Origin of the sequence: Bradyrhizobium sp. AUGA SZCCT0160 (assembly GCF_018130105.1) — a bacterium.
Classification (GTDB): domain Bacteria; phylum Pseudomonadota; class Alphaproteobacteria; order Rhizobiales; family Xanthobacteraceae; genus Bradyrhizobium.
Genome location: NZ_JAFCMD010000014.1, coordinates 171939 through 223209 on the forward strand (window position 1 = coordinate 171939; position 51271 = coordinate 223209).

General features: G+C 62.2%; 40 protein-coding genes (1 of these 40 running past the window's edge). 23 read left to right on the forward strand and 17 right to left on the reverse strand.

Features of this window, described 5'->3' with window-relative positions; translation table 11 throughout:
• Together JQ558_RS22540 and JQ558_RS22545 are read right to left on the reverse strand one after the other, a co-directional pair.
• On the reverse strand, positions 1-178 hold the 5' end (the start) of the coding sequence (locus tag JQ558_RS22540; protein WP_409363375.1) for a hypothetical protein. Its footprint begins 488 nt before the window's first position; 178 of the gene's 666 nt are visible here — the first part of the coding sequence; the start codon lies at positions 176-178; its stop codon lies beyond the left edge, outside the window.
• 301 nt (positions 179-479) lie between these two features.
• Complete coding sequence (locus JQ558_RS22545; RefSeq protein ID WP_249119429.1) at positions 480-815, reverse strand: helix-turn-helix domain-containing protein; 336 nt, start codon at positions 813-815, stop codon at positions 480-482.
• A 163-nt stretch (positions 816-978) separates the two neighbouring features.
• Between JQ558_RS22545 and JQ558_RS22550 the strand changes: the two genes are divergently transcribed.
• The 3 genes from JQ558_RS22550 to JQ558_RS22560 all read left to right on the forward strand — a co-directional run bounded on the left by JQ558_RS22550 (position 979) and on the right by JQ558_RS22560 (position 3112).
• Entirely contained in the window at positions 979-2112 is a 1134-nt protein-coding gene (locus tag JQ558_RS22550) for a helix-turn-helix domain-containing protein (protein WP_312014673.1), read from the forward strand.
• 203 nt (positions 2113-2315) lie between these two features.
• Complete coding sequence (locus JQ558_RS38380) at positions 2316-2567, forward strand: DUF2185 domain-containing protein (protein ID WP_409363370.1); 252 nt, start codon at positions 2316-2318, stop codon at positions 2565-2567.
• Positions 2564-3112, forward strand: a complete 549-nt coding sequence (locus JQ558_RS22560; protein WP_249142585.1) for a VOC family protein — start codon at positions 2564-2566, stop codon at positions 3110-3112. The genes JQ558_RS38380 and JQ558_RS22560 overlap by 4 nt, the downstream gene beginning before the upstream one ends.
• 76 nt (positions 3113-3188) lie before the next feature.
• Here the strand turns inward: JQ558_RS22560 and JQ558_RS22565 are convergent, their stop codons facing one another.
• Both JQ558_RS22565 and JQ558_RS22570 read right to left on the reverse strand, forming a co-directional pair.
• On the reverse strand, positions 3189-3704 hold the full coding sequence (locus tag JQ558_RS22565; protein ID WP_212295147.1) for a hypothetical protein: 516 nt from the start codon (positions 3702-3704) through the stop codon (positions 3189-3191).
• Between the two features lie 185 nt (positions 3705-3889).
• Positions 3890-5635: a methyl-accepting chemotaxis protein gene (locus JQ558_RS22570; protein ID WP_212295149.1), complete on the reverse strand. Its 1746-nt coding sequence runs from the start codon at positions 5633-5635 to the stop codon at positions 3890-3892.
• A gap of 523 nt (positions 5636-6158) precedes the next feature.
• Here JQ558_RS22570 and JQ558_RS22575 point away from each other — a divergent pair.
• From JQ558_RS22575 to JQ558_RS22595, 5 genes are all read left to right on the forward strand, one after another.
• Positions 6159-6758 (forward strand): hypothetical protein, encoded by a 600-nt coding sequence (locus JQ558_RS22575; protein ID WP_212295150.1) that lies wholly within the window; start codon positions 6159-6161, stop codon positions 6756-6758.
• Positions 6759-6798: 40 nt separating this feature from the next.
• Positions 6799-8181, forward strand: a complete 1383-nt coding sequence (locus JQ558_RS22580; RefSeq protein WP_212295152.1) for an ethanolamine ammonia-lyase subunit EutB — start codon at positions 6799-6801, stop codon at positions 8179-8181.
• A gap of 148 nt (positions 8182-8329) precedes the next feature.
• Positions 8330-9919, forward strand: a complete 1590-nt coding sequence (locus tag JQ558_RS22585) for a B12-binding domain-containing radical SAM protein (protein WP_212205159.1) — start codon at positions 8330-8332, stop codon at positions 9917-9919.
• 7 nt (positions 9920-9926) lie between these two features.
• Positions 9927-10727, forward strand: a complete 801-nt coding sequence (gene eutC, locus JQ558_RS22590; RefSeq protein WP_212295154.1) for an ethanolamine ammonia-lyase subunit EutC — start codon at positions 9927-9929, stop codon at positions 10725-10727.
• 208 nt (positions 10728-10935) lie between these two features.
• Complete coding sequence (locus JQ558_RS22595; RefSeq protein ID WP_212295156.1) at positions 10936-13317, forward strand: RND family transporter; 2382 nt, start codon at positions 10936-10938, stop codon at positions 13315-13317.
• 93 nt (positions 13318-13410) lie between these two features.
• Here JQ558_RS22595 and JQ558_RS22600 read toward each other — a convergent pair whose 3' ends face one another.
• The gene (locus tag JQ558_RS22600) at positions 13411-13914 is read right to left on the reverse strand and encodes a hypothetical protein (RefSeq protein ID WP_192737358.1); all 504 of its coding nucleotides are present in this window, start codon (positions 13912-13914) and stop codon (positions 13411-13413) included.
• Positions 13915-14333: 419 nt separating this feature from the next.
• Here JQ558_RS22600 and JQ558_RS22605 point away from each other — a divergent pair, with 419 nt between their 5' ends.
• The 6 genes from JQ558_RS22605 (at position 14334) to JQ558_RS22630 (ending at position 20550) form a co-directional block, all read left to right on the forward strand.
• The gene (locus tag JQ558_RS22605; protein WP_212205172.1) at positions 14334-14570 is read left to right on the forward strand and encodes a hypothetical protein; all 237 of its coding nucleotides are present in this window, start codon (positions 14334-14336) and stop codon (positions 14568-14570) included.
• A 190-nt stretch (positions 14571-14760) separates the two neighbouring features.
• On the forward strand, positions 14761-15639 hold the full coding sequence (gene hpnC / locus JQ558_RS22610; RefSeq protein ID WP_212295158.1) for a squalene synthase HpnC: 879 nt from the start codon (positions 14761-14763) through the stop codon (positions 15637-15639).
• On the forward strand, positions 15636-16475 hold the full coding sequence (hpnD, locus tag JQ558_RS22615) for a presqualene diphosphate synthase HpnD (RefSeq protein ID WP_212205185.1): 840 nt from the start codon (positions 15636-15638) through the stop codon (positions 16473-16475). Before hpnC ends, hpnD begins: the two co-directional genes overlap by 4 nt.
• Positions 16475-17722 (forward strand): hydroxysqualene dehydroxylase HpnE, encoded by a 1248-nt coding sequence (hpnE, locus tag JQ558_RS22620; RefSeq protein ID WP_212273612.1) that lies wholly within the window; start codon positions 16475-16477, stop codon positions 17720-17722. The genes hpnD and hpnE overlap by 1 nt, the downstream gene beginning before the upstream one ends.
• 69 nt (positions 17723-17791) lie before the next feature.
• Positions 17792-19789 (forward strand): squalene--hopene cyclase, encoded by a 1998-nt coding sequence (shc, locus tag JQ558_RS22625; protein WP_212205190.1) that lies wholly within the window; start codon positions 17792-17794, stop codon positions 19787-19789.
• 26 nt (positions 19790-19815) lie between these two features.
• Positions 19816-20550, forward strand: a complete 735-nt coding sequence (locus tag JQ558_RS22630) for a phosphorylase (RefSeq protein ID WP_312014675.1) — start codon at positions 19816-19818, stop codon at positions 20548-20550.
• A gap of 125 nt (positions 20551-20675) precedes the next feature.
• Here the strand turns inward: JQ558_RS22630 and hpnH are convergent, their stop codons facing one another.
• Entirely contained in the window at positions 20676-21833 is a 1158-nt protein-coding gene (gene hpnH, locus JQ558_RS22635) for an adenosyl-hopene transferase HpnH (RefSeq protein WP_212295160.1), read from the reverse strand.
• Between the two features lie 46 nt (positions 21834-21879).
• Positions 21880-22806 carry a 4-hydroxy-3-methylbut-2-enyl diphosphate reductase gene (gene ispH, locus JQ558_RS22640; RefSeq protein WP_212033344.1) on the reverse strand — a complete coding sequence of 309 codons (927 nt, stop codon included), beginning with the start codon at positions 22804-22806 and terminating at the stop codon, positions 21880-21882.
• A 445-nt stretch (positions 22807-23251) separates the two neighbouring features.
• On the opposite strand from ispH, the gene JQ558_RS22645 reads away from it, so the two are divergent.
• Positions 23252-25840 carry an MMPL family transporter gene (locus JQ558_RS22645; protein WP_212205201.1) on the forward strand — a complete coding sequence of 863 codons (2589 nt, stop codon included), beginning with the start codon at positions 23252-23254 and terminating at the stop codon, positions 25838-25840.
• Here JQ558_RS22645 and JQ558_RS22650 read toward each other — a convergent pair.
• Positions 25808-26503, reverse strand: coding sequence for a DUF2147 domain-containing protein (locus JQ558_RS22650; protein WP_212295162.1), 696 nt, complete (start codon positions 26501-26503; stop codon positions 25808-25810). The genes JQ558_RS22645 and JQ558_RS22650 overlap by 33 nt on opposite strands.
• A 100-nt stretch (positions 26504-26603) precedes the next feature.
• Between JQ558_RS22650 and hpnO the strand changes: the two genes are divergently transcribed.
• Both hpnO and JQ558_RS22660 read left to right on the forward strand, forming a co-directional pair.
• Positions 26604-27995, forward strand: a complete 1392-nt coding sequence (gene hpnO / locus JQ558_RS22655; RefSeq protein WP_212205211.1) for an aspartate aminotransferase family protein — start codon at positions 26604-26606, stop codon at positions 27993-27995.
• A 142-nt stretch (positions 27996-28137) separates the two neighbouring features.
• A complete protein-coding gene (locus tag JQ558_RS22660; RefSeq protein WP_212273608.1) occupies positions 28138-28542 on the forward strand; it encodes a GFA family protein in 405 nt (134 codons plus the stop codon).
• Positions 28543-28573: 31 nt separating this feature from the next.
• Here the strand turns inward: JQ558_RS22660 and JQ558_RS22665 are convergent, their stop codons facing one another.
• Together JQ558_RS22665 and JQ558_RS22670 are read right to left on the reverse strand one after the other, a co-directional pair.
• Positions 28574-29476, reverse strand: a complete 903-nt coding sequence (locus JQ558_RS22665) for an alpha/beta fold hydrolase (protein WP_212295164.1) — start codon at positions 29474-29476, stop codon at positions 28574-28576.
• On the reverse strand, positions 29473-31095 hold the full coding sequence (locus JQ558_RS22670) for a GMC family oxidoreductase (RefSeq protein WP_212295166.1): 1623 nt from the start codon (positions 31093-31095) through the stop codon (positions 29473-29475). The genes JQ558_RS22665 and JQ558_RS22670 overlap by 4 nt, the downstream gene beginning before the upstream one ends.
• A 189-nt stretch (positions 31096-31284) precedes the next feature.
• On the opposite strand from JQ558_RS22670, the gene JQ558_RS22675 reads away from it, so the two are divergent.
• Together JQ558_RS22675 and JQ558_RS22680 are read left to right on the forward strand one after the other, a co-directional pair.
• Positions 31285-32457: a M20 aminoacylase family protein gene (locus JQ558_RS22675; RefSeq protein ID WP_212295168.1), complete on the forward strand. Its 1173-nt coding sequence runs from the start codon at positions 31285-31287 to the stop codon at positions 32455-32457.
• A gap of 224 nt (positions 32458-32681) precedes the next feature.
• A complete protein-coding gene (locus tag JQ558_RS22680) occupies positions 32682-33854 on the forward strand; it encodes a M20 aminoacylase family protein (protein ID WP_212205249.1) in 1173 nt (390 codons plus the stop codon).
• Positions 33855-34588: 734 nt separating this feature from the next.
• On the opposite strand, the gene JQ558_RS22685 is transcribed toward JQ558_RS22680, so the two are convergent.
• From JQ558_RS22685 to JQ558_RS22700, 4 genes are all read right to left on the reverse strand, one after another.
• On the reverse strand, positions 34589-36211 hold the full coding sequence (locus JQ558_RS22685) for an inorganic phosphate transporter (protein ID WP_212295169.1): 1623 nt from the start codon (positions 36209-36211) through the stop codon (positions 34589-34591).
• A 119-nt stretch (positions 36212-36330) separates the two neighbouring features.
• Positions 36331-36972, reverse strand: a complete 642-nt coding sequence (locus JQ558_RS22690; RefSeq protein WP_212205251.1) for a GNAT family N-acetyltransferase — start codon at positions 36970-36972, stop codon at positions 36331-36333.
• Positions 36973-37216: 244 nt separating this feature from the next.
• Entirely contained in the window at positions 37217-38653 is a 1437-nt protein-coding gene (locus JQ558_RS22695) for a UdgX family uracil-DNA binding protein (RefSeq protein WP_212295171.1), read from the reverse strand.
• A gap of 115 nt (positions 38654-38768) precedes the next feature.
• The gene (locus JQ558_RS22700) at positions 38769-40019 is read right to left on the reverse strand and encodes a putative DNA modification/repair radical SAM protein (protein ID WP_212295173.1); all 1251 of its coding nucleotides are present in this window, start codon (positions 40017-40019) and stop codon (positions 38769-38771) included.
• Between the two features lie 163 nt (positions 40020-40182).
• Here JQ558_RS22700 and JQ558_RS22705 point away from each other — a divergent pair, with 163 nt between their 5' ends.
• From JQ558_RS22705 to JQ558_RS22720, 4 genes are all read left to right on the forward strand, one after another.
• Entirely contained in the window at positions 40183-40977 is a 795-nt protein-coding gene (locus tag JQ558_RS22705; protein WP_212295175.1) for an ImuA family protein, read from the forward strand.
• Positions 40868-42622, forward strand: coding sequence for a Y-family DNA polymerase (locus JQ558_RS22710; protein WP_409410565.1), 1755 nt, complete (start codon positions 40868-40870; stop codon positions 42620-42622). Before JQ558_RS22705 ends, JQ558_RS22710 begins: the two co-directional genes overlap by 110 nt.
• Positions 42619-46074, forward strand: a complete 3456-nt coding sequence (locus JQ558_RS22715; protein WP_212295179.1) for an error-prone DNA polymerase — start codon at positions 42619-42621, stop codon at positions 46072-46074. The genes JQ558_RS22710 and JQ558_RS22715 overlap by 4 nt, the downstream gene beginning before the upstream one ends.
• 347 nt (positions 46075-46421) lie before the next feature.
• Positions 46422-47525, forward strand: coding sequence for a helix-turn-helix transcriptional regulator (locus JQ558_RS22720; RefSeq protein ID WP_212205261.1), 1104 nt, complete (start codon positions 46422-46424; stop codon positions 47523-47525).
• Positions 47526-47718: 193 nt separating this feature from the next.
• Here JQ558_RS22720 and JQ558_RS22725 read toward each other — a convergent pair whose 3' ends face one another.
• The 3 genes from JQ558_RS22725 to JQ558_RS22735 all read right to left on the reverse strand — a co-directional run bounded on the left by JQ558_RS22725 (position 47719) and on the right by JQ558_RS22735 (position 50686).
• Entirely contained in the window at positions 47719-47901 is a 183-nt protein-coding gene (locus JQ558_RS22725) for a hypothetical protein (protein WP_212295181.1), read from the reverse strand.
• A 121-nt stretch (positions 47902-48022) separates the two neighbouring features.
• Positions 48023-49540, reverse strand: a complete 1518-nt coding sequence (locus tag JQ558_RS22730) for an ABC-F family ATP-binding cassette domain-containing protein (RefSeq protein WP_212295183.1) — start codon at positions 49538-49540, stop codon at positions 48023-48025.
• Positions 49541-49915: 375 nt separating this feature from the next.
• Positions 49916-50686 (reverse strand): SDR family NAD(P)-dependent oxidoreductase, encoded by a 771-nt coding sequence (locus JQ558_RS22735; protein WP_212295185.1) that lies wholly within the window; start codon positions 50684-50686, stop codon positions 49916-49918.
• Positions 50687-51271: the final 585 nt, after the last annotated feature.

The window sequence follows — 51271 nt, forward strand, 5'->3', positions numbered from 1 at the left end:
GACTCGCGCCGCGCGAGTTGAGGACAAAAAGAGACGGGACCACTTCCGGCTTTGCCTGACCGATGGATTTATCAAGCGGAATGTGCGGCTTGTTCTCTGCCGGCGATTGAGCAAGAAGTTGGTGCGGAAGAGCCACTAAACCAGCGGCGCAAGCCGCGATCAGGGCAAGGCGAGCCATCATGATGGTGTTCTCCTTTGCAGGCTGGTTGTTGTTTTTCGATCGGCACTTGAGCAATTCAAAAAGCAGCTTGGAGCAGCGCCGTGCAGACAAGCCGAAAACGCTAGCGACACCTCCCAATTCACCATGGTCGTCATTGATATAGATCAATGGCGGGATAGCTCGCTCGCGCTGGTGACGCTTTCACCGCCGCGGCGACCGTTCTGCATTTCGCGCCAATTCACATCGCGCGTCTTGCCATTTCGCGCCAATCGTCAGAAGTTGTTCAGCGGCTGATCGCATGAGAACGACGGCGAGCAAATCAACCATCATGCTTGCGGCCACGTTGCTGCCGCCGATAAACAACAGGTTGAATTTTCATCAAACGGGCAAAAGATCGGCTGAAGCTGCTCGCGTTGGTATAACCGAGGAATTTAGCGATATCCGACAAGCGCTTACTCGAATCGGCGAGCAAGTGGCACGCGATCTGCAAACGCACCTCGGCGAGCAGTTTGCCGTGGCTTGTACCCATGCGTTCGAGATGACGCTGCAATGTGCGTCCACTGATTTTGAGCGCGTGGGCTGTGCTATCCAGGGTTGCGTCACCGTGCCGCAGTGATGCAACAATGGCGGCGCGGACCGCCTTGGGTGAAGGCAAGCGGACAGCTCTCATCGGTTGGTGCGAGGCGCGAAGCCTATGCTCCCTCAATGGAATTCGGGTGATGAGACTACGGGCCCTTGATGGGACTCATCTGGCCAATAGGCGCCAAAATTTTCGTCAAATGGAATTGTCCGAAACCTGAAACTCTCTCGGAAGGATTGTGCTCGATAAAACGGAAGCAAAAAGCGGTGCGGAACTGATAGTCTGTCGACAAGATTCAGGCAGGCATGCAGTTGGGCTGCCAACTGCGCGTTCTTTAGTACGTTTTAGATTTCGTTTTGAGGTGCAGTCAGTGCCGAAGATTCATTTGACGCGTTGTCAACACCTTAGTCCTTTCGCGGACATTCTGAATAATCTTGGCACGCCAACCGCTTCGCTGCTGGAGAAATTTCGTTTACCAGCGTCGCTGGAGGAAAAATCCGATCACTACGTTCCGATTTTACCTGCGATCGAATTTGCGGAGTTTGCCAGTAGGTCGCAGGGCATAGAGGATTTCGGATTCCACGCTGCCAAGACGCTACATTTCGGCCACCTGAGTGAAAGGACCCGGATTTTAATCGGTCATTCTCCGACGCTGCTTGTCGCGCTACAACAGGCCTGCAAATGGGCATCGCTCGAAGACTCAAACTTGAGCAACTGGCTCGAGCACCACGACGATCATGTGCGCTATTGCAGCAGGCTTGCCGGGACCAAGGGGCTTCAGCATCTCGAGCATTCACAGTGGCTTCAGAACGTTTTTCCGATTTACATCGTCCGGCAATTCGCCGGACCGGATTGGGCTCCGGCAACTATCGCCTTTGAAGCGCGGTACACGCCGGGTCCGGCATGTCAGTCATTTTGGCCGACCTCTCGATTCCTGTCCGGTCAAGAAGCATCGTGGATCGACGTGCCTGTTTCGCTTCTGGCACTCCCTAACAGGTCCAGCGAAAGTTCTCTCGATCTGAAGAGCGACCACGTCCAACATTCAAGTTTTGACTTCATCCAGGCCTTGAAGCTGATGCTTCCCTCCTACCTGGACGAGCGACCTCCAATGCTTGCTGAAATTGCAGAACTGGCAGGGGTCAGTGCGCGTAGCCTTCAACGCAAGCTCTCGCGCGCCGGCTTTACATATTCGGAGCTTGTGGATGCCGTCAGGTTTGAAAATGCCAGGCAGCTCTTACGTAACACCGATTCCAAGATCATCGAAATCGCGTTCGCTTCTGGCTACGCGGATCCTGCCCACTTTACCCGCGCCTTCCGGAGGGTTGCCGGCGTAACGCCGGGGCAGTTTCGCGAACAATGGCGACCTCGATAATACTTGTTTCTACGAAGCTGTTTCGACGGGTTCAATGTCCGTTTTGGATCCAAGCGGAATTGACGTCCACGCCGGAAGTCAGCTTTTGACCTTATCTGAACGTTGCACAAAGCTAGATCATTGTGGCCGCGCTACCCGTTCGGTGAGAGGCCTGATGCAGAAGCGGTTCGCAAAGACTGCCGGAGATTTCAAACCGCTCGCCTGTGGTTACGGAGCATGTTTCGCAACGGACAGGATCAAAGTCGACGGCATGCGCGTCCGCTTCATGTACCGGGAAAAGGCCGGCAACTCGATCGATAGCGGATAGAGGTTCATGGCCGGGCGAAACAGACGACTACATGAATGATGCAGCTAATCATGGGATTTATGACATCAGTACGATAGCGAAATACGATCCCGACATCATGCCTGTCTCGACGCGGCGGAAGGTTGAGCTTTCGGACGAATGCCAATGATCACTTCGTTCAAATCGTTGATTATCGGATTGCGGAGTAAGAGGCTTCTGGCCCATAGCGCGGCCGAGTGCGCGGCGTTGATGACAGGGAGTGATCAGATGATACTCAATCCGGATCATATCACGATCGCAGTGGCAGACGCCGACCGGGCGATCGGGTTCTTCGCGCTGCTTGGCTTCACAAAGGGGCACGTTGCGACGATCGACGGTGGCCTTCCCGCCCGGTACATGGGCATGCCGGCCATGAAAGCGCAGCACATCACCCTTGTGCTTGAAGGAGCGGACCCTCATTTCGAGATCCAGCTGCTTGAGTTTGACCCGCCCCCGGGGACCGATCCGGGTGCGCACCCGACGAATTTGCGAAAACTGGGCTTCAATCATCTCGCGTTCCGCGTCGATGACATTGAGGCGGCCACCGCGCACCTCGTGGCCAACGGCGTAACGGTGCTGAGTGACGAGATGGACTACATCAGCCGAAAGCTGCGGCTCTTCGAGGGTCCCGAGGGCATTACGGTAGAGTTGGTACAGTGGGACGGCTCAGCCTAGACTTATCTGCGGTAGAAAATGCGTCAAACCAAAAAACTGGAGCTTCGGTTCTGATTCGATCAGAACCGATCATGCCCTAGGCAGCGGAAGACACCTTGTCCGGCTGGCAAGCGCGCTTGTCTGCGAAGGCCGTGTTGATGGCGTCGTGGAAGCGACGCAGCCAGTGCTCGGCCGTATTCGCGCGCGCTTCGGCTTCGGCCAGTCGTTTCGTGAGTTGTTCTACGTTCGCCTCACTTGCAATCAATCTTTCTTGGAGGCTGGCAATCTGTTGTGAAGCCTCAATTCGCTTCGAACGTGAATGCTGCAACAGTTCGAACGCCTTGGCCTGGATTTTGTGCGAGTGGCTTTCCACCATCTGCATGGCCTGGGCGGCGCCACTGATCAGCTCAAGGGCTTGAAGATGGTCTGGAGAATCGGCGTCTTTCGGCAGGGCCGCGGGTGAGGGGACTGACGGGGCTGACAGGACCTCTTCGAGTTCGAAGCTGAAGTCCGAGTCACCCTGGTCCTCCGTCCGCGGTACGACGAGGCTGTAGATGTGAGGGCGACGGATTGCGTTTGGCTGCCTGATGGTGGCTCTGCTCTCCCGGGCCATGGTGTTCTCCTCCAATGCGCTGGGCCGTGCCGGGACAATCGCAAGCGTATGGTTAACAAATGGTTAACGCGCACACGTGAAAAGGATGGTTGAGGGGTTGATACCCCTTGGCGTTGCCGGCCTGGCGGATCAGATTTCCGCCGATTTGGGGATCCGATATCGCTTCAGGATAACTTCGTCCCGCCCTAGGTGCCGGTGCGCCTGAAATCGTCGACCGGGTCGGCGCGCAGATTGCGGAAGAACGTTTCGACCTCGCGCGAGAGCGTTTCTGCCGTCGCCGTCAGGTCGCTGGAGGCGGTGAGGACGGACGCCGCGGCCGTGCTGGTCTTGCCCATGGCGTCGCTGAGCGAGCCGATATTGACCACCAGCGTGCCGTTGCCTTGCGCGGCCAGTTGCGCGTTCTGCGAGATTTCGCGGGTCGCCAAATCCTGCTGCTCGATGGCGCCGGCAATCGCCGACGTCACATCGTTGATCTCGCGCACCGCGTTGCCGATTTCGCGGACGGCATCGACCGAATTCCTGGTCGAGGTCTGGATCAGGCCGACGTTCTGGCCGATCTCGGCGGTCGCCTTGGCGGTCTGCTCGGCCAGCGCCTTGACCTCATGGGCGACGACGGCGAAGCCGCGGCCGGCGTCACCGGCGCGCGCGGCCTCGATCGTTGCGTTCAGCGCCAGCAGATTGGTCTGCTCGGCGATCGCCTGGATCAGGTTGAGCACGCCGTCGATGCGCTGCGTTGCGGCGGCAAGCCCTTCGATCTCGGTGACGGATTTCTCCGTGCGCAGACCGGCCTGTTCGACCGCGCTGGCAGACTGGCGAACCTGACGGCCGATCTCTTCTACGGAAGCGGACAGTTCTTCGGCGGCGCTGGCGACCGCGGAAACGTTGCTGGAAGCCTGCTCGGTGGCGCCTGACGCCGCAACCGCGCGTCCGCTGGCATCCGACGCTACGCTGGCGATGGTTTCAGCCGTGCCGCGCATCGACGTCGCGTTGTCGGTGACGGCGCGCAATACGCCGCCGATCGCTTCACGGAACGCGTCCACCGAGGCTTCGATCTGCCTAGTGCGTTGTTCGCGGGCCCTGGAGTCCTCGACCACCTGCGAATTCAAATTGCGGTTGCGATCCATCGCCTCCTGGAAAATCTTGATGGCGCGCGCCAGCGCGCCGATCTCGTCGAGGCGATTGGCGTGCGGCACCTCGACGCCTTCGGCGCCCTCGGCGACGCGCTTGATGGTGTCGGTGATGACAGACAGCGGACGCGCGACCGAGCGGGAAATGATCAGCACGCCGATCACGACCACGATGATCGCCAGCACGCCGAGACCGGTCAGGACAAAGGCCAGCGTATGGTTGGCGTCGGCCCGCTGCGCCAGCTTCTTGCTGCGCTCGGCGTAGACCTTGGAAAGCGCTTCGAGATCCTTGTTCAGGGCCGAGCGCACCTGGCGGTTGGCGTCATTGTCGCCCCATTCGCGGCCAGCGGCAGCGCCGATTTCCACGCCGCGCCGAACCAGTTCCTTGCGGAAGTCGACGAATTGTTCGATGCGCTTCTTGAAGGTGGCGAATTGCTCGGCATCGTCGGCCTGTACCAGCGCCTGCCAGTTCCGGACGACTTCGAGAATGCTTTCGTTGAATTTGAGCAAGCCATCGCCGTACTTCTTCACGACGGCGGGCTCCGTCGACATGTAGACGCCGCGCGATTCCATCACCACGGCATAGACCAGTGAGTTGACGCGCTCGACATTCTGCGCGGCGCGGCTCGCCGTTGCCACGGCCTCGGTGAGCGCGGCGTTCTGGCGGGTATTGTAGTCGGACAACGCGGTAATGGCGGCGACGAGGACCGCAAACAACGCAAAGATCGAATACAGCTTGGTCGCGAGCGAAAGGCGGGACGCGATGCTGCGGACAGAGGTGGGGGATTTCAGAATTTCAGCCATAACGGCACTCCACAAAGGCCGGTGAGAGCACCGTCGGCCGTCTATAAATTGTGCAGCGTTTTCATGGAGAATGTCTTAACGCGCGAGGTTCGCACGGCTGCAACTTTTGGAATTTATTACATAAGAAGTTCAAATGGTTATCGCGGTGGTCTGTCAGGTGCGGCACTGCGACCGGAGCGTGTATTTCTTACCAAGCGTTGCTCACGGACGAGGTGCGATTCGATGTGATCCCGTGTTGCCGCCAGCCCACTCGCGGCTCTCGCTCATCCATAGCGGCAAGCCGCCTGACGGATGTGAGGGCGCGCCAACCTGCCGCAAACGAGCAGAAGTGTTCTCACGCAGGGGGACCCGCAAACACCGGGGGCGCGAATCAAGCTACACAGCGAGCGCAGCGACGAAACGGTCTGGCTCGTCTTGCCCAGGCGGGTGAACGCGCAAACCCAGAAGCCATCGTCTGGAACCATCGTGTGCGCAGGAGGCCTGCTGCACCGTGTGGTTCGATTGCGAGTGAGGACGAGGGCTTATGGCTCAAACTGCTGCCTTGACGGGCAATGTCGATCTCTATCTCCACGTTCGCGTGCTGCTCGCCATCATTCTCGGGCTCAGCGTCACCCGCTTGATCAGCGGCCTCGCGACCTTGATCCAGCATCCCGGCCGCTACCCGATTTGGTCTGTTCATCTGGGCTGGGTCGCCTGGGCACTCCTGAACGTGGTCACGTTCTGGTGGTGGGAGTTTCGGCTGAGCCTCGTGCAGCAATGGACGTTTGGCCTCTATGCCTTCGTTTGCGTGTACGCGTCGATGTACTATTTCCTCAGCGCGCTGCTTTTTCCTCAGGATCTCGATGATTATCAGGGCTATCAGGACTATTTTCTCGACCGCCGCCGCTGGTTCTTTGGCTTGATTGCCCTGACGGAAGCGCTCGATGTGGTCGATACCTTGATAAAGGGCGAGCAACATCTACGTTTCCTGGGACCTGAATATCTCCCGCGGATCGGCGCATTCGTGGCGCTGTGCGCGGTGGCCGCGATCACGCGCAATCCGAGATTCCACAAGCTGTTCGTGTCCGCCGCGATCGCCTATGAGATTAGCTTTTTCGGCCGCTATTACGGTACACTGAACTAGGCCACGACAGTGGAGCAAGAGCAGGGCCAGGAAAATCAGCATGGTCTATCGCCAAACCATCGATGCCACCTCCTACGTCTTCGATGATTTGCGCGACCTGCTCGCCAAGGCGACGCCGCCGCGTTCCGGCGATCGCCTCGCCGGCATTGCTGCCGACAGCGCCCAGCAGATGATTGCGGCGCGGATGGCGCTCGCGAATGTCCCGCTCAAGCAGTTCCTCCAAGAAATGGTGGTGCCTTACGAGGACGACGAGGTCACCCGGCTGATCGTCGATAGCCATGACGCGGCGGGCTTTGCCGCCATCTCGTCGCTGACGGTCGGCGGTTTTCGCGACTGGCTGCTCTCGGACGCTGCGACCTCCGCGGTGCTGCAGCAGATATCGCGCGGGATCACGCCGGAAATGGCGGCGGCCGTGTCCAAATTGATGCGCAACCAGGATCTCATACTGGTCGCGAAAAAATGCGCCGTGACGACGGCCTTTCGCAACACCATTGGCCTGAAGGGCCGGATGAGCGTCCGCCTGCAGCCCAACCATCCCTTTGACGACGCCAGGGGCATCACCGCCTCGATCCTTGACGGCATCCTGCTCGGATCGGGCGATGCCTGTATCGGCATCAACCCGGCGAGCGACGATCCGGCCGTGATCGGCGAGCTCGTGCGCCTGCTCGACGGTGTGATCGCGCGGCTGCAGATCCCGACCCAGGGCTGCGTGCTCACCCATGTCACCACCACGCTCGGGCTGATCGGGCAGGGCGCGCCCGTCGATCTCGTATTCCAGTCGATTGCAGGGACCGAGGCCGCCAACCGCAGCTTTGGCGTCGATCTGGCGCTGTTACGGGAGGCGCAGCAGGCCGGGTTATCGCTACGCCGCGGCACCGTCGGCGACAATGTGATGTATTTCGAGACCGGGCAGGGCTCGGCGCTGTCGGCGGGCGCCCATCACAATGTCGATCAGCAGACCCTGGAAGCGCGGGCCTATGCTGTGGCACGCGCCTTCGATCCCTTGCTGGTCAACAGCGTGGTCGGCTTTATCGGCCCGGAATACCTGTATGACGGCAAGGAGATCATCCGCGCCGGGCTGGAGGACCATTTCTGCGGCAAGCTGCTCGGCCTGCCGCTCGGAGTCGACGTTTGCTACACCAACCACGCCGAGGCCGATCAGGACGACATGGACAATCTCTTGACGCTGCTGGCGGCCGCCGGTGTTACCTTCATCATGGGGGTGCCGGGCGCGGATGACGTGATGCTGAACTATCAGTCCACCTCATTCCACGACGCGCTCTATGTCCGGGACCTGTTCGGACTGAAGCGGGCGCCCGAATTCGACGACTGGCTGCTGCGCAGCGGGCTTGCCGGCCCCGATTTCCGCCTTGCGGGCGACGCGGGCCTGCTACCCGAATTTGCGTCACGGCTGATCGCTTGAACCGTCCGGGCGCGCCGGTGACTAACCTGTCACGCAACCTTCGGGCCGCCAGCGCGTTATAAGGGGCCGCCACAATCTTGAAGAATTTCTGGCCCACCCTTCAATGACGTGCTTAAATTTGCGATAGGGCTTTGGCTGAGGAAGTTTGATGAGAGCTGAAGGCATTGAGACGGCACGGCGCATCCTGTGTGTCTTCCCCCGATACACGTCATCTTTTGGCACGTTCGAATACGCCTATCCTCTGACCGACGGCGTGCAGGCTTTCATGCCACCGCAGGGGTTGCTGCTGATCGCGGCCTATTTGCCGGCCAACTGGCCGGTCCGTTTCGTCGACGAAAACCTCCGCCCCGCCACCCAAGAAGATTTCGAGTGGGCGGAAGCAGTGTTCGTCAGCGGCATGCACATCCAGCGCCAGCAGATGAACGACATCTGCCGCCGTGCCCATGCCTTCGACCTCGCGGTCGCGATCGGCGGGCCGTCGGTGAGCGCCTGCCCGGATTACTATCCCTCGTTCGACTACCTCCATGTCGGCGAACTCGGCGACGCGACCAATGATTTGATCGCGCGGCTGGCGCGCGACCCGTCGCGGCCTGAGCAGCAGGTGGTGCTGAAGACCGCCGACCGCCTCGCGATGACGGAGTTTCCGATTCCGGCGTATGAACTCGCCGAGATCAGAAAATATCTCCTCGGCAGTATCCAGTATTCGAGCGGCTGTCCCTATCAGTGCGAGTTCTGCGACATCCCCGGCCTCTATGGGCGCAATCCACGCATCAAGACGCCGCAGCAGATCGTCGCCGAACTCGACAGGCTGCGCGAATGTGGAATGACCGACACGGTGTATTTCGTCGATGACAATTTCATCGGCAACCGCAAGGCGGCGCTCGACCTGCTGCCGCATCTTGTCGAATGGCAGAAGCGAACCGGCTACATCACGCGGCTCGCGTGCGAGGCGACGCTGAACATCGCCAAGCGGCCCGAGATCCTCAAGCTGATGCACGAGGCCTTCTTCGTCACCGTGTTCTGCGGCATCGAGACACCCGATCCCGACGCGCTGAAGGCGATGCACAAGGACCACAACATGATGGTCCCGATCCTGGAAGGCATCCACACCATCAATTCCTATGGCATGGAGGTCGTCTCCGGCATCATCATGGGTCTCGATACCGACAAGCCCGAGACCGCCGACGCGTTGCTGGCCTTTGTCGATGAATCCCGGATTCCGCTGCTGACGATCAATCTGCTGCAGGCGCTGCCGAAGACACCGCTGTGGGATCGCCTGCAAAAGGAAGGCCGGCTGCTCGAGGAGGACGACAGCCGCGACTCCAATGTCGATTTCCTGCTGCCCTACGATCAGGTGGTCAGTTCATGGCGCAAATGCATGGAATTCGCCTATGAACCCGCGCGGCTGTTCGCGCGCTATCAGTATCAGTGCGAATACACCTACGCCAACCGGCTCAAAAGGCCTGTCAGCCCGGAGATGAAGAGCTGGGCCAATATCCGGCGCGGCCTGATCATGCTGCGCAACATCTTCTGGAAAGTCGGGGTGCTCGGCGACTACCGGAAGGCGTTCTGGAAATTCGCGCTGCGGCGGCTGCGGCAGGGCGACATCGAGGGCCTGATCGGTTCGGCGATGATCGCGCATCATCTGATCCTGTTCGCGCGTGCAGCCTCCGGCGGTCAGCAGAGCGCATCGAACTATTCGATCCGGCTGCGCGAGGCCTCGGTTCCTGCCGAGTAACACCGATATGAAAACGCCGGCGCCGTCGTCCCGTTCGTTGAGCGATCTGCGGGAGCTCACGCCGGCGCGCGTCGGGCTTGGCCGGGCTGGCGCCAGCATGCCGACCGATGCGCTGCTTGCTTTCACCCTCGACCACGCACGGGCCCGCGATGCGGTTCATGGCGCCTTCGACACGTCGCGTCTCGTCGAGGAATTGGCCAGCCTTGGACTGGCGCCGGTTCTCCTGTCCAGCCAGGCGCGCAACCGGCGCGATTATCTGCGCCGCCCCGATCTCGGACGCATGCTCGATCCGGCCTCGCAACGCGCGCTGGCCGATCGAAGCGGTGGCCCGTGCCAGCTGGCCATCGTGGTCGGCGACGGCCTGTCGCCGGCGGCGGTCAATGTCCATGCGGTCGAACTGGTTCGCCATCTGGTTCCGCGATTGCAGGAAGCCGGGGTCCAGCCCGGCGGTACCGCGGTCGCCTCCGGCGCGCGTGTGGCGCTGGGGGACGAGATCGGCGCCATGTTCGGCGTACTGATGGTCCTGATGCTGATCGGCGAGCGGCCGGGCCTGTCGGCACCGGACAGCCTCGGGGCCTATCTGACCTTCGCGCCGCGCATCGGCCTCACCGACGCTGATCGTAACTGCGTCTCCAACATCCACGGCGCGGGCCTGAGCTATGATGAAGCCGCTTTCAAGATCGCCTGGCTGGTGCGCGAGGGGCTGGCCCGGCAAGTCACGGGCGTCGCACTAAAAGATGAAAGCGGTGGCGCGGCACCGGCGCGGATCGGCGCTGGTTGGTTCGAGTGTGACAAATCAGAGACTTAGCGGTGGTTTTCGTGATCTGCACGGCGATTTGACCCCCGCCGCGCGCTTGCCGTATGCGGTCCGGGCCTGTAAAACGGCGGCGGTTAATTTACCGCGTGATTTCAAGGGCTAGCGCCAATCAGCGCCAATCAGATATGGGGCTGACTGAGCCGCATCCGCGCCCGCAACCCAAACTACAATTCAAGCCGACGTGAGAACTGGACAGGGTATGCTCGAAAAGAACACCGAAAGTCGGGTCCATGTCGAGGAGATCGAGGAGCCGCCGCCGCCCGGGCAGAGCATCGCCTTCGGTCTCGAGCGCATGGGGCTGATCGCGGTCAAGGCGCCCATCCTGTCCTGCCTCATCCTGGCCGCCCTGATGATCGCGGCGATCTTCGGCATCCAGCGCATCAAGATCGACGATTCGCTGAGCCAGCTGTTCCGCTCCGATTCCAAGGACTACAAGCAGTACGAAGCCGTCACCAAGCGCTTCCCGGCGACCGAGTTCGACGTGCTGGTGGTGGTCGAAGGCAAGGCGCTGATGGCGCGGCCCAATCTCGAGAAGATCCGTGACATGGTCACCGACCTGCAACTGGTCGATGGCGTGCGCGGCCTGGTCTCGCTGTTTTCGGCGCGTCAGGCGCCGGAGCGCGGCAAGCTGCCGGCGGCGCTGTTCCCCTCTGAACTGCCGGAAGGCGCGGCCTACGACAAATTCGTCGAGACCGTGAAGACCAACGAGATCATTCGCGGCAAGCTGCTGTCCGAGGACGGCACGCTGGCGCTGATGGTGCTGTCGCTCGAACCATCGATCGTCGCCAGCAAAGACCTCTCCAGGGTGATCGCCGATATCCGCAAGATCATGGCCGACGATCTCGCCGGCAGCGGGCTCAACGCGCAGCTGTCCGGGGTTCCGGTCATGCAGCTCGAGATCCGCAACGCGGTCAAGCGCGACGGGCTGACCTACAACATCCTCGGCATCCTGGCCGGCTGCATCATCGCGATCATCTTCTTCCGCAAGATATCGTTCATGATCATCGCGGCGTTCCCGCCGATCATCGCGATCCTGCTCGCGCTCGGCGGTCTCGGCTGGGCCGGATTCAATCTCAACATGTTCCTCAACGTGATGACGCCGCTCATCATGGTGATCAGCTTCTCCGATTCGATGCAGTTGACCTTCGCCGCGCGCGACCGGCTGATCGCGGGACAGGACAAATACACCGCCTTCAAGAACGCCGTGCTGGTGGTGGGGCCGGCCTGCGTGCTCACCCATGGCACCGCGGGCATCTCGTTCATCGCCCTGCAATTCTCCGACTCCGAGCTGATCCGCAAGTTCGGCGAGGCCGGGCTCGCCGCCACCATCATCGCGCTGATCGCGGTGCTGTCGCTGGTGCCCGCGTTCGGCGTGCTTCTGGTGCGCAACGAAAAGATCATGGCGGTGAAATTCCAGGGTGCCGACGCCGGCGTTCAGGCGCTGCGCAATTTCTGTTACTGGATCGCCGTGCGCATGGTCGGCCGCCCCGGCTTGTTCAGCCTGCTCGCGGTGATCCTGGTCGCCGGCCTCGGCTACATCTACGCCACGCTGGAGCCGCGTTATCGTCTTGCCGACCAGGTGCCTGACAAACGCCAGGCGGTGGCGGCGTCGAGCCGTCTCGATGCCAAGCTCACCGGCGCGAACCCGATCGACGTGCTGATCGAATTCCCTAAAGGCGCCTCGCTCTATTCGGCGGACACCCTGAAGACGATCGCCGATGTCCATTCCATGGTGGAAACGGCGGCCGGCGTCGGCAACGTCTGGTCGCTGGAAACGCTGCGCCGCTGGCTGGCCGAAAAGGCCGGCAGCAGCGATGTCGCGACGCTCAAGGAATATGTCAGCGTGATTCCTGAACATCTGGTGCGGCGCTTCATCTCGGCCGATCAGGACGCCGTAGTGGTGTCGGGCCGCGTTCCCGATCTCGATTCCAGCGAGATTCTTCCCGTGGTCGACAAGCTCGACGCGGCGCTCAACAAGGTGCGCGCCGAGCATCCGGGCTATGAGATCGCGGTGACCGGTCTGTCGGCCATCGCCGCGCGCAACAGCGCCAACATGATCCAGAAGCTCAACCACGGCCTCACCATCGAATTCCTGCTGGTCGCGATCTTCATTGGCCTCGCGTTCCGCTCGGTGGTGGTGATGTTCTCCTGCATCCTGCCGGGGATTTTCCCGGTGGTGGCATCGGGCACCGTGCTGTGGCTGCTCGGGGAGGGACTGCAATTCGCCAGCGTGGTGGCGCTGACGGTGTCGTTCGGCCTCGGTCTCAGTGCGACGATCCACTTCCTGAACCGGCTGCGGCTGGAGTCGAAGCCCGGCATCAGTCCGGAACTGGCGGTGGAACGCGCCACCGTGCTGGTCGGCCCGGCGCTGATCCTGACCACGGTGGTGCTGGCCTGCGGCCTCGTCGTGACGGTGTTTTCCGACCTGCCGTCGCTGCGCCTGTTCGGCTGGCTCAGCGCGTTCTCGATGGTCGCAGCACTGGTCGCGGATCTCTTCATCCTGCGGCCGACGTCGATGTTCCTGATCAACCTGTCGGACAGGATCCGCGTCACCGGCGCTCACGCCAAGCCGGCAAAGTAGCCGATCGGCCGCTTTTGCAAAAAGCCGTCTACACGAAAAAGAGCCAGGTTCTGATCAGCAGAACCTGGCTCTTTTACCTAAGAGACCGCTCGATCAGGTCTTCGTCAGCGTGATGTTGACGCCGCGGATTTCGCCCTTGGAACTGATCTGCACGATCTGCTTGGTGCCGTTGGTCCGCAAGTTCAAATTGGCCGCAAATCCGGACGCCTCGACGAACACGTCGATCTGTCCGCCGCCCGCGGTGCCCTGCAGATTGCCGAAGATGTTGCGGCTCTTCTCACTCCAGTTGCCGGAGATGCGGTCACCCTGGCTGGTGACGTCGCTGGAGAGAACGAATTTGTAGCTGTCGCTGGCGCAGTTCAGGTTCTGCTTCAGGCCGAGCCCGTTGGCGTTGACCTTGTAGTCGGCCTTGCAACGGATGTTTTCGGTGGTGCCGTTGGACAGCGCGACCGTGCCTGCGCCGGCCCAATTTCCGTCAAAACCGGCAAACGGGCCTCCCGCCTGCGTGTAGCCTGCGGAGACTGACAACATCAGCGCGGCGCCAACGCCAACGGCCGTGAGAGCCTGACCAAACAGACTGGAACCAAACATTTTCATTGTGATTTTCCCATCAAAATAGACGCTCTTTCAAAGACACGTCTCGCCCACATCGAAGATTTAGTGTTCCCGCGATATGTTAGGTTCAAATGACAAAATGCCACTTGCGGCGATAGCGCCCCGAAAGGCGGCATTTTCACGCACGGAATCAAAAAATATCCGTTGAGCTTCGTTGGCAGCATCTAGCTTCGCGAGGGCCTGTCCGCAACAGCCAATCAAGAAGAAAGTTATGCCGTGAATAAACGTGATATATCAATTGGTTAATCGATAGGCACCAGCGCCGCAAATTTGGCCGCATTTACCAGCGCTTGTCGTCGGCTCATTGCTGCGCTACGCGGCGTCTTCAAACAAATCCGTCCCGGCGATGCCGAAACACGATTCGGGAACAGGATTTCTTGCTGCCGAAATGAAGGAATACGATGCGTAAACTTTTCCTGGCTCTCTCTTTATTGTCGATAGCGGTGTCATCGGATGCCTTCGCCCAGCAACAGCGCAGTGGAACGCCGGAAGAGCAAAAGGCTTGCGCCCGTGACGTGCAGCGCTTTTGCCGCGCCGTGATCGATCAGGGCGATTTCACCATCCTGGCCTGCCTGCAGCAAAATCGTCCGAAGATCACGGCGGCCTGCGACCAGGTGCTGAAAAGCCACGGGCAATAACCCCCGTCCGGATCGGTTAACCGTCGTACAAGGCCCGTTTCCGGCGTATTTGCCGGGAGCGGCGGCATGGGCTTGATGCCCCAGATAGCATTGGTTTTGGCGGCGTATTCCCCTATATGGGGCTCGCGATCCGTCGCATGCGCCTGATATCGGCGCGTGCCGCCATTTGGACCAATGTAGCCAGCTTTTGATGACCAGCGCGAGCGAACTGCGATCCGGAAAAACCCACCGTGACGAGAACTTTCCGGTCGCGTCGTGGATCATTCATCCGCGTCACCGGGCGCTGATTCTCAGCTTCTACAATTTCGTCAGGACGGCCGACGACATCGCCGATCACGCGACGCTGCCGGCGGACGAGAAGCTGAGGCTGCTCGACCTCCTTGAAGCGGAGTTGCTCGGCAGGGGCGACACCCAGAAGGAGGCGGTCAGCCTGCGCCGTGCGCTCGCCGCGCGCGAGATGCCACCGCGCCACGCGCTCGACGTGCTGATTGCGTTCCGGATGGACGTCACCAAGCTGCGTTACGAGAACTGGGACGACGTGATCCATTATTGCCGCTACTCGGCGATGCCGGTCGGCCGCTTCATGCTCGACGTCCACGGCGAGAGCACCTCGACCTGGGCTGCTTCCGATGCGCTGTGCGCCGGCCTGCAGATCAACAACCATCTGCAGGACTGCGCCAAGGATTTTCGCGACCTCAACCGCGTCTACCTGCCGCGCGACGCGCTCGCAGCCGCCGGTGCTACGGTCGAGATGCTGGGCGAGGCGAAGTCGCCGCCCGCTTTGCTGGAGTGCCTGCAGGCGCTGGCGGTGCGGACCGAGACCGTGCTCAACGAAAGCAAGTCGCTGGCGGCCGAAGTGAAGGATTTCCGCCTCGGCCTCGAGATCTCGGTGATCCAGGCCTTTGCCGACAAGATCGTAGGCCTGCTGAAGGTGCGCGATCCCCTCGCTGAGCGCGTGCATCTCAGTCCGCTCGAATTGCTGGCGCAAAGCCTCGGCGGTGTCGCCGGCGAGATTGCGCGTCGCGCGGTGGGCCGGCGGCCCGTGTCGAAACCGGCGGCCGGCGCATGACATCAGAGACGGCGGCGGCCAACGCGAGTTACGGCACCACCGCGTCCGGCAGTTCGTTCTATGCCGCGATGCGCATCCTGCCGCGCGACCAGCGCGAGGCGATGTTCCTGATCTACAGTTTCTGCCGGCAGGTCGACGACATCGCCGATTCCCACGAACCGCGGAGCGAACGGCTCGCCGGCCTCCAGCAATGGCGTGATGACATCGACGCGCTCTATCGGGGCCGTCCGCCGGCACGTCTGCAGGACTACGTCGCCCCGGTGCGGACCTTCGGTCTCAAGCGCGAGGATTTTCTGGCCGTCGTCGACGGCATGGAAATGGACGTGCCGCAGGACATCCGTGCGCCGGATTTCGCAACGCTCGACCTTTATTGCGACCGCGTCGCGAGCGCCGTCGGGCGTTTGTCGGTACGGGTGTTCGGCCTTCCGGAGAATGACGGCGTCGAGCTCGCGCATCATCTTGGCCGCGCGCTGCAATTGACCAACATCCTGCGCGACATCGATGAAGACGCCACCCTCGGCCGTCTGTATCTGCCGCGCGAAGCCCTGCTGCATGCCGGGATCACAAGCAACGACCCGCAGAGGGTGATCGTCGAACGCGCATTGCCGAAAGTCTGCCAGCCGCTGGCGGAACGGGCCAAGGCGTATTTCGAGAAAGCCGACGAGATCATGAAGCGCAATTCGCGGCGCAAGGTGCGTGCGCCCCGGATCATGTCGAAATATTACCGCGCCATCCTCGAGCTGTTGCTGGAGCGGGGCTTTGCCGCGCCGCGCGCGCCGGTCCGCGTCACCAAGATGGCCAAGATCGGCATCCTTCTCCGTTACGCGATCATCTGATGCAAAAAACCGCTCACATCATCGGCGCCGGCATTTCCGGCCTCTCCGCCGCCGTCCGCCTGGCGAACGCCAATTACAGGGTGTGCGTCCACGAGGCCACGCAAACGACCGGCGGCCGTTGCCGTTCCTATTTCGACGCCGCCACCAACTTGATGATCGACAATGGCAATCACCTGCTGTTGTCGGGCAACAGCCATGCGCTGGCCTATGCGCGCTCGATCGGCACCGAGGCGGGACTGGTCGGACCGAAGCGCGCGCAGTTTCCTTTCTGCGACGTCTCGACCGGCCAGCGCTGGCAGCTCGATCTCGGTGATGGCCGGCTGCCGCTGTGGGTGTTCGACGAGGCGCGACGGGTGCCCGACACGTCCTTGCGCGATTATCTCGCGCTGATGCCTCTGATCTGGGCAGGGGCGGACAAACTGGTCGGCAAGTCGATCCCCTGCGAGGGCACGCTGTACCAGCGGCTGGTGCAGCCATTGCTGTTGGCCGCGCTCAACGTCGATCCGCCGGAGGGTTCGGCGGGGCTCGCCGGCGCGATCGTCCGTGAAACGCTGCTCGCCGGCGGCCAGGCCTGCCGGCCGCTGATCGCCCGCGAGGGCTTAAGTTCGGTGCTGATCGAACCTGCGATCAAGCTGCTGCAGGACAAGGGCGCCAGCGTTCAGCTCGGGCATGAGCTGCGCGAATTCGCGATGAACGGCAGCCATGTCGGCGCACTGAAGTTCGGCGACGACGCGATTGCGCTGGCGCCTGACGATGTCGTGGTGCTCGCCGTTCCGCCGCGTCCCGCCGCGTCGTTGCTGCCGGGTCTCAAGACGCCGACGAAATTTCGCGCCATCGTCAATGCGCATTTCCGCTTCGATCCGCCAAGGGATGCGCCGCCGATCCTTGGCGTCGTCGGTGGATTGGTGGAATGGCTGTTTGCATTCCCGCAGCGCCTGTCGGTCACCATCAGCAATGGCGACCGTTTGGTCGATATGCCCCGTGAAGAACTCGCGCAGGCGATCTGGCGCGACGTCTGCAAGGCAGGTGGCGTGCAGGGCGAACTGCCCCCCTGGCAGATCGTGCGCGAACGCCGTGCTACATTCGAGGCGACGCCGGAGCAGAACGCGCTGCGGCCGGGCCCGGTCACCGCTTACAAAAACCTGTTTCTCGCCGGCGACTGGACTGATACGGGGTTGCCGGCAACCATCGAGGGATCGGTGCGGTCGGGTGACCGCGCGGCCGATCTGGTTCTGGCCAGAGCATGATGGCCTGACTGGATGAGCGCGTGACCGGATTTACGGTGCGCGATCGCGAACAGAGGGATGTCTGACGAAATGTCTTCCGTCGATCACAGCGTTGTTGCCGATCCCGTCGCGGCAGCCGACCCCATCGCGGCAGTCGATCCCGTCGCCCTGGAGAAATCGATCTCCTCGGCGACGCAGGCGCTGCTCGGCTATCGGCAATCCGACGGGCACTGGATATTCGAGCTGGAAGCCGACAGCACGATCCCGTCGGAATATGTGCTGCTGCGCCACTATCTCGCCGAGCCCGTCGATAGCGAACTCGAAGCCAAGATCGCCAACTATATCAGGCGCACGCAAGGCAATCATGGCGGCTGGCCGCTGGTGCAGGACGGTGCGTTCGACATGAGCGCCAGCGTGAAGTCCTACTTCGCGCTGAAGATGATCGGCGATTCCGTCGATGCGCCGCATATGGTGCGGGCGCGCGAGGCGATCCGTTCGCGCGGCGGGGCCGCCAAAGTCAACGTGTTCACTCGCTTCCTGCTGGCTTTCTACGGCGTGGTGACATGGCGCGCGGTACCGGTGCTGCCGATCGAGATCATGCTGCTGCCGATGTGGTCGCCGTTCCATATCAACAAGATCTCCTACTGGGCGCGCACCACGATCGTGCCGCTGATGGTGATGGCGGCGCTGAAGCCGCTGGCGAAGAATCCGAAAGGTGTCGGGATCGACGAATTGTTCCTGCAGGATCCGAAGTCGGTCGGCATGACGGCGAAGGCGCCGCATCAAAGCACGGGCTGGTTCCTGCTGTTTCGCAGCCTCGACGCCGTCCTGCGGGTCGTCGAACCGATGTTTCCGAAGAAGTTTCGTGCCCGCGCGATCGATGCGGCACTTGCCTTTATCGACGAGCGGTTGAACGGCGAAGACGGCATGGGCGCGATCTATCCGCCGATGGCCAACATCGTCATGATGTACGAGGCGCTCGGCAAGGGACCGGATTTTCCGCCGCGCGCGATCACCCGCAAAGGCATCGACAAGCTCCTGGTGATCGGCGAGCACGAGGCCTATTGCCAGCCGTGCGTGTCGCCGGTGTGGGACACGGCGCTCACCTGCCACGCACTGGCTGAGGCCGGCGGCGAAGAAACGCTCGCAAAAATGAAGCAGGGTCTCGACTGGCTGAAGCCGCTGCAGGTGCTCGACCTCAAGGGCGATTGGGCGGTGAAGGCGCCCGATGTGCGGCCGGGTGGCTGGGCGTTCCAGTACAACAATGCGCATTATCCCGATCTCGACGACACCGCTGTTGTCGTCATGGCCATGGACCGCACGCGTCGGCAGTCCGGAAGCAACGAGTATGATACCGCGATCGCGCGCGGCCGCGAGTGGATCGAGGGCATGCAGAGCCGCGATGGCGGCTGGGCTGCCTTCGACGTCAACAATCTCGAATATTATCTCAACAACATCCCGTTCTCCGACCACGGCGCGCTGCTCGATCCGCCGACCGAGGATGTCACCGCGCGCTGCGTCTCGATGCTGGCGCAACTCGGCGAAACCGCCGCAACCAGCAAGGCTGTTGCCGACGGCATCGACTATCTGCGCCGCACCCAACTTGCCGAAGGCTCGTGGTACGGTCGCTGGGGGCTGAATTACATCTACGGCACCTGGTCGGTGCTCTGTGCGCTAAATGTCGCAGGTGTCGACCATCAGGACCCAATGATTCGCAAGGCGGTCGATTGGCTGCTATCGATTCAGAATCAGGACGGCGGCTGGGGCGAAGATGCGGTCAGCTACCGGCTGGACTACAGGGGATTCGAGGCCGCACCATCGACCTCCTCGCAAACGGCATGGGCCTTGCTTGGATTGATGGCAGTGGGTGAAGTCGGGAACCCGGCAGTTGCGCGCGGTGTGGAGTACCTAAAAACCACACAGACCGAAAAAGGGCTGTGGGATGAGCCGCGCTACACGGCTACGGGGTTTCCGCGGGTGTTTTATTTGCGTTATCATGGCTACTCGAAGTTCTTTCCGCTCTGGGCGATGGCGCGGTATCGGAATTTGAGAAGCACCAACAGCAGGGTGGTAGGGGTCGGGATGTGACTTGGGGGGCGGGGGCCGCCGCGATCGTGGACAATTCGAGTGATCTCAATTCGGGTGATCTCAATCAAATTGATCCGCGGCCGGTTTTGATCGTTACAGGCTTGGTACAAGAGGCCCGCATTGCGGCCGGTCCAGGCATGATCGTGATCTGCAGCAGTAGCGATCCGCAGCAATTGCGCGCGCTGCTCGCAACACTGGATTCATCGACATTCAGGGGCGTCATCTCTTTCGGCGTCGCCGGCGGGCTCGATCCGTCGCTGAAGTCGGGCGATGTCGTGGTCGCGACCGAGGTTCTGGCCGGCGATACACGTTTTCTGGCCGGTCTGGCGCTCAACGAGGAAGTGATTGCCAGCGCCGCGCTGCGGCGGCGGCGCGTGATTCGCGGCGGTCTGGCCGGAGTGGAGCAGGTCATTGCGGCGACCGCCTGCAAGGCCGCGCTGCATTCGGAGACGGGGGCTGCGGCGGTCGACATGGAAAGCCATATCGCGGCGGCCTATGCGGCCAAGGCAGGCATTCCGTTCGCGGCACTGCGCGTCATCTCCGATCCTGCCAGCCGCGCGCTGCCGGCTTTGGCCAAGAGTGCGATCAAGCCGAACGGCGATATCGACCTGCGCAAGATACTGCGCGGCGTCGCGCGCAATCCGAGAACGCTGCGCGCGCTGGTGTCCACGGGCATCGATTTCAATCGTGCGCTGCGTTCGCTGCGCGGCTGCCGCGGCTTCATCTCCGGCGGCGAGGGGCTGGCCGCGGCCAACGCCTGACGACCGCTGAAATAGTCTGCTGCAACGAAAAATGCCGTCGCAACACGACGGCATTTTGTTTTGTGCTCTTTTGATTCTCAGCACTCACGCAACGCGGACAAGCCGCGTTGCACTCTCGGCAGGCTTCAAGCGGCCGTGGAGGCCTTCTGCTGCTTGGCGGCGGCGGCAGCCGCCTCGTCCTTGCGGATCTCCGACAGGCGCTTCTGCACTTCCGATGAGAAGATGTACTGCGCCGGACGCTGTTTATCGAGGTTGATCTCCGGCGCCATCGGACCTGATGTCCGGACGCCGCGCAGCGCCACCCACATCGCCTTCAACGGATTGACCAGCGCGGCATTGGCGGCGGTCGGCTCATAGCCGCAATGCGCCATGCAGTCGGCGCACTTCTCGTACTTGCCGGTGCCGTAGGTCTCCCAGTCGGTGGTCTCCATCAATTCCTTGAAGGTCTTGGTGTAGCCCTCGCCTAGCAGGTAGCAGGGCTTCTGCCAGCCGAAAATGTTGCGCGCCGGCATGCCCCACGGGGTGCATTCGTAGCTCTGGTTGCCGGCCAGGAAGTCGAGGAACAGGCCGGAATGCATGAAGTTCCACTTCTTGCCCTTGCCGAGGGCGAAGACGTCGCGGAACAGCTTCTTGGTCTTGGTGCGGTTGAGGAAGTGCTCCTGGTCCGGCGCACGCTCATAGGCGTAGCCCGGCGACATCGAGACACCGACACCGAGTTCGGTGGTGAAGTCGAGGAACTTGGCGATCTCTTCCGCCGCGTGCCCGTCGAAGATCGTGGCGTTGACGTTGACGGTGAAGCCGCGCGCCTTCGCAGCCTTGATCGCCGAAACCGCGCGGTCGAACACGCCCTTCTGCGACACCGCCTTGTCGTGGTGATCCTTCAGGCCGTCCAGATGCACCGAGAAGAACAAATAGGGCGAGGGCTCGAACAGATCGAGCTTCTTTTCCAGCAGCAGCGCGTTGGTGCAGAGCGAGACGAACTTCTTGCGCGCCACGAGGCCGCGCACGATTTCGCCGATCTCCTTGTGGATCAGCGGTTCGCCGCCGGGGATCGCCACCATCGGTGCGCCGCATTCATCGGCCGCGTCCCAGCACTCCTGCGCCGACATGCGGCGATTGAGGATCGCATCGGGATAGTCGATCTTGCCGCAGCCGACGCAGGCGAGGTTGCAGCGGAACAACGGTTCGAGCATCAGCACCAGCGGATAGCGCTTCCGGCCAAGCAGCTTCTGCTTGATCAGATAGCCGCCGATACGCAACTCCTTGAAGAATGGTATTGCCATTACAGGATTTCTTTCTGGACCTTAGTCGTCATAACTCGTGAATGGATCAGCCCGCAGTCAGTTCGGCTGGAAGCCGGAACTCGATATTTTCTTCCCTCCCAGGAAGCACCGACACCGTGACGGGTCCGATACGCCTCAAAGCCTCGATCACGTCGTCGACCAAAACTTCGGGCGCCGAGGCGCCCGCCGTAATGCCGACGGCTTTCGCATCCTTCAGCCAATCAGGGTTCAACTCGCTGCCATCGGCAATGAGATAACTCGCGACCCCGACCTCGGTGCCGATTTCGCGAAGCCTGTTTGAGTTGGAACTATTGGCGGCCCCCACCACCAAAATGACGTCCACCAGCTTGCTCAGGTCCCTTACCGCAGATTGGCGGTTCTGTGTCGCATAGCAGATATCCCGGATGTCGGGGCCTTGAATATCTGTAAAACGGGCCTGGAGGGCCGCAATTATGTCTTTTGTGTCGTCAACGCTGAGGGTGGTCTGGGTAATATAGGCCACCGGGGTGTCGACCGGGAGCGTCAGGGAGGCCACGTCGTCGACGTTCTGGACCAAAAGGACCGTCCCGGGAACCTGACCCATGGTTCCCTCGACCTCGGGGTGGCCGGCATGGCCGATCAGAATCAGGGCCCGGCCCTTCGACATATACCGTTTGCCCTGATTGTGGACTTTGGTGACGAGGGGGCAGGTGGCATTGAGGACGGGCAGGCCGCGGGCGGCAGCCTCCTCCTCGACGCTGCGGGCCACGCCATGGGCGCTGAACACGGTAACCGCGAGCGGGGGAACTTCCGACAGGTCCTCGACGAAGATCGCGCCCTTGTTCTTCAGGCTTTCGACCACGTATTTGTTATGCACGATCTCGTGACGGACATAGACCGGCGGACCGTATTTCTGCAGCGCGCGCTCGACGATCTCGATGGCACGCACGACGCCCGCGCAAAATCCGCGGGGCTGCGCAAGATATACTTCCATGGGACGCTCATTACCCAAGTTGCACCAAATTCATTCAAACGACTTCGTCCAGCCAGTCCTGCCGGGCCCGGCCGAACAAACTGCAATAACCGCACCACCGTTCCGGGGGTAATCCACCCAAGCACATGGAAGCACAGGGCTTTGTGTCAAAAAATTAGCATCTAGAAAAGCCGGAAGGCAAAAGGCCGTGTTCGGCTTGGGGTCGACCGAAGTATCATAATACCTGAATTAAGTGCCATACCTCACCGTTTCGTCACTTTCTTGCCCGCACTGGGCGTCTATATGGGGTTTCTCAATGCCATTTCGGCCCGTTTTGCCTTCTCTGAGCGGGCCTCTCTGACAGTAACCACAACAATCGATCGCCCGATGTAGATCGCCCCCGGGAACTCCGCTAGACAGCGGACGTTTTCGGCAAGCTCCCTATTAAGACTTAGAAAGAAATGATGTGCTGACCAGCCTGGTTGTCTCAATTGTTAGAACGTGCACGCGGTTTGCCACCCTCATCGTCGTCGTCTCGCTGCTCCTCGCGATTGGCGCGGGCTTCTATGCGGCTCGCAACTTCTCCATCAACACCGACATCAACACGCTGATTTCGCCCGACCTGGACTGGCGCAAGCGCGACAACCAGTTTGAGAAGGCGTTCGATCGCGAAAAGCTGATTTTGGCCGTCGTCGAGGCCCCGACCCCCGAACTCACCAGTGCCGCCGCCAAGGCGCTGGCCGACAAGCTTGCGGGCGATGCCAAGAATTTCGAATCGGTTCAGCCGCTCGGTTCCGGCGAGTTCTTCGAGAAGAACGGGCTGTTGTTCCTGCCCGTGGAGGAGGTCGGCAAGGTCGCCGGCCAGCTCGAAGCCGCCGCCCCGCTGATCGAAATCATGGCCGGTGATCCGTCGATCCGCGGTTTGACCGGCGCGCTGGAAACCGGCCTTGCCGGCATCAAGCGCGGCCAGGTCAAGCTCGACAACACGGAACGGCCCTTCAACCTGATCTCGCAGACCGTCGAGAACATCCTGAGCAAGGGAACGGCGACGTTCTCGTGGCGCGAACTCGTCAGCGACAAGCCGCTCGGCGATTCCGACAAGCGCGCCTTCATCGAGTTCAAGCCGAAGCTCGATTACAACGCGCTCGAGCCCGGCAAGGACGCCACGGACGCGATCCGGCAGGCGGCCAAGGAGCTGAATTTCGCGGGCGAGTATGGCGCGCGCGTGCGCCTGACCGGACCGGTTCCGATCGCCAATGAGGAATACGCCACCGTCCAGGATGGCGCGATCGTCAACGGCATCGGCACCGTCGTGATCGTGCTCGTGATCCTCTGGATGGCGCTGCATTCAGGCAAGATCATCTTCGCCGTGTTCGTGAACCTGTTCGTCGGCCTTGCCATCACCACCGCGGTCGGCCTGATGATGGTGGGTTCGCTCAATCTGCTGTCGGTCGCGTTCGCCGTGCTGTTCGTCGGCCTCGGCGTGGATTTCGGCATCCAGTTCAGCGTCCGCTACCGTTCGGAGCGCTTCAAGAACGATGATCTGGTGCTCGCGCTGGAGAGCGCGGCCCGCCGCTCGGCCGTCCCGCTGTCGCTCGCGGCGATGGCGACCGCCGCCGGTTTCCTGTGCTTCCTGCCGACCGACTACAAGGGCATTTCCGAACTCGGCAAGATCGCCGGCGCCGGCATGCTGGTGGCGTTCCTCACCAGCATCACGACGTTGCCGGCGCTGCTGACGCTGCTCAATCCTCCCGGTGAAAGCGAGCCGGTCGGCTATGCCTTCCTGGCGCCGGTCGACGACTTTCTCGAGCGGCATCGCGTCGTCATCATCGTCGGCACGATTTTGGTCTCGCTGGCCGGTCTGCCGCTGCTCTATTTCATGAAGTTCGACTTCAACCCGATCAATCTGCGCAACTCGCAGGTGGAGTCGATCGCGACCTTCCTCGACCTGCGCAAGGATCCGAACACCGGCGCCAACGCCATCAACGTGATGACGAATTCCGACGCCGACGCCAAGAAGATCGAGGCGAAGCTGGAGAAGGTACCGGAAGTGCTTCGCGTGATGTCGCTCGACAGTTTCGTGCCGGAGGATCAGCCGGCCAAACTGAAGCTGATCGCGCAGGCCGCCAAGGTGGTGGGCCCCGCGCTCAATCCGGATTCCGTCGATGCGGCGCCGACCGATGCCGAGAACGTCGAGGCGCTCAAGAGCTCGGTCGACAACCTGCGCAAGACCGCCGGCGACGGCAAAGGCCCGGGCGCGGTCGCGGCACGGCGGCTGGCCGATGCGCTGGCGAAGCTGGCCGAATCAACGCAAGCGGTCCGCGACAAGGCGCAGAGTGTTTTCGTCATCCCGCTCAAGATAACCTTCGACCAACTCAAGAACACGATGCAGGCCCAGCCGGTCACGTTGAAGACGTTGCCGCCCGAACTCGTGAGCAGCTGGAAGACCAAGGACGGCCTGATGCGCGTCGAGGCGCTGCCGAAGGGTGATCCGAACGACAATGAAGTCCTGCGCAAGTTTGCCGATGCGGTTCTCGCCGCCGAGCCGACTGCGATCGGCGGACCGGTCTCGATTCTCAAATCCGGCGATACCGTCGTCAAGGCATTCATCCACGCCGGCATCTGGGCGCTGATCGTGATCAGCGTGCTGCTCTGGCTGGCGCTGCGGCGGGTCACCGACGTGCTGCTGACGCTGGTGCCGCTGCTGGTGGCCGGCGCGGTGACGATGGAGATCTGCGTGCTGATCGGGCTGCCGCTCAATTTCGCCAACATCGTCGCGTGGCCGCTGATGCTCGGCATCGGCGTCGCCTTCAAGATCTACTACGTGACGGCATGGCGCTCGGGCAGAACCAACCTGCTGCAGACCAGCCTGACGCGCGCGATCTTCTTCAGCGCGCTGACGACCGCCACGGCTTTCGGAAGCCTGTGGCTATCCAGTCATCCCGGCACCGCCAGCATGGGTAAATTGCTGGCGCTGTCGCTCATCACCACGCTGGCGGCGGTGCTGCTGTTTCAGCCTGCGCTAATGGGCAAACCGCGCGATATCGGGGAGTAGGCAGATATCGCCGACGGTATCGGCGGCCGCCTGCTTCTGGCCGGCAACGGACTTTTGACCCGGCGCCGGGTTCACGGCACCGGTGGTCTTCGGCGCGGCGGTTGCCGCCGGCGAGCCGGGCGCGGGCGTCAGACCCGGCGCCGTCGCCGAGGCGCCAGCCTTCGGTGCGCCTGCCGGATTTTTCGGCGCGCCGCCTTTGGCCATGCTGTTGCTGGGGCTTGAGGGAATCGGCGGCCCGACGCGGGTCCAGGTCTCGCCGCCGCACAGGAAGCCGAGCACGCAGCCCTGAATCTCGAGCTGGTCGGTTCCAATCGGCTTGATGGTCGAGCTGTAAGATTGTCCGTCCTTGGCGTTGTAGACTTGGCCTTCCCACGCATCGACGCCGGGTTTCTTCTTCATGTTGATCAGGATCGGCATGCCGAGTGTCGGTCGGCTCTGCTTTGAGGCATCCGGATTATTCGCATCGCGGCCACCCGGCGTCTTCTCCCAGGCGACGGCACCCCACATGTTGCCGTTACATTGTGCTACGCGAATGTTGGCGACGCCGTCGGCCACTTTCCAATCGCCTGTGGGGTCGGCGGCCAGTGCGGAAGTAACACCTGTGGCAAAAAAGAATCCGGAAAAAACTATTCTGCGCGCGACAGTTCTTGGGCAGTGCAACATGGTTCGAACCTATGCTTATGTAGATTGTCCGAGAGGGGTCAAAACGCCGCATTGGGCGTTTTCAGTTGACGAAATGGCCATCAACCGACGTATGTAGCGAATGCTAAGTTCAAATCTAGACGTTTCCGAGATGTTTGTGGAGCGCCAGGCGCAGCGCAGTTCCATGCATTCGCGCCATTTGAACGAGCAGCTCGTCCGCGTGCTCAAGACCATTGGCTATGATGTCGGCTTTCAGAAGGGTCAAGGTCAATACCTGTTCGATCGTGACGGGGCCCGCTATCTCGATCTACTGAGCGGATTTGGCGTTTTTGCGATTGGCCGCAACCATCCGGCGTTGCGCCATGCGCTGAAAAGCGTGCTCGACGCCGATTTTCCGAATCTGGTGCAGCTCGACGTCTCGACGCTGGCCGGGGTGCTGGCCGAACGTCTGTTCGAACATGTTCCATATCTGGACAAGGTGTTTTTCGCCAATTCCGGCGCCGAAACCGTCGAGGCGGCGATCAAATTCGCCCGTGGCGCCACCGGGCGGCCCGGCATTGTCTCCTGTTCCCATTCCTTTCACGGATTGTCTTACGGCGCCTTGTCGCTGATGGATGATTCGAATTTCCGCAGCGGCTTCGAACCGCTGTTGCCGGGATGCACCCAAGTTCCGTTCAATGATCTCGCCGCCCTCGAACAGGCGCTGTCGTCGCGTCAGGTCGCCGCCTTCATCGTCGAGCCGATTCAGGGCAAGGGTGTCAACCTGCCCACCGACGAGTTTCTGCCGGGCGCGCTTGCGCTGTGCCGCAAGTACGGCACGCTGTTCATTGCCGATGAAATCCAGACCGGGATCGGTCGCACCGGCAAGTTTTTGGCGGTCGAACACTGGAACGTCGAACCCGACATGGTGCTGCTGGCGAAGGCGCTGTCCGGCGGTCATGTGCCGGTCGGCGCGCTGCTGACGCGCAAGAGCATCTTCGACAAGATCTTCAATCAAATGGACCGCGCGGTCGTGCACGGCTCGACCTTTGCAAAGAACGATCTGGCGATGGCGGCCGGTATCGCCACGCTCGAAGTGATGAAGGCGGAAAAGCTGGTCGAGCAGGCCGCCAAGCGTGGCGCCGAACTTCGGCTCGCGCTGACGCGCATGGTGCCCGGCTACGAATTGCTAAAGGAAGTGCGCGGCAAGGGACTGATGATCGGTATCGAATTCGGTCCGCCGAAATCGCTGCGGCTGAAAGCTTCCTGGAACGTGCTCGAGACCGCCAACAAGGGCCTGTTCTGCCAGCTCATCACGGTGCCGTTGTTCAAGGATCACAAGATCCTGACCCAGGTCTCCGGCCATGGCAGCCACACCATCAAGCTGCTGCCACCTCTTGTCATAACTGAAGAAGACTGCAGCTGGATCGAAAAGGCGTTCGACAACGTGATCGCCGCCAGCCACAAGGTGCCCGGCGCGATCTGGTCGCTCGGCAAGACTCTGGTCGACAACGCCGTGCGGAAGTCGGCGTAGCACCAACGCGCAACACACAATTGTCATCGAGCAAGCGGAAGATTGCTTCTCAATTCCGCGCGGCGCGCATGCGTTTATGCCGCAGTTTCGGCCGATCCGCGCCATAGTATTCTCATCGCGGCAAATCACCAGGAGACGACCGATGCGCATTACCGGCGGCTGTCATTGCGGCGCGATCCGCTATCAGGTGGAAGGCGATCTGATCGTGCATGCGTTGTGCCATTGCGCGGATTGCCGGCGGCACGCCGGCGCGCCGATGGTCGGCTGGGCAATGTACGCCGAAGACGCGGTCAAGGTGACGCAGGGTGAACCCAAGGTCTACGCGTCTTCCGAACACGGCAGGCGGCATTTTTGCGCCAATTGCGGCACCGGGCTGTTCTACGTCAATGCGAACCTGCTGCCCGGGATCATCGACGTGCAAAGCGGCACCTATGACGATCCGGATGCCGTTCCTGTCATGGCGCACATCCAGGTCGCCGAGCGTATCGGCTGGATGGAGAAGGCGCACGAACTGCCATCGTTCGAACGATATCCTCCGCAGGCCTAGAGGCGGACAAGCGACAGGTTGAGGTCGCCCGCTACCCGTCTTGTCCTTCGAAGGCCGACAATGCCCGGAGCACGAGTTCGGGCGCTTCCTGCGCCACGCTGTGACCGGCGCCGTCGAACGTCCATTGGCTTGCGGCGGGAAGCAGCGCGAACGCGCGTGACGCCATCTCCCGGTAGATGGACCAGGACTGCTCGGTGACGGCCACGCGCACCGGGCATTCGATCTCGGACAGCCACGCGAACGGATTGCCGCGCGCATCGCCCGCGTAAACCTGCTCCATCGCTTCCATGATCGGAAGCAGCACGGCCGATTCAATTTCAGGCGTGCAAAGCAGCCGGACCCGGCCATCGTCTTGCTGCGCGAAGCCGTGCTGGATGTAGGCCCGCAGCGAATTCTCCGTCCATTTTGCAAAGGCCGGCGCGGCACGGTAACGCGCGAGCGCGGCGTCCGCGCTTTCGAACTCGGCCTGTCGGCGCCGCGCGCCGTGCACGGCGCTTTTGCCGAAATCGCTCAAGCCATCCGGTCGAGCCGCCCGCGGATCCATCACCGTCGGCTCCATCGCGAACAGCCGTGCAAAGCGCGCAGGCATCAGTTTCGCCGCCAAGAGCAGATCGGTCGCGCCGGCGCTGTGTCCGATGCCGTAGATATCGGTGAGGTCGAGCGCCTCGACGACGCGGCACACATCCTCGGCAAAATCCTGGAAGTGATAGCGGTTGGCCGCAGGCTTGTGGCTGTCGCCATGGCCGCGGCGGTCGAGCGCATAGACGGTGTAGTCCTGCGCGAGCTCGCGGGCAACGTCGTCCCAGACCTCGGCGACGAAGCCGGTGCCGTGCAATAGAAGCGCAGGCGGCTTACCCCGATCCTCCGCACCCCATCGCGCCAGCGCGATGCGCGACTCAATATCGCCGACCGAAATCCGAACCGGGCTCGTCAAGCGCGCGCATCCTGCAAAATCATCGTCGCCCCCTTTTCCGCGATCATCGCCGTCGGCGTATTCGTATTGCCTGACGTGATCGTCGGCATCACCGAGGCGTCGGCGACGCGCAAGGCGGCGATGCCGTGAAAGCGCAGGCGTTCGTCGACGACGGAACTGGCATCGGAAGCCGAGCCCATCTTCGCGGTGCCGACGGGATGGAAGATCGTGGTGCCGATATCGCCGGCGGCCTTTGCCAGCGACGCATCGTCGTCGCCCACTGAAGGACCGGGCAGATATTCCTGCGGCTTGAACCGCGCCAGCGCCTGCTGCTTCATCAGCCGCCGCGTGGTGCGGATGGCGTCGGCGGCGACCTGCCGGTCTTCATCGGTCGACAGATAGTTCGGCGCGATCGCGGGCGCCTTGTCGGCTTCTGCGGTGCGGATGCGCACGGTGCCGCGCGAGGTCGGCCGCAGATTGCAGGCGCTGACTGTGATGGCGGGGAAGCGGTGCAGCGGATCGCCGAATTTATCGAGCGACAGCGGCTGCACGTGGAACTGGATGTTGGCGCGCTCGCGATGCGGATCGGAGCGCGTGAAGATGCCGAGCTGCGACGGCGCCATGGTCAACGGACCGCGGCGGCGGAACGCGTAGTCGAGCCCCATCAGGCCGCGCCGGAACAGATTGTAATAGGTCTCGTTCAGGGTACGGACGCCCTCGACCTTGTAGATCGCGCGCTGCTGCAGATGGTCCTGCAGGTTGCGGCCGACGCCCTGACGATCGAGCGTGACGTCGATGCCAAGCGGCGACAGCCAGTCGGTGGGGCCAATGCCGGAACGGTGCAACACCTGCGTCGATCCGATGGCGCCGGCGCAGAGAATGACTTCGCCCTTGGTGCGGGCTTCGACGAGCTCGTTGCCCCGATAGAAGCGCACGCCGACGGCGCGGCCGTTCTCGAGAATCAGCCGGTCGACCAGCACGTTCTTTTCCAGCCGCAGATTCTGGCGGTTCAAGACGGGTTTCAGAAAGCCTCGCGCGGAAGACCAGCGGCGGCCGCGCTTCTGGTTGACGTGGAAATAGCTGATGCCTTCATTGTCACCGGTGTTGAAATCGGGGATGCGGCGGATGCCCATCTGTTCGGCGGCGTCGCCGACCGCATCCAGCACGGCCCAGGACAGCCGCGGCGCTTCGATGCGCCAGCCGCCGCCCGCGCCATGATGTTCGCTCTTGCCGAGGAAATGATCTTCGAGCGCCAGGAAGTGCGGCAGCACGTCGTCATAGCCCCAGCCGGTGAGGCCGAGCTGGCGCCAGTGATCGTAATCGGCGGCCTGGCCCCGCATCGAGATCATGGCGTTGATCGCCGACGAGCCGCCGATCACCTTGCCGCGGGGATAGGCCAGCGCGCGGCCGTTGAGGCCAGGCTCCGGCTCGGTCTTGAACATCCAGTCGGAGCGGGGATTGCCGATCGCAAAGAGGTAGCCGACCGGAATGTGAAACCAGATCCAGTTGTCGTTGCCGCCGGCCTCCAGGATCAGCACGCGATTGCCGGGATCGGCCGACAGCCGGTTGGCCATGATGCAGCCGGCCGTGCCCGCGCCGACGACGATGTAGTCGAAATCACCTTCAAGCCTGCCCGGCATCTTCTTTGGTTTCCGCCCATCCACGTTTTCTGAGACTTATTAGTCAGACGTGGATGGCCGGGACAAGCCCGCCATGACGACTTTGGCAGGCTTCCGGGTGGATGGAGCCTCTGCGGCCGGGCCTGTTGGGTGGTTCGCCTCTTGCATGCTACAGAGCCACAAGCGTTCAACCAGAAAACGATCAGTTCCATGCCCATTGTCAACCGCGTCGCCGATCTGCAACCCGATATCCAGGCCTGGCGTCGCGATATCCATCAACACCCGGAGCTGTTGTACGAGGTGCACCGCACGGCGGCGCTGGTGGCGGATCGGTTGCGGGAATTCGGTTGCGACGAGGTGGTCACCGGTCTTGGCCGCACCGGCGTGGTCGGCGTCATCAAGGGCAACAGACCCGCCGGCAAGGGTGAGGTGAAGGTGATCGGGCTGCGCGCCGACATGGATGCGCTGCCGATCGAGGAAGCGACCAACCTGCCTTATGCTTCGAAGAATCCGGGCCTGATGCACGCCTGCGGCCATGACGGCCACACCGCCATGCTGCTCGGGGCGGCGCGCTATCTCGCCGAGACACGCAATTTCGCCGGCGATGCTGTCGTGATCTTCCAGCCGGCGGAAGAGGGCGGCGCGGGGGCCGTCGCGATGATCGAGGACGGGCTGATGGACCGTTTCGGCATCGAGCAGGTCTACGGCATGCACAACGGGCCGGGCATTCCGGTCGGCAGCTTCGCCATTCGCCCCGGTCCGATCATGGCCGGAGGTGACGCCGTTGCCATCCGGATCGAGGGCCACGGCGGGCACGCCGCGCGTCCGCACAAATGCATCGATTCCGTGCTGGTCGGCGCGCAACTGATCAATGCGCTGCAGTCGATCGTGTCGCGCAGCGTCGATCCCCTGGAATCGGCCGTGATTTCGATTTGCGAATTCCACGCCGGCCATGCCCGCAACGTGATTCCGCAAACCGCTGAACTGGCAGGCACCGTCCGGACCCTGAACGCTGAGGTGCGGAAACTGGTGGAAAAGCGCGTGCGCGAGGTCGTCGCAGGGGTGGCGCAGATCACGGGCGCGAAGATCGACCTGACCTACAACCGCGGCTACCCGGTGACGGTCAACCATATCCCGCAGACCGACGTCGCCGTCCGGGCCGCCAAGGAAATCGCTGGCGACGCCAATGTGAACGAGATGCCGCCGCTGATGGCCGGCGAGGATTTCGCCTTCATGCTGGAACAGCGGCCAGGTGCGCTGATCTTTTGCGGCAACGGCGACAGCGCGGGGCTGCATCACCCCGAATACAATTTCAACGACGAGGCCCTCGTATTCGGCACGTCATACTGGATCAAGCTGGTCGAGAACACTCTGGCGGCGTGAGGCCCGCTCCCTCTGGTGCTCCTGTTTCCGAGCTGCACCGCAACAATGGCGGCCATGCCTGAAGACTGCCGGCACGAACAGCGTTGTGGTCGGCAAGCCCGGCCCCGACCGGACCCCCTTGGCAAGCGCTCCGGATGGATAGGGCCTCTGCGGCAGAGGGGTGGGTGGAGCACGTCTTGCATGCTAGACAGGCAAGCGTTCAACCCGGAAGCAGAGAATTTGCAATGCCCATTGTCAATCGTGTCGCCGACCTTCAACCCGATATTCAGGCCTGGCGCCGCGATATCCATCAACACCCCGAATTGCTGTATGACGTGCACCGCACTGCGGCATTCGTGGCGGACCGGTTGCGCGAATTCGGCTGCGACGAGGTCACGACCGGCCTCGGCCGTACCGGTGTGGTCGGCGTCATCAAGGGCAAGAAGCCAGCCGGCAAGGGCGACATCAAGGTGATCGGGCTGCGCGCCGACATGGACGCGCTGCCGATCGAGGAGGCGACCAACCTGCCTTATGCCTCCAGGAATCCCGGCAAGATGCATGCCTGCGGCCATGACGGCCACACCGCGATGCTGTTAGGGGCCGCCCGCTATCTCGCCGAGACCCGCAATTTCGCCGGCGATGCGGTCGTGATCTTCCAGCCCGCCGAAGAGGGTGGCGCGGGCGCCGACGCGATGATCAAGGACGGCCTGATGGACCGTTTCGGCATCGAGCAGGTCTTCGGCATGCACAATGGTCCGGGCATTCCGGTCGGCAGCTTCGCCATTCGCACCGGCCCGATCATGGCGGCGACCGATGAACTCGACATCAAAATCACCGGGCTTGGCGGCCACGCGGCACGCCCACACATCTGCATCGATTCCGTGCTGGTAGGCGCACAGGTGGTCACCGCGCTGCAGTCGATCGTGTCGCGCAGCATCGATCCGCTGGAGTCGGCGGTGATTTCGGTCTGCGAGTTCCAGGCTGGCCACGCCCGCAACGTGATTCCGCAAACCGCCGAATTACGCGGCACGATCAGGACGTTGACTCCGGAAGTTCGTGCATTGGTCGAGAAGCGCGTGCACGAGGTGGTCGCTGGCGTGGCGCAGATCACCGGCGCCAAGATCGACCTCACCTACAAGCGTGGTTATCCCGTGACGGTGAACCATGCTTCGCAAACCGAGTTCGCCACGCGGATCGCGAGGGAGATCGCGGGCGAGGCCAATGTGCATGAGACCCCGCCGCTGATGGGCGCGGAGGACTTTTCCTACATGCTGGAAGCGCGGCCGGGCGCGTTCATCTTCTGCGGCAATGGCGATACCGCGGGCCTGCATCACCCCGAATACAATTTCAACGACGAGGCGATCGTCCACGGCACGTCGTACTGGATCAAGCTGGTGGAGAACGCGATGCCGGCGTGACGGCCAACGGCTTGATGATGTTTCGCAAGAACTTGAGAGAACGCCTGCATGTCCATGCAGGCGTTTTGTTTTTTGGCGAAATGATTGAGGGGAGACGAAGGAGATACTGGTTCGCGTGAAACATGACGCGGTATGAAATCGCGAGCTTCGGTTCAGCTTGAACCGATCATGCCCGAATTTCCTTACGCGTTGGTTTAGCGGCTGGAGTGGATTGGTCCGGCGCCGGATTGCCCGCCAGCCCCTTCGGGAAATTGGGCTTTCTAGGGACCGACGGTTCTGCACTTGATCGTTTGAGTTTCGGCGCTGCTGGAATTCGCAGGCCGAAACCCCCGGCCATGCTGTGGCAGCCCGTAGGGCTGGAAAACCAATCCTCCGGAGCGCATAATTGAAGGATACTTCAAAAGGCTCCCGGTATGACGAACTACCCCAGAGGGATGTTTCTCTACGATGAGAAGCTCGTCATGGTGCGCTACGAAAGGAGCTCCATGATCCTGCCCAAGGATCAATATGAGGAGCGGTCTTACTTGCCCAAGATCGTCGATCTGCCGAGTCGGAACGATTGGCTAAAGCAATTTGGCCCAGATGGTGAATACACTGACTCCCAAGCGGAGTAATAGGCGCCATTCTTCAAACTGACCTGGATTTTGCAGCACGCAAAAAAAGCCCGCGCCGGAGGCGCGGGCTTTTCTATTGCGTTGCAGCGGAAAAACAGGCCGCTGACGTCTCTCGTGTCGTCAGAAAATATACGAGAACAGCACGTAGAGGCTGGCCGACAGCATGATCGCGGCCGGCAGCGTCAGCACCCAGGCCATCAGTAGGTTGCGGATGGTGGCTAGCTGCAGGCCGGAACCGTTAGCCGCCATTGTTCCGGCGACACCCGACGACAGCACGTGGGTGGTCGAGACCGGCAGGCCGAAGATGTCGGCGGCGCCGATGGTGCCGGCGGCAACGAGTTCGGCGGAGGCGCCCTGCGCGTAGGTCAGGTGGGTCTTGCCGATCTTTTCGCCGACGGTGATGACGATGCGCTTCCAGCCGATCATGGTGCCGAGGCCGAGCGCGATCGCGACCGCGATCTTGACCCAGGTCGGGATGAACTTGGTGGCGCTGTCGAGCGAGGCCTTGTAGGCGTTGAGGGTGGCGACCTCTTCCTTCTTGAGGTCGTTTTCCTTGTCCTTCATCAAAAAGCGGATCGCTTCCGAGGTCAGGTACATGTCGTTACGGGTGTTGCCGACGGCTTCAGCCGGCACCTTGTTGAGCGAGCCGTATTTCTGCACCTGGTCGCCGACATCCTTCACCAGCGCGGCCAGCGACGGGTAAGTGCCTTCGCTGATCTTGCGTGCGGCGACATATTGCGTCACCGCCGGGCGGGGATCGCCGATGATGCTGTGGCCGGCGCCCTTGGCGGCGATCACCTTCGAGGCCGCCTCGGAGGTCTTCTGGAACTGGACGATCTGCGATTCCGGCAGCGCGCGGTTCAGCGCGTAGGCGGTCGGCACGGTGCCGATCAGGATCAGCATGATCAGGCCCATGCCCTTCTGGCCGTCGTTCGAGCCATGCGCGAAGCTGACGCCGGTACAGGTGGCGATCAGGATGCTGCGGATCCACAGCGGCGGCGGCTTGTTGCCTTCGGGTGCCGAATAGAGCGCGGGGTTGCGCACGATGAACTTCAGGACCAGGAGCAGGATGGCGGCCATGCAGAAACCGAACAGCGGCGACAGCAGCAGCGCGTAACCGATTTCGGTGGCCTTGGTCCAGTCGACGCCCGAGGTGCCGTCGCGGCCGCGCATGACAGCGTTGGCGATGCCGACGCCGATGATCGAACCGATCAGGGTATGCGAAGAGGAAGCCGGCAGGCACAGCCACCAGGTGCCGAGGTTCCACACGATCGCGGCGATCAAGAGCGCGAACACCATCGCAAAGCCGGCGCTGCTTCCGACCTGCAGGATCAGTTCGACGGGCAGCAGCGAGACGATACCGAACGCGACCGCGCCCGAGGACAGCAGCACGCCGAGGAAGTTGAAGAAGCCCGACCACATCACGGCAAATTCGGCCGGCAGCGAGTGGGTGTAGATCACGGTCGCGACCGCATTGGCGGTATCGTGGAAGCCGTTGACGAACTCGAAACCGAGCGCGATCAAGAGCGCGATCAGCAGCAGGATGTAGGGCAGGTAGGTCGTCACCTTGGCGCCGGTGGCTTCGACGTCGACATAGATGCTGTAGACCACGAACAAGAACCCGGCAGCGAGAATGCCGAAAAACAGGATCATCGTGAGCGGATTGAAACCCTTGTCGAGATTGGGCCTCGAAGCCGGCTGGATCGGTGCCCCGATCGATGAATTGAGCGTCATATCGGTCATGGCAAACCCCCTGAAATACTAACGGCGGTTAATCTTTGACCGATGGAGTTGAAGCTTAGATGACAGGATGTCGCAGTGCGGATGGCTTGGCGCGATGCAGCGTTGCGCTGATGCGCGTGTCACAGGCGCGTTGCCCATTCCCTTCTCAGTATGGACATCAGGCGCATCGACCGGAACGTTCCGTCGGGGTCCCGGTGCAAATCGCGAACCACGCCTTCCTCGCTAAACCCGGTTTTGAGGTACGTCCGGTAGGCCCGTTCATTCTCAACGAATACAACGAGTTCGACGCGATGCGCTGCCACATCCTCGAAACAGATTTGCAGGACCGATCGCAGCAGGCCCGATCCGAGGCCGCGCCCGGGAGTTCCAACCGCGATGCGCCTGAGCCGCACGCATTGGTTGGCGCTTCCGATGCCCTGTAAAATGGCAAATCCGGCAATGTCCGTTTCATCGTGCGCCGCCAGATATCGGGACGACGGGTTTTCGATTTCAGCGGCGTGCTGTTCGGCGTCCCATCGGCCGACCAGGCGCACATAGCCTTCCACGCGTTCGATGCGCATGATGGCGGGGATGTCGGATTTACGCGCGGCTTGAATCTGCCGGCAGTTTGGCGTTGCCGCGCCTGCCGGGCAATGCTCAAGGCGAGAAGCTGCGAGCAGGGTCGATCGCCGCAAGAGATGATGGCCAAGATGATGGCAAAGACAGGTCGCGCGCTGCACGGCACCGGGGCTAGAGGAAACCGCACAGCGCGCCGACCCCATGGGAACGTCATGGCGTGAACAGGACGCCCCAACCCCTCCCCAAGAGAATGAGATAGTATCATCGATCAATTGAAGGTTGTACATTTATTTGTCAGTTTTCGAGGGGGCGGTAACGGGATTTTGCGGTTCCCCTATAGCCAGTTCCGATTGAATCGGAACTGGCTATAGATTCTTGGTTTGACGCGTTTTCTTGACGCGAGCCGAAATCCACTTCGCTGGAAAACGCTTTGGGATGCGGGAAAATTCAGGCAGCGTGCGCCGATTTTCGCAGCAAGGCTGCCGCGATTTTGAGATCGGCCACGAAGCGCTGATATTCCCGCGCCTTGGCGTCGGCGTCCGGCAGCCGCAGCAAATAGGACGGGTGCACGGTGACAAGCGCCGTCGTGCCGTCTTCGAGATCAATCAGGCGTCCGCGGCTTTTGTTGATCGGCGTGATTTTGCCGAACACGCTCTGCGCCGCGGTAGCGCCCATCGCCACCACCAAGGCCGGTTTGATGGCGGCGCGTTCGCGTTCGTACCATTGCCGGCAAGCCTTGATCTCGGGTGTGTTCGGTTTCTGGTGCAGGCGGATTTTTCCGCGCGGCACAAACTTGAAATGCTTCACGGCATTGGTGACGTAGACCTTTGAACGGTCGATGCCGGCCTCATCCAGCGCCCGGTCCAGCATCTGGCCGGCCGGGCCGACGAACGGCTTGCCCGCGAGATCTTCCTTGTCGCCGGGCTGTTCGCCGACCAGCATGACCTGGGCGGCTTGTGGGCCTTCGCCGAACACGGTTTGTGTGGCGTCCTTCCAGAGCGGGCAGGCGCGGCAATCGGCGGCTTCTTCCCGCAGGGTTTCGATGTCGTCGGCAGCCTGTTTGCGTTTCATCGGCGGTTCCTGCCGCTTCTGCGATTTATGCGGTTCGGTCGCAGCATGCGCGATCATGGCGCTGGCGGTACGTTCGGCATTTGCGATTAGAGGCTTAATCAACGAGGCCTCCGGCAGGTTCCGCCAATATCGCTTCGGCATTTCGGCCTGCATGGCCTTCACCTTCAGCCGGGCGGGATTGAAGATGCTGGCGTAGTAACGCCGCCAGGTTTCCTCGAGCCGATCTTCGGTCGGCGCCTCGGCCTTGGCTACCCCCGGCGTGATCGAGACGGCATGGCCGTCCCAATGCGCGCAGACGTCAGGCGTCAGGATCGACCACGGCATGTCGGCAAAGCGGCGGGCGAAGAACGGCGCTGCCAGTTCGACGATATGATGCTCCGGCTCGAACCAGGCGACGAAATGCGATTTCTGTTCGCGGCCGATTTCGCGGAAGCGGACGAAGGCGTGCATCTTGTGCTCGTCGCGATGTACGGCCTTCGCCATCGCGCTAACGCGTGCTACATCCAGATCGGTCGCGACGACAAGCAGGTCGTGGTTGCCGCGCAGCCGCCACAGCAGGCGATAGAGGATGGCAAAGCGTTCGCTGTTGCGATGAAGGATCGCGGCTTTCGCCAGCTCGACGAATTTGGCCGGGACGTTGAAAGTCGCATTTGGCGGGTCGGGGAGTGGGGTGGTCGATTCAAACAATCCAGGCGCGTCGCCTTGCACACGCCATGTCACGTCGGCCGGGCTTACGTCATTCAGCACCAGTGTTCGCGCTGCTTTGCGCCAGCCGTCAAAATCGGTTTCGTGCTCGAGGGTGATGGTGTGCATAAATGCCGCCTGTCTCCTTCGTCATGCCCGGGCTTGTCCCCGGGCATCCACGTCTTCCCTTGGTGCGGAGGAAAAGACGTGGATGGCCGGGACAAGCCCGGCCATGACGGTGTGTTTAGAATCCAAACCCCAATTGCGTCGCCTTCGGCCTGAAGCGCTCCGCCAGCTTCGCTCCGTCGAGCAGATGAGGCTGCGGGCGGTGATCACTGAGAACGATGAATGGCAGCGCCTTGTTCTTCGGGATGTGCAGCCGGGCGAGATCGGCCGCACGGATGGAAGTGACGCGGCGCGTGGCGATGATGCGGTCGACGGCCTTGCGGCCGAAGCCGGGCACCCGCAGCAGGTCCTCGCGGCTGGCGCGGTTTACATCGAGCGGAAAGCGCTCGCGGTGCCGCAATGCCCAGGCAAGTTTCGGATCGATATCGAGCGGCAGCATGCCGGCGCTTTCATCAACGATCTCGCCGACGTCGAAACCATAGAACCGCATCAACCAGTCGGCCTGATAAAGCCGGTGCTCCCTGACCAGCGGCGGAGCCGCCAGCGGCAACGCGCGGCTGGCATCCGGGATCGGGCTGAAGGCGGAATAATAGACGCGCTTGAGTTTGTAGGAGCCATAGAGATTGGCGCTGGTATGGAGAATGGTTTTGTCGTCGGCCGCATCCGCGCCGATGATCATCTGCGTGCTCTGCCCGGCCGGCGCGAAGCGCGGCGGCTTTGCCTTTGTTATGGTCTTGTCGTTGCTGCTGTTATTTTCTTGCGCCTCATCGAGCTTGAGCCGCAGCCGGCCCATGGTGCGGCGGATCGCGCGCACGTCCTTTTCCGGCGCGAGTTTGGCAAGGCTGGCTTCCTCGGGCACTTCGATGTTGATGCTGAGCCGGTCGGCATATTTGCCGGCCTCGGTGATCAGCGCATCATCGGCTTCCGGAATGGTTTTCAGATGGATGTAGCCGCGGAAGAGATGCTCCTCGCGCAGTTTTCGCGCGACGGACACCACTTGCTCCATGGTGTAGTCGGCACTGCGGATGATGCCGGAGGAGAGAAACAGGCCCTCGATGTAATTGCGTCGATAGAAGTCGATCGTCAGCTTCACGACTTCATCGACGGTGAAGCGCGCGCGCGGCACGTTCGAAGAGGTGCGGTTGACGCAATAAAGGCAATCGTAGTTGCAGGCATTGGTGAGCAGGACTTTGAGCAGCGAGATGCAGCGTCCGTCCGGCGCATAGGAATGGCAGATGCCCATGCCAGGCGCGGTCGAGCCGAGGCCCTTGCCGTCGCTGGAATCCCGCTTCTCGGTGCCGCTGGAGGCGCAGGAGGCGTCGTATTTGGCGGCATCAGCCAGGATTTCCAGCTTGCGTTGCACGTCCATTATTGAATCCCTTTGATTCCACTCATGAATCGCCTGGGTAGTATTCCCGATTGACTCCTTGGGCCCTGTTAGCTTTATATTAGAACATATCATGAACAAATGAGCCAGCAGCGGGTTCATTTCAAAACCAGCGATGGCCACGATTTCTTTAAGGGAACGGCGCATGACCGGCGCACGCCTAAACACGCTTGCGCGTTTGCGCGGCCGCATCGAACGCATCGAGGCGGGCGCGGATACGCACGCGCTTCATAAAGTGGCACTCGGCCATGCCGAGGCCGATGCGACGCTGTGCGGCGGCCTTGCCCGCGCCGCGGTGCATGAAGTCTTTGCCGAAGGACATCAGGGTGCGGCGGCGACGGGATTTATCGCGGGCCTTGCGGGACGGCTGACATCGCGCCGGCCGCTGGTCTGGGTGCGGCCGGATTTTTCGGAAATTGAATCCGGCGCGCTGTCGATGAGCGGGCTCGCCGAACTCGGCCTTGATCCGCGGCTGCTGGTCACCGTGCGCGCCGCCGATGCCGACGCGGCGCTACGGACCGCCGCCGACGCGCTGGCCTGCGATGCGCTCGGCGCCGTGGTGCTGGAAGTCTGGGGCGAGCCGCGCCAGCTCGATCTCGTCGCCAGCCGCAAACTGACATTGGCCGCGCAAGCCTCCGGCGTCACCGCATTGCTGTTGCGGCTGGCTGCTGTGCCGCAGCCCTCGACCGCGGAGACAAGGTGGATCGTGCGCGCGGCGCATTCGCCGCCCTCAGCTCCCTGGCATGCGTGGGGCGCGCCGGTGTTCGACGCCGAGCTCGTTCGTAACCGTCATGGCCCGGTCGGGCGTTGGATCATGGAATGGAAATGTGATGAGTGCCTTTTCAGCGAACCGGCGGCGAATCCTCAGCCTGTGGCTGCCACGCCTGCCCATCGACCGCATCAAGCGGCAGTTCAAAGCGTTTTCAGACGCAGCGCGTGAGCACGACTCTTGCAACACGACTGGTGCGCTCCCTCCCCCCTTGCGGGGGAGGGCAGGGGAGAGGGGTAAGCCACAAGCACCGCCGTCGCCGCCACCCCTCTCCCTAACCCTCCCCCGCAAGGGGGGAGGGAACACGACTGAGCCACCGGATAGTTTCGGTGCTCCTCACGTCGTCGTCGCCAAGCAAAACAACGCGCTGCAGATCTATGCGCTCGATGATCTTGCGGCGCGTTCCGGCCTCGAGATCGGCCTGCCGCTTGCCAATGCCCGCGCGATCTGTCCGGAATTGACGGTGTTCGATGCCGATCCGGTTGCGGACGCCAGGACGCTGGGCGATATCGCCGACTGGTGCGATCGCTTCACGCCGCTGGTGGCGCTCGATCCCCCGCACGGGCTCTATCTCGACATCACCGGCTGCGCCCATCTGTTCGGCGGCGAGCGCGCGCTGCTGCAGACCCTGTGCGGCGCGCTGACCCGCAGGGGTTTTGTCGTCAGCGCTGCTATTGCCGGCACCTCGATCTGCGCGCGAACGATGACGCGCCATGCGTCAGAGAAAATCATTGCCGATGGCGAGGAGGCTGACGCCGTCGGCCCGCTGCCGGTCTCGGCGCTCGGCGCCGATGCCGCCATCACCAGCGGCCTGCGCCGCGCCGGGCTGAAAACCATCGGCGATGTCGCCGCGCGCGGGCGCCACGAGATCACGGCGCGATTTGGCGCCGGCTTCACGACTTTGCTCGAACACGCGCTGGGGCAGGGCGATGCGCCGATCAGCCCGCGAAAACCCTTGCCGGATTACATCGTCGAAAAACGCTTTCCCGAGCCTGTTGCCACCGACACCGTGATCGCGATGAACTTGTCGGCGCTCGCGGGCATGCTGGTGTCAGCGATGGACAAGCAGGGCAAGGGCGCGCGGCGGCTGGAAGCGAGTTTCTTCCGCACCGACGGCGCAGTGCGCAACATTACGGTCGATACCGGACGTCCGGTGACGAAGCCTGTGGTGATCGACCGGCTGTTTCGCGAGCGGCTCGACGCCTTGAACGATCCGCTCGATCCCGGTTTCGGCTTTGACCTGATACGCCTCTCCGCCAGCCGCACCGAAATCGTGGTGCAGCAGCAGCGCGATCTCGACGCCAATGTCCACGACAATGACGAACTCGCCGCCCTGATCGACCGCATCGCCGCGCGGATCGGAGGAAAGCGCGTCGTCGTGCACCTGCCGCAGGACACCCATATCCCTGAAAGAGCGGTGCTGGCGGTATCGGCGCAGCACCATCTGGCCGCGGCGACACAGGCCGCCTGGCCCGAGCGGATCGTGACCGAGCCGCCGCTGCGGCCGCTGCGGCTGTTCGAGAGGCCCGAGCCCATCAACGTGCCGTTTGCGTCGGTGCCCGACGGGCCGCCGCATCAATTCACCTGGCGCCGCGTCACCCATGCGGTGGTGCGGGTGGAAGGCCCCGAACGCATCGCGATGGAATGGTGGAAGCAGAATGGCGAGGCGCTGACGCGGGATTATTTCCGGATCGAGGACGCGGAGGGATTGCGGTTCTGGATTTTTCGCGATGGGCTCTATGAAGGCGAACTCAGAAGCGACGAGGAGGGTGAACCCGTATCTCCCAAATGGTTCGTGCACGGGCTGTTCGCATGAACAGGCCTGCCTATGCCGAGATCGGCATCACCACGAACTTTTCGTTCCTGCGCGGCGGGTCCGATCCGCGCGCCTATGTGCATGAGGCGAGCCGGCTTGGTATTCCCGTGATCGGCATCGCCGATCACAACACGCTGGCCGGTGTGGTGCGCGCCTGGAAGGAGCTCGACAACCCGGAAGTGCTGCACAAGCCAAAGCTTCTGATCGGTTCGCGCATCGTCTTCGTGGACGGCACGCCGGATATTCTAGTCTATCCGCGCGACCGTGCCGCCTATGGCCGGCTGTGCCAGTTGCTTACCCGCGGCAAACGCGGCGGCGATACTGAGCGGATCGCCAAGGGCGAGTGTCATCTGAAACTGGATGACCTCCTGGAATTTTCCGAGGGCCAGCTCCTGGTGCTGACGTTGCCGCATCGCTTCGACTCGGCCGGCGCCTTGAAAATCCTGGACCGCCTGAAGGGTAGCCGCGCCGATGGCGTGTGGCTGGCCGCAAGCCTCCTGTACCGAGGCGACGACCGCCGCCGGCTGGCGCGGCTGCATCTGATCTCGCTGACATCAAAGGTACCGCTGCTGGCGACCAACGAGGTGCTGTATCACGATGCTGCGCGCCGCCCGCTGCAGGACGTGCTGACCTGCATCCGCGAGAAGACCACCATCGAGGCCGTCGGCAAGCGGCTCGAGGCCAATGCCGAACGTTATCTCAAGCCGCCGCAGGAAATGGCGCGGCTGTTTCGCGATCTGCCGGACGCGATCGCCGAGACCATGCGCTTTGCCGGCCGTATCAATTTCTCGCTTGACCAGCTCAAGTACCAATATCCGGACGAGCCGGTACCGCCCGGGAAAACCGCGCAACAGCATCTGGAAGATCTGACATGGCAGGGTGTTATCAGTTATTTCGGCGGCGATATCGATGGCACGCTTCGCGCCACCTTGCGCAAGGAGCTGGCGCTGATCGCCGAGCTCAACTACGCGCATTATTTTCTCACCGTGCACGACATCGTCCATTATGCGCGCAGCCAGAACATCCTGTGCCAGGGCAGGGGATCGGCGGCGAATTCGGCGGTCTGCTATGTGCTCGGCATTACCTCGGTCGATCCGACCAAGGTCGATTTGTTGTTCGAGCGGTTCATTTCCAAGGAACGGCTGGAGCCGCCCGACATCGACGTCGACTTCGAACATTCGCGGCGCGAAGAGGTGATGCAATATGTCTACCGGCGCTACGGCCGCCACCGCGCCGCGATCATTGCCACCGTCATCCATTACCGGCCGCGCAGCGCGATCCGCGATGTCGGCAAGGCGCTGGGGCTGACGGAGGACGTCACCGCCGCGCTGGCCGATACGGTGTGGGGCAGCTGGGGCAAGGGCCTCAACGAGATGCAGGTCCGGCAGGCCGGGCTCGACCCTGCGAATACGATGATCGAGCTTGCGGTGGCGCTGGCGACCGAACTGATCGAATTCCCAAGGCATCTGTCGCAGCATGTCGGCGGCTATGTGCTGACGCAGGATCGGCTCGATACCTATGTGCCGATCGGCAACGCCGCGATGGACGACCGCACCTTCATCGAATGGGACAAGGACGACGTCGACGCCCTGCACATGATGAAGGTCGACGTGCTGGCGCTGGGCATGCTGACCTGCATCCGCAAATGCTTTGATCTGATCGCCGATCACAAGGGTGAGCGATACGAGCTGGCCGATATCAAATCGGAGGACGACGACGCAGTTTATCAAATGCTGCAGCGGGGTGAATCGCTCGGCGTGTTCCAGGTCGAGAGCCGCGCCCAGATGAACATGCTGCCGCGTTTAAAACCGCGGACCTTCTACGACCTCGTCATCGAGGTCGCGATCGTGCGGCCCGGCCCGATCCAGGGCGACATGGTGCATCCCTATCTCAAGCGCCGAAAAATGCGGCCTGAGGATATCGAATATCCCTATCCAAAGGGCGGCAACAAGGATGAGTTGCGCAACGTGCTGCACAAGACGCTTGGCGTTCCCTTGTTCCAGGAACAGGCGATGCGTATCGCGATCGAGGCGGCGGAATTTACCTCCGAGGAAGCCAACGGATTGCGCCGCGCCATGGCAACGTTCCGCAATCTCGGAACCATCGGCAAATTCGAAGCCAAGATGGTCGGCAACATGATCCGCCGCGGCTACGATCCCGAGTTCGCCAATAATTGCTTCAACCAGATCAAGGGTTTTGGCTCTTACGGTTTTCCGGAAAGCCATGCCGCGAGTTTTGCGCAGCTTGTCTATGTCTCGTCATGGCTCAAGCATTACCATCCCGATGCGTTCTGCTGCGGGCTCTTGAACTCGCAGCCGATGGGTTTTTATGCGCCTGCGCAGATCGTCGGCGACGCCCGCAAGAACGGCGGCGAGGTGCGCGGGATCGACGTGTCCCACAGCTTTGCGCAGAACACGCTGGAAGAGGGCGAAGGAAAATATTGCGCCGTGCGGCTCGGGTTCCGCCAGATCGATGGTTTCAAATGGGCCGATCCCGATGAGGAAGGGTTGAGGGCTTCTCAGCTGTCATTCCGGGATGCGCCGTTAGGCGCAGGCCCGGAATCCATCGGGCAGCATTCGCGGAGCAAGATGGATTCCGGGCTCGCGCTACGCGCGCCCCCGAATGACGGTGGGACCGAAGACTGGGCCGACCGCATCATCGCCGCCCGCACGCGGCGCGCCTTCACCTCGCTGGAGGAATTCGCCCGCGACACCGCACTTCCAAAACGCGCGCTGATCCTGCTGGCGGATGCCGACGCGTTCCGCTCGCTCGGGCTCGACCGCCGCGCCGCGCTGTGGGCGGTACGCCGGCTGCCCGACGATGTGCCGCTGCCGCTGTTCGAGGCCGCAGTGGCGCGCGAGCAGCCGGACGAAAACGCCAAACCGCTGCCTGACATGCCGCTGCCGGAGCAGGTGGTTGCCGACTATCAGACCATCCGGCTGTCGCTGAAGGGCCATCCGATGGAATTCTTGCGCGCAAAGTTTTCAAAGGAGCGCATCGTGCCTTGCGAACATATCGCGCATCGCAACGACCGGCGTCATGCCCGCTGCGCCGGCGTGGTGCTGGTGCGGCAGCGTCCGGGCAGCGCCAAGGGCGTCGTCTTCATGACGCTGGAGGATGAAACCGGGATCGCCAACATCGTGGTGTGGCCGGCGGTGATGGAAAAGTACCGCAAGGAAGTGATGGGCGCGCGCCTGATCCTGGTCGAGGGCTACATCCAGAGCAGTCCGGAACACGTGACGCATCTGGTCGCGCAGCGGCTGTTCGACCGCTCGCACGATCTGATTGGTCTGGCCAACGATGCCCTCAGCCGCAAGCATCCGGTGCCGGCGGGCCCTGCGCTGATCGAACCGCTCAACGACGACCGCCGCGACCACCCCGATACACCGGCGCAAAAGATCCGCCATCCGCGCAACGTCCGCATCCTGCCGCCGTCGCGGGATTTTCATTGAGGTGCGGAGCCATGACACGCTTAAAACGGCACGCCTTAAAACGGCATGCCGCAAAAATGAAATGGCCGCTGGATGTGAATCCAGCGGCCGCCCGGGAAGAACAAAATTGATTGTTTAAGAATCCTCTAGCCCCCGGTGACCTTTAATTTAGCCGACGCGATGCGATGCTTCGAGTCAAAATTGGCCGGCCTGCTGCGAAAGCGCTGGTAACGTTACCTGCCGGTCTCACCCAAATGGGGGTGGCGTTGGAGGGTTCCTTGTCGGAACCTGCAGCGCAGAATCGTTGTCATGAACTCGTCTTGCACGCCGGTTTCGAAGCGCGTGGCTGAAGTGGCATAGGCTGACCAATGGGGACGAAGGTGGACGTTGGCCGGCTGCAGTCGATCAGCAACCGGCTCGGCGATGCAGTGATCGATCCTGCGATGTGGCCGGCCTTGATGCAGGACATCTGCAGCGCCAGCAACTCAGCGGCGGCATGCCTGCTTCAAAGCGACGTCAGGACGCCCGACGTGCCGATGACGGAGTCCGGGCGGGAGTTTTTCAAATCCTATTTCGACAATCGCTTCCACGAAAACGACATTCGCGCGTCGCGCGGCGTGCCGTTGTTGCTCGCGGGCCGTCAGATCGTCAGCGACCAGGACATCTTCAGCTCTGAACCGGAAATGCTTCGCGATCCCCTGTATGCGCATGCGAACAATTTCGGGCTGCGCTGGTTTGCGGTTATCGGATTTTTTGCAGGCTCCGCGTTGTGGGGTTTTTCCATCCAACGCACGATCGGTGAGGGCGCTTTTGACGAATCCGAAAAGGCGGCGCTTGCCGGCCTGTCCCAACGATTGACGGAGACCGCCACGCTTTCCACTGCGGTCGGAAGGGGCGTGCTGTCCGGCATCACCAATGCACTGGCCTTCATCAAGCGCGCCGCGATCGCGCTCGACCGGTTCGGATCGGTCGTCGACATCAATCCGCCGGCGGAAGCCGCGCTTGGTGGCGATATCAGGATCATCGGGCAGCGCCTCGTTCTCGGCGACAGGCGGGCGCAGGCGGCGTTCAATAATTTCCTCGACCGGCTGCGAACGGCATCCGACGTCGATGCGCTCGGCGTCGCGCCCATCGTGGTCCGCCGCGCCGGCAAGCCGCCGATCGTCGTCCGTGTGCTGCCGGTCGATGGCGCGGCGCGCAGTCCGTTTCTCGGGGCCCGCGCCATTCTCATCCTCTCCGGCTTCGACGAAGGCGAGGCCGAACAGTTGACGATGCTGCGCCAAGCCTTCCGCCTGACGCCATCGGAAGCGCGCATCACCCTGTGTCTGGCCGGCGGCAAGTCGCTGGAAGAAGTCGCGCAGGAAATGGGAGTAGCGCATGAAACCGCGCGCTCACATCTGAAGGCAATCTTCCGCAAGACCGATACCCACCGGCAAGGCGAGCTGATTGCGCTGGTCAGCCGCCTGCGATAAGGCGTTGACCAGACGCCGCCCGCGGGCAGCGATCCGCTGTTCCCGGCGCTGCGGCAGGCGAAGTCGCTGGTGATGGTGGTGGGGCCTTCGCGCCAGCAGGTCCCGCTTCGCGAACTCGGCGACAAGGCGGACAAGTTCGAGGGCCTGTGCCGGAAGCGCGGGTGCCGCCAGGCGAGGCGGCCTCATTCGTAACCTAGTGATAGGTGCCGAGCGTCGGCCGGGTCCAGATGTCCTGCATGATCCATCCGCCAACGGCGCGCTCCGCAAGCATCTTCGCTAGCCTGGAGTCCATCGCGCCGCCCACCACGATCTCGAGCTGCGCGTCGTCGATCAGGGCCGACTGGTCGTTGCGATCTGAATTCCTGGACCTCGTCATTGTCGTCTCCCGTTTTCGCTGCAGCGAGACCATTCCCGCCGTCCCTGATGACAGGGATACGACGGGTGCCGGGCTGCCACCGTGACGCGTGTCACACAGCAAACGGGCTGTCATGGCGGCGCTAACTGACCGCTGCAAACAGCCCTTCCGGTTCCTCCAGTTCGACCAGCTTCTTCTTGTCGATCAGCCAGAAACGATTGCCCACCGTCCGCACGAAGTTGCGGTCATGTGACACCAGCAGGCAGCTTGCCTGATGAACCATCAGTTCAGCCTCCAGTGCTTCCTGCCCCTCGATGTCAAGATGATTGGTGGGTTCATCGAGCAGATAGAAGTTTGGCTGGGCAAGCCGCAGCAACAGCATGCCCAGCCGCGCCTTCTGTCCGCCGGAAAGCTGGCCGATCGGGCGGCCCTGCATCTCGATCGAGAGGCCGGCACCTGCGAGCAAGGTGCGCGCACGCTGATCGCCGACATCGAAGCGGCGGATGATCGTGTGTGCCGGAGTGTCGGCATCAGCAAGACCGGCAAGCGCCTGATCGCAATAGCCGAGAACCAGCGACTGCGTGGCCTTGATGCCGGCGTGCACCGCGTCTCGATTTTCGATTGCCGCGCGCAGCATGGCGACGAACCGGGTCTTGCCTGCCCCGTTCAACCCGAGCAGCACGATCCGGTCTCCCTTGCAGATGAACTGCTTGCCGGTCCGAAACAGCAGCCTGCCATCCGGCGTCTCGACCGTGGCGTCGTCCAGCGTCACCATCACCTTGGCGTGGGTGCCGCGATTGGCGAGCCTGATGGTGCCTGCGGATCGTTCGAGATGCCCGGGCTTTGCGGCATCTTCCAGTTTCCCGGCCCGCTGCTTCAACTGCCTGGTTTTCGACAACAGCAGGTCGCTGCCGGAATTGATGCCGATGTTGCTCAGCTTCGCAGCTTGCTGGCGCAGCTGTTGGGCGGTCTTGAGGTCATGCTGATAGCGCCGCTCGTCGGAAGCGTCCACTTCACGGAGTGCGGCGCGTGCCCGCGTATAGGGCAATGAAAACAGCTGCGACTGCTCCGGCCGCAGGAACAGCGTCCGGTTCGTGGTCGCATCGAGGAAGGCGCGGTCGTGGCTGGATATGACGACGGGCATCTCGCGCGGCAGCGCGATCAGCCAGTTCTCAAGCTGGCTGATCCTGGTGAGGTCGAGATGATTGGTCGGCTCGTCGAGCAGCAGCACGTCGGCCTCCGTCATCAGCACGCGCGCGAGCATGGCAAGCCGCTGCCAGCCGCCGCTCAACTGCTTCAGCGGCCGCTGCCGCAGCGCCTCGGGCACGTCGAGCGATTCCAGGGCAACGTCGACCCGCCAGCGTTCGCTGAGCCGTTGTTCGGCGGAGAGCGCCTCGAGCACGGCGGCATAGAGGGGCGTCTCCATCAGGGCTTCCGGCACGTACTGCTCGACACAGCCGACCGTCAGCCCGCGCGATCGGGTGATCTCGCCCTCGCTCGCTTCCATGGTGCCTGCCATACAGCGCAGCAGGGTGGATTTTCCGCGACCGTTCGCGGCGACAAGCCCGATCCGGTCGCCGGGATTGACGACGAGGTTCAGCCGGGAAAACAGCGGCGCGCTCAGCGTCACGCCGAGATTGCGGATGGTAATAAGCGTCATGATCGTTCTCTGGTCTGCCGGCGATCGCGATATCCGGGGCACGCAGCCATCGTCGGATGTCGGTGTCAAAGCGCGGCGATGAATGAGAATGCGGCGCGAGCGTCAGGAACGCGCAACGCCGCATGGCCACGAAGGGCAGACCAGGAAGAAGTTCAGAAGTCTCTGGTCAGCCCTGCAAACGCATTTGCAGGGCGTTGACCGGGCCACGCTGGCGATAGTGCCGGAAGAACGTCATCATCGCGCGGCCCTCCTTTCAGGGTTGAGTGACGTCAAAATAACGCGCTCCGCACAGGAGAGCAAGCTAAAGTAGAGCAAGCCAAAGTCTCGCCGAGTCAGTTGTCGAGTCAATCCCGGCAACTGGCGATCGGTAACGTATCAGAAATTCACCCGGTTCGAGATCGCGCCATCGACGAGGAGGTTCGACCCCGTCGTGAATGACGACGCCGGGCTCGCCAGGAACACGGCGGCATTGGCGATTTCCTGCGGCGTCGCCATGCGGCCGGTCGGGTTGCGCGTCAGCGCGTCCTGATAGCGCTTCGGCATGTTCTGCTCGATCATGTTCCAGACGCCGCCCTTGAAATAGACCGTGCCGGGCGACACCACGTTGACGCGGATTTTCTTCGACGCGTATTGCCGCGCCAGGCCCTTGGCCATGTGCACCAGCGCCGCCTTGATCGGACCGTAGGAGCTGGCGTTGTCGGCCTGTGCCGCCGAGACTGACGAAATGATCACAAAGGCGGCGTCGCCGCTCTTCTCGCCGCTCGCTTCGAGGAACGGCCGCGCGGCTTCGAACGCATTGACGGCGCCCAGCACGTCGAGCCGGAAATTCTGCTCCCAGGATGCGACATCGCCGCCCTGCGCCATGGCGCCGGCGTTGGAGAACAGCATGTCGATGCCGCCGAGTTCGGAAGCTGCGCCGCCGATCCATGATTTCAGCGCCGCCGCGTCGGTGATATCGACGGAAGCGCCGGTGGCCTTGACGCCCCGCGCTTTCAGTTCGGTAACGGCGCTTGCGACCTGATCGGCGTTACGCGCGCAAACCGCGACATTGCCGCCTTCGCCCGCCAACGTATCGGCGATCGCCCGCCCAATGCCGCGCGTGCCGCCGAGGATGACCGCGTTTCTTCCCTTCAAGCCCAGATCCATTTTGTTTTTCCTTTGTTGTCTCGCGATAGTGTAGCAGAACCGCAGGGCAGGCAAAGCGATCCTCACGCAAGGCGCAATGTCTCACAGCGTCCAGGTCTTCCCGGGGTCGTCGAAGCTTGATTTGGATGTCGTTCTCTCCTCGTCATTGCGAGCGCAGCGAAGCAATCCATGGCGCGCCCAGCCGAGGAATGGATTGCTTCGCTGCGCTCGCAATGACGGTTAAGTGCGGCAAAACGACCCGACGGGCAAATCACTTCCGGTTTCCAGAATCCATGTCAAGCCCAAAATAAAAGATATTTCTGTTTACCAGAAGGCAAATCAGGTGCATATGTTTGCCCATCCCGTCCTACTCAGAGGGCGTCGGCCGTCGTCACGGACGTTGGGCGGGTTGCGGTGGACGCTGGTTTACGCCTCGACGATGGCGTGGATAAGCGTACGGCAAAACCGTGTGGTCCTGGCACCCGTTGCAGGTGTCAAGCTGTCGGGTAGGCGAGAGCTGAACGGCAGCGACGGAGTCAACCAAGAACTCGTCTCCGGGGAGAGCACGGCATAAGCCGTAAAGCCATTGCGCAGGGAAGGCCGGGT

Coding starts and splice junctions, on each gene's coding strand:
- JQ558_RS22560 (WP_249142585.1), top strand. CDS start 2,564: ATGATCACTTCGTTCAAATCGTTGATTATCGGATTGCGGAGTAAGAGG.
- JQ558_RS22565 (WP_212295147.1), bottom strand. CDS start 3,704: ATGGCCCGGGAGAGCAGAGCCACCATCAGGCAGCCAAACGCAATCCGT.
- JQ558_RS22570 (WP_212295149.1), bottom strand. CDS start 5,635: ATGGCTGAAATTCTGAAATCCCCCACCTCTGTCCGCAGCATCGCGTCC.
- JQ558_RS22575 (WP_212295150.1), top strand. CDS start 6,159: ATGGCTCAAACTGCTGCCTTGACGGGCAATGTCGATCTCTATCTCCAC.
- JQ558_RS22580 (WP_212295152.1), top strand. CDS start 6,799: ATGGTCTATCGCCAAACCATCGATGCCACCTCCTACGTCTTCGATGAT.
- JQ558_RS22585 (WP_212205159.1), top strand. CDS start 8,330: ATGAGAGCTGAAGGCATTGAGACGGCACGGCGCATCCTGTGTGTCTTC.
- eutC (WP_212295154.1), top strand. CDS start 9,927: ATGAAAACGCCGGCGCCGTCGTCCCGTTCGTTGAGCGATCTGCGGGAG.
- JQ558_RS22595 (WP_212295156.1), top strand. CDS start 10,936: ATGCTCGAAAAGAACACCGAAAGTCGGGTCCATGTCGAGGAGATCGAG.
- JQ558_RS22600 (WP_192737358.1), bottom strand. CDS start 13,914: ATGAAAATGTTTGGTTCCAGTCTGTTTGGTCAGGCTCTCACGGCCGTT.
- JQ558_RS22605 (WP_212205172.1), top strand. CDS start 14,334: ATGCGTAAACTTTTCCTGGCTCTCTCTTTATTGTCGATAGCGGTGTCA.
- hpnC (WP_212295158.1), top strand. CDS start 14,761: ATGACCAGCGCGAGCGAACTGCGATCCGGAAAAACCCACCGTGACGAG.
- hpnD (WP_212205185.1), top strand. CDS start 15,636: ATGACATCAGAGACGGCGGCGGCCAACGCGAGTTACGGCACCACCGCG.
- hpnE (WP_212273612.1), top strand. CDS start 16,475: ATGCAAAAAACCGCTCACATCATCGGCGCCGGCATTTCCGGCCTCTCC.
- shc (WP_212205190.1), top strand. CDS start 17,792: ATGTCTTCCGTCGATCACAGCGTTGTTGCCGATCCCGTCGCGGCAGCC.
- hpnH (WP_212295160.1), bottom strand. CDS start 21,833: ATGGCAATACCATTCTTCAAGGAGTTGCGTATCGGCGGCTATCTGATC.
- ispH (WP_212033344.1), bottom strand. CDS start 22,806: ATGGAAGTATATCTTGCGCAGCCCCGCGGATTTTGCGCGGGCGTCGTG.
- JQ558_RS22650 (WP_212295162.1), bottom strand. CDS start 26,503: ATGTTGCACTGCCCAAGAACTGTCGCGCGCAGAATAGTTTTTTCCGGA.
- hpnO (WP_212205211.1), top strand. CDS start 26,604: ATGCTAAGTTCAAATCTAGACGTTTCCGAGATGTTTGTGGAGCGCCAG.
- JQ558_RS22660 (WP_212273608.1), top strand. CDS start 28,138: ATGCGCATTACCGGCGGCTGTCATTGCGGCGCGATCCGCTATCAGGTG.
- JQ558_RS22670 (WP_212295166.1), bottom strand. CDS start 31,095: ATGCCGGGCAGGCTTGAAGGTGATTTCGACTACATCGTCGTCGGCGCG.
- JQ558_RS22675 (WP_212295168.1), top strand. CDS start 31,285: ATGCCCATTGTCAACCGCGTCGCCGATCTGCAACCCGATATCCAGGCC.
- JQ558_RS22680 (WP_212205249.1), top strand. CDS start 32,682: ATGCCCATTGTCAATCGTGTCGCCGACCTTCAACCCGATATTCAGGCC.
- JQ558_RS22685 (WP_212295169.1), bottom strand. CDS start 36,211: ATGACCGATATGACGCTCAATTCATCGATCGGGGCACCGATCCAGCCG.
- JQ558_RS22690 (WP_212205251.1), bottom strand. CDS start 36,972: ATGGGGTCGGCGCGCTGTGCGGTTTCCTCTAGCCCCGGTGCCGTGCAG.
- JQ558_RS22695 (WP_212295171.1), bottom strand. CDS start 38,653: ATGCACACCATCACCCTCGAGCACGAAACCGATTTTGACGGCTGGCGC.
- JQ558_RS22700 (WP_212295173.1), bottom strand. CDS start 40,019: ATGGACGTGCAACGCAAGCTGGAAATCCTGGCTGATGCCGCCAAATAC.
- JQ558_RS22705 (WP_212295175.1), top strand. CDS start 40,183: ATGACCGGCGCACGCCTAAACACGCTTGCGCGTTTGCGCGGCCGCATC.
- JQ558_RS22710 (WP_409410565.1), top strand. CDS start 40,868: ATGAGTGCCTTTTCAGCGAACCGGCGGCGAATCCTCAGCCTGTGGCTG.
- JQ558_RS22715 (WP_212295179.1), top strand. CDS start 42,619: ATGAACAGGCCTGCCTATGCCGAGATCGGCATCACCACGAACTTTTCG.
- JQ558_RS22720 (WP_212205261.1), top strand. CDS start 46,422: ATGGGGACGAAGGTGGACGTTGGCCGGCTGCAGTCGATCAGCAACCGG.
- JQ558_RS22725 (WP_212295181.1), bottom strand. CDS start 47,901: ATGACGAGGTCCAGGAATTCAGATCGCAACGACCAGTCGGCCCTGATC.
- JQ558_RS22730 (WP_212295183.1), bottom strand. CDS start 49,540: ATGACGCTTATTACCATCCGCAATCTCGGCGTGACGCTGAGCGCGCCG.
- JQ558_RS22735 (WP_212295185.1), bottom strand. CDS start 50,686: ATGGATCTGGGCTTGAAGGGAAGAAACGCGGTCATCCTCGGCGGCACG.